Source organism: Paractinoplanes ovalisporus (assembly GCF_016834655.1).
Classification (GTDB): Bacteria; Actinomycetota; Actinomycetes; order Mycobacteriales; family Micromonosporaceae; genus Actinoplanes; species Actinoplanes ovalisporus.
Genome location: NZ_JAENHP010000038.1, coordinates 1 through 55,081, shown reverse-complemented (window position 1 = coordinate 55,081; position 55,081 = coordinate 1). Strand labels below are relative to the sequence as shown.

58 protein-coding genes and 1 pseudogene (1 of these 59 cut by a window edge) are annotated in these 55,081 nt (G+C 69.9%); 29 read left to right on the top strand and 30 right to left on the bottom strand.

From position 1 onward, the window contains the following. Nucleotides 1-32, top strand: the end of a protein-coding gene (locus tag JIG36_RS49875) for a hypothetical protein (protein ID WP_203383977.1). It extends 304 nt beyond the left edge of the window; 32 of the gene's 336 nt are visible here — the last part of the coding sequence; its start codon lies off the left edge, out of view; the stop codon is at nucleotides 30-32. Between the two features lie 8 nt (nucleotides 33-40). Next, nucleotides 41-499: a hypothetical protein gene (locus tag JIG36_RS49870; protein WP_203383976.1), complete on the top strand. Its 459-nt coding sequence runs from the start codon at nucleotides 41-43 to the stop codon at nucleotides 497-499. Nucleotides 500-587: 88 nt separating this feature from the next. Here the strand turns inward: JIG36_RS49870 and JIG36_RS49865 are convergent, their stop codons facing one another. Next, complete coding sequence (locus JIG36_RS49865) at nucleotides 588-1,079, bottom strand: sigma-70 family RNA polymerase sigma factor (protein ID WP_203383975.1); 492 nt, start codon at nucleotides 1,077-1,079, stop codon at nucleotides 588-590. Nucleotides 1,080-1,475: 396 nt separating this feature from the next. On the opposite strand from JIG36_RS49865, the gene JIG36_RS49860 reads away from it, so the two are divergent. Next, nucleotides 1,476-4,253: an AfsR/SARP family transcriptional regulator gene (locus JIG36_RS49860; RefSeq protein ID WP_203383974.1), complete on the top strand. Its 2,778-nt coding sequence runs from the start codon at nucleotides 1,476-1,478 to the stop codon at nucleotides 4,251-4,253. Here JIG36_RS49860 and JIG36_RS49855 read toward each other — a convergent pair. Beyond that, complete coding sequence (locus JIG36_RS49855) at nucleotides 4,250-5,308, bottom strand: D-alanine--D-alanine ligase family protein (RefSeq protein WP_203383973.1); 1,059 nt, start codon at nucleotides 5,306-5,308, stop codon at nucleotides 4,250-4,252. The genes JIG36_RS49860 and JIG36_RS49855 overlap by 4 nt on opposite strands. 185 nt (nucleotides 5,309-5,493) lie before the next feature. Here JIG36_RS49855 and JIG36_RS49850 point away from each other — a divergent pair, with 185 nt between their 5' ends. Then, on the top strand, nucleotides 5,494-6,342 hold the full coding sequence (locus tag JIG36_RS49850) for a helix-turn-helix domain-containing protein (RefSeq protein ID WP_268919963.1): 849 nt from the start codon (nucleotides 5,494-5,496) through the stop codon (nucleotides 6,340-6,342). Nucleotides 6,343-6,365: 23 nt separating this feature from the next. Here the strand turns inward: JIG36_RS49850 and JIG36_RS49845 are convergent, their stop codons facing one another. Continuing rightward, nucleotides 6,366-6,572: a DUF397 domain-containing protein gene (locus tag JIG36_RS49845; protein ID WP_203383971.1), complete on the bottom strand. Its 207-nt coding sequence runs from the start codon at nucleotides 6,570-6,572 to the stop codon at nucleotides 6,366-6,368. 277 nt (nucleotides 6,573-6,849) lie between these two features. On the opposite strand from JIG36_RS49845, the gene JIG36_RS49840 reads away from it, so the two are divergent. Further along, the gene (locus tag JIG36_RS49840) at nucleotides 6,850-7,758 is read left to right on the top strand and encodes a GGDEF domain-containing protein (RefSeq protein WP_203383970.1); all 909 of its coding nucleotides are present in this window, start codon (nucleotides 6,850-6,852) and stop codon (nucleotides 7,756-7,758) included. A gap of 4 nt (nucleotides 7,759-7,762) precedes the next feature. On the opposite strand, the gene JIG36_RS49835 is transcribed toward JIG36_RS49840, so the two are convergent. Next, nucleotides 7,763-8,689, bottom strand: a complete 927-nt coding sequence (locus JIG36_RS49835; RefSeq protein ID WP_203383969.1) for an NADP-dependent oxidoreductase — start codon at nucleotides 8,687-8,689, stop codon at nucleotides 7,763-7,765. A 114-nt stretch (nucleotides 8,690-8,803) separates the two neighbouring features. On the opposite strand from JIG36_RS49835, the gene JIG36_RS49830 reads away from it, so the two are divergent. From JIG36_RS49830 to JIG36_RS52975, 4 genes and pseudogenes are all read left to right on the top strand, one after another. Then, entirely contained in the window at nucleotides 8,804-9,157 is a 354-nt protein-coding gene (locus JIG36_RS49830; RefSeq protein WP_203383968.1) for a response regulator, read from the top strand. 416 nt (nucleotides 9,158-9,573) lie between these two features. Continuing rightward, on the top strand, nucleotides 9,574-10,473 hold the full coding sequence (locus tag JIG36_RS49825) for a hypothetical protein (protein ID WP_203383967.1): 900 nt from the start codon (nucleotides 9,574-9,576) through the stop codon (nucleotides 10,471-10,473). Nucleotides 10,474-10,708: 235 nt separating this feature from the next. Then, nucleotides 10,709-11,209 (top strand): annotated as a pseudogene (locus JIG36_RS54740) (GAF domain-containing protein); the annotation flags it as partial. Between the two features lie 28 nt (nucleotides 11,210-11,237). Further along, a complete protein-coding gene (locus JIG36_RS52975; protein WP_236050076.1) occupies nucleotides 11,238-11,696 on the top strand; it encodes a sensor histidine kinase in 459 nt (152 codons plus the stop codon). Between the two features lie 13 nt (nucleotides 11,697-11,709). Here JIG36_RS52975 and JIG36_RS49815 read toward each other — a convergent pair whose 3' ends face one another. Together JIG36_RS49815 and JIG36_RS49810 are read right to left on the bottom strand one after the other, a co-directional pair. Continuing rightward, nucleotides 11,710-12,396, bottom strand: a complete 687-nt coding sequence (locus JIG36_RS49815; protein ID WP_236050074.1) for a response regulator transcription factor — start codon at nucleotides 12,394-12,396, stop codon at nucleotides 11,710-11,712. After that, nucleotides 12,383-12,754: a response regulator gene (locus JIG36_RS49810; protein ID WP_203383965.1), complete on the bottom strand. Its 372-nt coding sequence runs from the start codon at nucleotides 12,752-12,754 to the stop codon at nucleotides 12,383-12,385. Before JIG36_RS49810 ends, JIG36_RS49815 begins: the two co-directional genes overlap by 14 nt. A 156-nt stretch (nucleotides 12,755-12,910) precedes the next feature. On the opposite strand from JIG36_RS49810, the gene JIG36_RS49805 reads away from it, so the two are divergent. Genes JIG36_RS49805 through JIG36_RS49795 form a run of 3 tightly spaced genes read left to right on the top strand, consistent with a single transcriptional unit; the run spans nucleotide 12,911 to nucleotide 14,979 of the window. Beyond that, nucleotides 12,911-13,744, top strand: coding sequence for an alpha/beta fold hydrolase (locus JIG36_RS49805; protein WP_203383964.1), 834 nt, complete (start codon nucleotides 12,911-12,913; stop codon nucleotides 13,742-13,744). Between the two features lie 12 nt (nucleotides 13,745-13,756). Continuing rightward, nucleotides 13,757-14,578, top strand: coding sequence for an alpha/beta fold hydrolase (locus JIG36_RS49800; protein ID WP_203383963.1), 822 nt, complete (start codon nucleotides 13,757-13,759; stop codon nucleotides 14,576-14,578). Between the two features lie 44 nt (nucleotides 14,579-14,622). Then, nucleotides 14,623-14,979: a cupin domain-containing protein gene (locus tag JIG36_RS49795; RefSeq protein WP_203383962.1), complete on the top strand. Its 357-nt coding sequence runs from the start codon at nucleotides 14,623-14,625 to the stop codon at nucleotides 14,977-14,979. Between the two features lie 12 nt (nucleotides 14,980-14,991). Here the strand turns inward: JIG36_RS49795 and JIG36_RS49790 are convergent, their stop codons facing one another. After that, nucleotides 14,992-15,363: a hypothetical protein gene (locus tag JIG36_RS49790; RefSeq protein ID WP_203383961.1), complete on the bottom strand. Its 372-nt coding sequence runs from the start codon at nucleotides 15,361-15,363 to the stop codon at nucleotides 14,992-14,994. Nucleotides 15,364-15,398: 35 nt separating this feature from the next. On the opposite strand from JIG36_RS49790, the gene JIG36_RS49785 reads away from it, so the two are divergent. Then, nucleotides 15,399-15,836, top strand: a complete 438-nt coding sequence (locus JIG36_RS49785; protein ID WP_203383960.1) for a MarR family winged helix-turn-helix transcriptional regulator — start codon at nucleotides 15,399-15,401, stop codon at nucleotides 15,834-15,836. A 40-nt stretch (nucleotides 15,837-15,876) separates the two neighbouring features. Here JIG36_RS49785 and JIG36_RS49780 read toward each other — a convergent pair whose 3' ends face one another. Beyond that, complete coding sequence (locus tag JIG36_RS49780) at nucleotides 15,877-19,206, bottom strand: NACHT and WD40 repeat domain-containing protein (protein WP_203383959.1); 3,330 nt, start codon at nucleotides 19,204-19,206, stop codon at nucleotides 15,877-15,879. A gap of 102 nt (nucleotides 19,207-19,308) precedes the next feature. Continuing rightward, nucleotides 19,309-20,253: a CE1 family esterase gene (locus JIG36_RS49775; protein WP_307873241.1), complete on the bottom strand. Its 945-nt coding sequence runs from the start codon at nucleotides 20,251-20,253 to the stop codon at nucleotides 19,309-19,311. A 229-nt stretch (nucleotides 20,254-20,482) separates the two neighbouring features. Between JIG36_RS49775 and JIG36_RS49770 the strand changes: the two genes are divergently transcribed. Further along, entirely contained in the window at nucleotides 20,483-21,655 is a 1,173-nt protein-coding gene (locus JIG36_RS49770) for a hypothetical protein (protein WP_203383958.1), read from the top strand. 26 nt (nucleotides 21,656-21,681) lie between these two features. Here the strand turns inward: JIG36_RS49770 and JIG36_RS49765 are convergent, their stop codons facing one another. From JIG36_RS49765 to JIG36_RS49755, 3 genes are all read right to left on the bottom strand, one after another. Beyond that, nucleotides 21,682-22,593, bottom strand: coding sequence for a Sco1979 family transcriptional regulator (locus JIG36_RS49765; protein ID WP_203383957.1), 912 nt, complete (start codon nucleotides 22,591-22,593; stop codon nucleotides 21,682-21,684). Between the two features lie 9 nt (nucleotides 22,594-22,602). Continuing rightward, the gene (locus JIG36_RS49760) at nucleotides 22,603-23,415 is read right to left on the bottom strand and encodes an SAM-dependent methyltransferase (RefSeq protein WP_203383956.1); all 813 of its coding nucleotides are present in this window, start codon (nucleotides 23,413-23,415) and stop codon (nucleotides 22,603-22,605) included. Between the two features lie 144 nt (nucleotides 23,416-23,559). Continuing rightward, nucleotides 23,560-24,624 (bottom strand): PQQ-dependent sugar dehydrogenase, encoded by a 1,065-nt coding sequence (locus JIG36_RS49755; protein WP_236050073.1) that lies wholly within the window; start codon nucleotides 24,622-24,624, stop codon nucleotides 23,560-23,562. A 227-nt stretch (nucleotides 24,625-24,851) separates the two neighbouring features. On the opposite strand from JIG36_RS49755, the gene JIG36_RS49750 reads away from it, so the two are divergent. Then, a complete protein-coding gene (locus JIG36_RS49750) occupies nucleotides 24,852-26,132 on the top strand; it encodes an outer membrane protein assembly factor BamB family protein (RefSeq protein WP_203383954.1) in 1,281 nt (426 codons plus the stop codon). 8 nt (nucleotides 26,133-26,140) lie between these two features. Here the strand turns inward: JIG36_RS49750 and JIG36_RS49745 are convergent, their stop codons facing one another. Further along, the gene (locus JIG36_RS49745; protein ID WP_203383953.1) at nucleotides 26,141-27,073 is read right to left on the bottom strand and encodes an NADP-dependent oxidoreductase; all 933 of its coding nucleotides are present in this window, start codon (nucleotides 27,071-27,073) and stop codon (nucleotides 26,141-26,143) included. 66 nt (nucleotides 27,074-27,139) lie between these two features. Next, a complete protein-coding gene (locus tag JIG36_RS49740; RefSeq protein WP_203383952.1) occupies nucleotides 27,140-27,994 on the bottom strand; it encodes a helix-turn-helix transcriptional regulator in 855 nt (284 codons plus the stop codon). A gap of 48 nt (nucleotides 27,995-28,042) precedes the next feature. Here JIG36_RS49740 and JIG36_RS49735 point away from each other — a divergent pair, with 48 nt between their 5' ends. Continuing rightward, the gene (locus tag JIG36_RS49735) at nucleotides 28,043-29,074 is read left to right on the top strand and encodes a Y-family DNA polymerase (RefSeq protein WP_203383951.1); all 1,032 of its coding nucleotides are present in this window, start codon (nucleotides 28,043-28,045) and stop codon (nucleotides 29,072-29,074) included. Between the two features lie 28 nt (nucleotides 29,075-29,102). Here JIG36_RS49735 and JIG36_RS53770 read toward each other — a convergent pair whose 3' ends face one another. Both JIG36_RS53770 and JIG36_RS49730 read right to left on the bottom strand, forming a co-directional pair. Continuing rightward, nucleotides 29,103-29,234, bottom strand: coding sequence for a hypothetical protein (locus JIG36_RS53770; RefSeq protein WP_268919962.1), 132 nt, complete (start codon nucleotides 29,232-29,234; stop codon nucleotides 29,103-29,105). A 224-nt stretch (nucleotides 29,235-29,458) separates the two neighbouring features. Then, entirely contained in the window at nucleotides 29,459-30,409 is a 951-nt protein-coding gene (locus JIG36_RS49730; RefSeq protein ID WP_203383950.1) for an NADP-dependent oxidoreductase, read from the bottom strand. A gap of 100 nt (nucleotides 30,410-30,509) precedes the next feature. Between JIG36_RS49730 and JIG36_RS49725 the strand changes: the two genes are divergently transcribed. Continuing rightward, nucleotides 30,510-31,085 (top strand): TetR/AcrR family transcriptional regulator, encoded by a 576-nt coding sequence (locus JIG36_RS49725; RefSeq protein WP_203383949.1) that lies wholly within the window; start codon nucleotides 30,510-30,512, stop codon nucleotides 31,083-31,085. A gap of 277 nt (nucleotides 31,086-31,362) precedes the next feature. Here the strand turns inward: JIG36_RS49725 and JIG36_RS49720 are convergent, their stop codons facing one another. Together JIG36_RS49720 and JIG36_RS49715 are read right to left on the bottom strand one after the other, a co-directional pair. Further along, a complete protein-coding gene (locus tag JIG36_RS49720) occupies nucleotides 31,363-32,067 on the bottom strand; it encodes a sporulation protein (RefSeq protein WP_203383948.1) in 705 nt (234 codons plus the stop codon). Nucleotides 32,068-32,240: 173 nt separating this feature from the next. Beyond that, complete coding sequence (locus JIG36_RS49715) at nucleotides 32,241-32,507, bottom strand: GlsB/YeaQ/YmgE family stress response membrane protein (RefSeq protein WP_203383947.1); 267 nt, start codon at nucleotides 32,505-32,507, stop codon at nucleotides 32,241-32,243. 98 nt (nucleotides 32,508-32,605) lie between these two features. Here JIG36_RS49715 and JIG36_RS49710 point away from each other — a divergent pair, with 98 nt between their 5' ends. Next, a complete protein-coding gene (locus JIG36_RS49710) occupies nucleotides 32,606-33,895 on the top strand; it encodes a hemolysin family protein (RefSeq protein ID WP_203383946.1) in 1,290 nt (429 codons plus the stop codon). Here the strand turns inward: JIG36_RS49710 and JIG36_RS49705 are convergent. From JIG36_RS49705 to JIG36_RS49680, 6 genes are all read right to left on the bottom strand, one after another. Beyond that, nucleotides 33,840-35,243, bottom strand: coding sequence for a sensor histidine kinase (locus JIG36_RS49705; protein WP_203383945.1), 1,404 nt, complete (start codon nucleotides 35,241-35,243; stop codon nucleotides 33,840-33,842). The genes JIG36_RS49710 and JIG36_RS49705 overlap by 56 nt on opposite strands. A gap of 9 nt (nucleotides 35,244-35,252) precedes the next feature. After that, nucleotides 35,253-35,936 (bottom strand): response regulator transcription factor, encoded by a 684-nt coding sequence (locus JIG36_RS49700; protein ID WP_203383944.1) that lies wholly within the window; start codon nucleotides 35,934-35,936, stop codon nucleotides 35,253-35,255. A gap of 156 nt (nucleotides 35,937-36,092) precedes the next feature. Continuing rightward, complete coding sequence (locus JIG36_RS49695) at nucleotides 36,093-36,359, bottom strand: hypothetical protein (protein ID WP_236050071.1); 267 nt, start codon at nucleotides 36,357-36,359, stop codon at nucleotides 36,093-36,095. Nucleotides 36,360-36,495: 136 nt separating this feature from the next. Continuing rightward, a complete protein-coding gene (locus JIG36_RS49690) occupies nucleotides 36,496-37,971 on the bottom strand; it encodes an aminotransferase class I/II-fold pyridoxal phosphate-dependent enzyme (RefSeq protein ID WP_203383943.1) in 1,476 nt (491 codons plus the stop codon). Between the two features lie 140 nt (nucleotides 37,972-38,111). Then, entirely contained in the window at nucleotides 38,112-38,906 is a 795-nt protein-coding gene (locus tag JIG36_RS49685; RefSeq protein ID WP_203383942.1) for a SigB/SigF/SigG family RNA polymerase sigma factor, read from the bottom strand. 206 nt (nucleotides 38,907-39,112) lie between these two features. After that, a complete protein-coding gene (locus tag JIG36_RS49680) occupies nucleotides 39,113-42,184 on the bottom strand; it encodes an alpha-mannosidase (RefSeq protein WP_203383941.1) in 3,072 nt (1,023 codons plus the stop codon). Between the two features lie 61 nt (nucleotides 42,185-42,245). On the opposite strand from JIG36_RS49680, the gene JIG36_RS49675 reads away from it, so the two are divergent. Beyond that, entirely contained in the window at nucleotides 42,246-42,872 is a 627-nt protein-coding gene (locus JIG36_RS49675; RefSeq protein ID WP_203383940.1) for a TetR/AcrR family transcriptional regulator, read from the top strand. 87 nt (nucleotides 42,873-42,959) lie between these two features. Then, nucleotides 42,960-44,192: an MFS transporter gene (locus tag JIG36_RS49670; RefSeq protein ID WP_203383939.1), complete on the top strand. Its 1,233-nt coding sequence runs from the start codon at nucleotides 42,960-42,962 to the stop codon at nucleotides 44,190-44,192. 260 nt (nucleotides 44,193-44,452) lie between these two features. Here the strand turns inward: JIG36_RS49670 and JIG36_RS49665 are convergent, their stop codons facing one another. Then, a complete protein-coding gene (locus tag JIG36_RS49665) occupies nucleotides 44,453-44,890 on the bottom strand; it encodes a MarR family winged helix-turn-helix transcriptional regulator (protein WP_203383938.1) in 438 nt (145 codons plus the stop codon). Between the two features lie 221 nt (nucleotides 44,891-45,111). Between JIG36_RS49665 and JIG36_RS49660 the strand changes: the two genes are divergently transcribed. The 8 genes from JIG36_RS49660 (at nucleotide 45,112) to JIG36_RS49625 (ending at nucleotide 51,752) form a co-directional block, all read left to right on the top strand. Next, nucleotides 45,112-46,215, top strand: a complete 1,104-nt coding sequence (locus tag JIG36_RS49660) for an alpha/beta hydrolase family protein (protein ID WP_203383937.1) — start codon at nucleotides 45,112-45,114, stop codon at nucleotides 46,213-46,215. A gap of 40 nt (nucleotides 46,216-46,255) precedes the next feature. Continuing rightward, a complete protein-coding gene (locus JIG36_RS49655; protein WP_203383936.1) occupies nucleotides 46,256-47,266 on the top strand; it encodes an SDR family oxidoreductase in 1,011 nt (336 codons plus the stop codon). 81 nt (nucleotides 47,267-47,347) lie between these two features. After that, nucleotides 47,348-48,046 carry a response regulator transcription factor gene (locus JIG36_RS49650; protein WP_203383935.1) on the top strand — a complete coding sequence of 233 codons (699 nt, stop codon included), beginning with the start codon at nucleotides 47,348-47,350 and terminating at the stop codon, nucleotides 48,044-48,046. A gap of 51 nt (nucleotides 48,047-48,097) precedes the next feature. Continuing rightward, nucleotides 48,098-49,315: a cytochrome P450 gene (locus JIG36_RS49645; RefSeq protein ID WP_203383934.1), complete on the top strand. Its 1,218-nt coding sequence runs from the start codon at nucleotides 48,098-48,100 to the stop codon at nucleotides 49,313-49,315. 5 nt (nucleotides 49,316-49,320) lie between these two features. After that, nucleotides 49,321-49,524: a ferredoxin gene (locus tag JIG36_RS49640; RefSeq protein ID WP_307873240.1), complete on the top strand. Its 204-nt coding sequence runs from the start codon at nucleotides 49,321-49,323 to the stop codon at nucleotides 49,522-49,524. Next, nucleotides 49,521-50,690 carry an NAD(P)/FAD-dependent oxidoreductase gene (locus JIG36_RS49635; protein WP_203383933.1) on the top strand — a complete coding sequence of 390 codons (1,170 nt, stop codon included), beginning with the start codon at nucleotides 49,521-49,523 and terminating at the stop codon, nucleotides 50,688-50,690. Before JIG36_RS49640 ends, JIG36_RS49635 begins: the two co-directional genes overlap by 4 nt. Continuing rightward, nucleotides 50,674-50,868, top strand: coding sequence for a hypothetical protein (locus tag JIG36_RS49630; RefSeq protein WP_203383932.1), 195 nt, complete (start codon nucleotides 50,674-50,676; stop codon nucleotides 50,866-50,868). The genes JIG36_RS49635 and JIG36_RS49630 overlap by 17 nt, the downstream gene beginning before the upstream one ends. 20 nt (nucleotides 50,869-50,888) lie before the next feature. After that, nucleotides 50,889-51,752, top strand: a complete 864-nt coding sequence (locus JIG36_RS49625; RefSeq protein WP_203383931.1) for a TIGR03620 family F420-dependent LLM class oxidoreductase — start codon at nucleotides 50,889-50,891, stop codon at nucleotides 51,750-51,752. A 109-nt stretch (nucleotides 51,753-51,861) separates the two neighbouring features. Here JIG36_RS49625 and JIG36_RS49620 read toward each other — a convergent pair whose 3' ends face one another. The 4 genes from JIG36_RS49620 to JIG36_RS49605 form a co-directional block, all read right to left on the bottom strand. After that, nucleotides 51,862-52,578, bottom strand: coding sequence for a DJ-1/PfpI family protein (locus JIG36_RS49620; RefSeq protein WP_203383930.1), 717 nt, complete (start codon nucleotides 52,576-52,578; stop codon nucleotides 51,862-51,864). Nucleotides 52,579-52,706: 128 nt separating this feature from the next. Continuing rightward, nucleotides 52,707-53,426, bottom strand: coding sequence for a 2OG-Fe(II) oxygenase (locus JIG36_RS49615; RefSeq protein WP_203383929.1), 720 nt, complete (start codon nucleotides 53,424-53,426; stop codon nucleotides 52,707-52,709). Between the two features lie 21 nt (nucleotides 53,427-53,447). Continuing rightward, nucleotides 53,448-53,975 carry a methylated-DNA--[protein]-cysteine S-methyltransferase gene (locus JIG36_RS49610; protein ID WP_236050069.1) on the bottom strand — a complete coding sequence of 176 codons (528 nt, stop codon included), beginning with the start codon at nucleotides 53,973-53,975 and terminating at the stop codon, nucleotides 53,448-53,450. A 156-nt stretch (nucleotides 53,976-54,131) separates the two neighbouring features. Beyond that, nucleotides 54,132-54,611, bottom strand: coding sequence for a hypothetical protein (locus tag JIG36_RS49605; protein ID WP_236050067.1), 480 nt, complete (start codon nucleotides 54,609-54,611; stop codon nucleotides 54,132-54,134). A gap of 30 nt (nucleotides 54,612-54,641) precedes the next feature. Here JIG36_RS49605 and JIG36_RS49600 point away from each other — a divergent pair, with 30 nt between their 5' ends. Continuing rightward, a complete protein-coding gene (locus tag JIG36_RS49600) occupies nucleotides 54,642-54,836 on the top strand; it encodes a hypothetical protein (protein ID WP_236050065.1) in 195 nt (64 codons plus the stop codon). 118 nt (nucleotides 54,837-54,954) lie between these two features. Here the strand turns inward: JIG36_RS49600 and JIG36_RS54735 are convergent. Beyond that, nucleotides 54,955-55,081, bottom strand: a 127-nt coding sequence (locus JIG36_RS54735; RefSeq protein ID WP_203383928.1) for a flagellar basal body-associated FliL family protein, incomplete at its 5' end; no start/stop codon positions are given.

Below are 55,081 nucleotides of genomic sequence, written 5' to 3'. Positions count from 1 at the left end.
TGGACCAGAGCGCACTGACCATCGACATCTAGGAGCAGCGATGCCCGTCGACATGAGCGACGTCCGCGCCGCCCTCGAACGCGACGAACCGGACTACACGCAGGCCCAGCAGCTGGGCCCCGGCGCCATCCCCCACTTGGCAGCCCTCGTTCGCGGCGATGACGCCATGCTTGCCGCCAAAGCGGTCTACCTCACCAGTCTCATCGACGCGGGACAGGACGCCATCAAGGTGGTAGCCGACGCTGCGAGTCACCCGGACCCCGCCGTACGGGTCGCGGCGGCCGCAGCCACCCGGCACCTGCCTGCGCACGCGGCCAGTGACATCGTCATCGCTCTTGCCGCCGACTCCGATGGCGGGGTCGCTCGGGTGGCACTGAAATCTGTGCCGGCGAAGCCCTCGGACGAACTGCGCGGACAACTGGCTTATCTGCAAGGAAACAGCGAATTCCCGGAGCTACGAGAGCTCGCGACCCACATCCTGGCCGACACCGGCCCCTGATGACGATCAGTCACGGTCGACCCTCTCGGCGCACCCCTCCTACGCCTTGCCTGAGTCCGGCGGGCGGCCTCGACGGGCCGCTTCCGGGTCAGTGTGTGACCGCGAGGCGGAGCGTCCGCAGGGCGTAGTGAATGCGCGAGCGGACCGTCCCGGGCGGGATCCGCAAATCGTCGGCGACCTCCTCGACCGTGCGGTGTCTCAGGTAGACCTCGGTCAGCACGGTGCGGTGGATCGGGTTGAGTCCGTGGAAGGCCTGGCGCAGGGCGAACCCGGCGACCGCCGAGCCCGCCGTGTCGTCGGCGTTGGGCAGGCGGTCTGCCAGATGTTCCGGCACCTCCGAAGGGCGGCTCTTGCGCCGGCGGGCCTCGTCGATGACCAGCCGCCGGGCGACGGTGAACAGCCAGCGGCGGCCGCTCTCGTCGTCGGCCGCTACCACGTCGAGGTTGCGCCAGGCCCGCAGCAGCGTCTCCTGGACCACGTCCTCGGCAGTTTGGCGCTGCCCGGCTGTGAGCGTGATCACAAAGCGGGTCAGGTGCGGGCCGTGATCGGCGATCAGTTGCTCGAACCGCTCGTCGGCCATGTCGTTTCTCCCGTTGGTCCGGGGGCAGTCCCCTGATGCGACGGGAGAAAGGTAATTCGGAGCCACTGATCTTTTTCTGACCACGAACTTACCTTGCCGTTGAGCAATCAATCGGCTTCGCTTGGTGATCACGGGTCGGTCATTTGACCCATTTATTGGCGCCTACCCGACAGTAGCCGGGTGGCAATCACCGGAATTTTATTCACATTCCACAAAGGAATGAGGCCGCCGCTCCCGCTGGCGCGGCGGCCTCCTTCGAGGACAGAGCCCCCTTCGGTCCTCATCGTGATCAACGGACGGACGAGCCGGGCCTTCACCGGTGGCACTGACAGATTCAGGTCACCGGCATGCTCGCCGATCGAGAATGTGGTGGGTTCCGGATACATTTCTCGCACGATGATCCAGTTCAATGTTCTCGGCCCGTTGCGCGTTTCGCGTGACGGCGCTGAACTGCGCGTCGGCCCGGCCCAGCGCGGCTTGTTGCTTTCGTTGCTGCTGGCGTACGCCGGTGAGAAGGTGCCGCTCACCGAGATCCTGGACGTGTTGTGGGGCGACGATCCGCCGCCCACCGCCACCAACGTCGTGCACCGCCACGTCGGGGCGTTGCGGCGCATCCTGGAGCCCGGCCTGCCGGCCCGCGAGCCCGGTCGCTGGCTGCTGAGCGAGGGTGGCGGCTACCGCCTGGACGTCGATCCGGACACGCTCGACCTGGCGCGTTTCCGGCAGCTGACCGAGCAGGCCCGCGCAGCGGCGGGCGCCGGCCTCACCGAAGAGGCCGTCACCGCGTACGGGAAAGCCTTGGGTCTGTGGCGGGCGGCGGCGGTGACCGGGCTGCCGCTCGAGGCGCAGGCGCATCCGGTGTTCGCCGGGCTCGACCGCGAGCGGTTCGCGGTGGTCGAGGAGGCCGCGACCCTCGCCCTGGAAACCGATCAGGCCGGTCAGATCCTGCCCGAGCTGCAGCGGGCGGCCGAGCTCCAGCCGCTCGACGAGCTCCTGCTGACCCTGCTGGTCCGCAGCCTCGCGGCCACCGGCCGGCAGGCCCAGGCCCTGCGCGCCTATCAGGAAATCCGCGCGAGGCTGGCCGACGAGCTGGGCGTCGACCCCGGCCCGCAGCTCGCCGAGGTGGGGGAAAGACTGCTGAGCGGCGAGCTGCTGGCGGCCCCGACCGGCACCGCCGCCCCGGCCTTCGTCCCGGCCCAGCTGCCCAACGATCTGGCCACCTTCACCGGCCGCGAGAAGGAGCTGGCCGACCTGCTCGGCCAGCCGTCGGGGACGCTGGTGATCGGGGCCGTCGGCGGGATGGCCGGCATCGGCAAGACCACCCTGGCCGTCCACCTGGCCCACCGGGTGGCCGACCGCTATCCCGACGGCCAGCTCTACCTCAACCTGCGTGGCTTCGGGCCGGACGGGTCGGCCGTGACCCCGGCCGAGGCCGTCCGGGAATTCCTCGAGGCGCTCGGCGTACCGGCCGAGGCCATTCCGGTCGGCCTGGACGCGCGCACCGCCCTCTACCGCAGCGTGCTGGCCGACCGGCGGCTCATCGTCCTGCTCGACAATGCCCGCGACCTGCAGCAGGTGCGGCCGCTGCTGCCGGGTTCGGGCGGCAGCCTCGTGCTGGTGACCAGCCGCAACCGGATGGCCGGCCTGGTCGCCGGCCATGGCGCCCGGCTGATCGGCCTGGGTCTGGTCAGCGAGGACGAGGCGGCCGACCTGCTCGGGCAGCGACTCGGGCACGACCGGGTGGCCGCCGAGCCAGCCGCGGTGTCCGAGATCGTCGAACGGTGCGGCCGCCTCCCACTGGCCCTGGCCGTCGTCGCCGCCCGGGCCGCCGCCAACCCGTCGTTCCCGCTGGCCGCGGTGGCCGCCGAGCTGCGAGCGGGCGCGCCCGGCCTGGACGCGTTCACCGTCCCCGACGCCGAGGCCGACCCGCGCGCGGTGTTCTCGTGGTCCTACCGCGCGCTCAGCTCGGACGCGGCCCGGCTGTTCCGGCTACTGGCGCTGCACCCCGGACCTTCGGTCGGGGTGGCGGCCATGGCCAGCCTGGCCGGAATCCCGGTGCGGCAGGCCGGCACCCTGGCCGGCGAACTCGCTTACAGCAGCCTGCTCACCGAAGGGCTCCCCGGGCGCTACACGCTGCACGACCTGCTGCGGTCCTACGCCACCGAACTCATGGCAGACCACGACCCGGCGTCCGAGCAGGCCGCGGCCCGGACCCGCCTGTTCGACCACTACCTGTTCACCGGCCGCGCGGCCACCGACCGGTACACCCGCACGCAGATCCCGGTCGAGCCGGACGGGCCGGCACCGGGCGTGACCCCGGAGGTGGTGGCCGACCGTGAGGCGGCGCCGGCCTGGTTCGCCGGCGAGCGCCTGCCGCTGCGCGAGCTCATCCGCACGGCCGCCGCGACCGGCCACGACCGGCACACCTGGCAACTGGTCTGGGCGCAGGAGATCTTTCTGCTGCGCCGGGGCGACTGGGAGGAGGCGGCGTCGTACGCCCGGTCGGCCGTCGCCGCCGCCGACCGCCTCGGCGACCCGATCGCCCGGGCCCACGCCCACTTCAGCCTGGGCCGGGCCGAGACCCTGCTGCGCCACGACGACGAGGCCCGCGCCGACCTCGAGCTTTCCCTGGCGATGTTCGTCCAGGAGGGACACTGCGCGGGCCAGGCGACTGTCCTCAACTACATCGGCTACCTGGCCGAACGGCTCGAGCACTACGAGGAGGCGCTGGACTACAGCCGGCAGGCGCTGTCGGTCTACGAGCGGATCGACGATTCTTTCGGCCAGGCGATGGCGCTCAACTCGATCGGCAACCTGCTGGGCACGATCGGGGACGCGCAGGGGGCGCTGCCGTACTGCCGGCGGGCGGTGAAGCTCTTCCGTGAGCTCGACGACCGGCACGGTGAGGGCGCCGCCTGGGACAGCATCGGCGTCGCCCATCTGCAGTTGACGCAGTTCGCCGAGGCCGCCGAGTGTTTCGCCCGGGCCCTGGAGCTGTTCCGGGCCGACGCCTCCCGCAACTTCGAGGCGGTGGCGCTCGACCACCTCGGCGACGCTCAGCGCAGCCTGGGTGACCTCGGGGCCGCCCGGGCGTCGTGGCATGCGGCCGCGACCATCCTCGATGACCATGACCGGCCGGCCGCGGCGACGGTCCGCGCCAAGAGCCGCGTCTAGGGCGCGACCGGTGACGGTCGAGGTGCCCGGCGGCGAGCCGTCCGGATCAGGAGATCGAGCATTTCCCCGTACGGAAGTCCGGCCGCCTCCCACATCCGCGGGAACTGCGACATGGCCGTGAGCCGGGGCGCGTCCTTGACCTCGTTCAGCGTGAGCTCTCCGTCCGCGCCGAGGAAGAAGTCGACCCGGAGCAGCCCGGCCCCGCCGAGCGCGCGGAACACCTGGACCGCCCGCGCCTGGACCCGGGCTGTGGTGGCGGCGTCGAGGTCGGCCGGCACGACGTGCTCGGTCAGCGCCCGGCGGTAGCCACCGCCCCCGGCCACCTTCACCTCGAGCGGCGGCGCGGCCAGGAGCCGCCCGTCCGGCATCTCGAGCACGCCTACGTTCACCTCACGACCCGGCACGGCCGCCTCGACCAGCACCCGGCGGTCGAACCGCCGGGCCGCCGCCACCGCCTCGGGCAGGGCCCCGGCATCGAGCACCCGGGATACGCCGAAACCGGAGCCGCCCCGGGCCGGCTTGACGAACAGGGGCAGGCCGAGCCGTCGCTGGTCGGTCGTGGACAGTCGCTCGCCGTCCTCCAGGGTCACGCCGTCGGCGACGGCCACGACCCCGGACAGCACGGTCTTGGTGAGACCCCGGTCCATGGCGACGGTGGCCGCGAGAGTTCCGCTGCCGACGTAGGGCACACCGACGTACTCCAGGACGCTCTGCACGATGCTGTGCCGGGTGGCCGGTCCGTGCACCACCGGCAGCACGACATCAGACGCCCGCAGCACTTTCATCGCCTCGAAGAAGTGAGCCGACGACAGCTCCGGCTCGGGGGTCATGAAGTGCAGCGAGATCTCGTCGACCAGGTGGGCCGGGATGTCGTGCCCCACCGACCAGCGCCCGTGCGGCGTGATCCGGATCGGCGTCACGGTGTAGCGGGACCGGTCGAGCCCCCGGACCACGGTCGCGGCCGAACTCACCGACACCGCGTGCTCGGCGTTCTGCCCGCCGAATAGCACCACGACCCGGGTCAGCCAGGGCAGATCGTTGCGAATGACGTCCACGACCGGCACAACGTAACCGCCCGCCGCTCCTTCACTTGAAGTTCTGAGTATTTCCTCAGGGCCGGCTCCGGTGACGCTCGAAGCGAAGCCCGCACTGGGCGCGGTCCGCTAGACGGAGCCGCGACCGGGAGTTGCCTGTTGACTACGCGCCATCACAGGTACGGTAGTGCACGTCACAGTCCCCCATGAGTTGGCCAAAGCGGAGGTTAGGCGTGCCGGTCACAGGCCAACGCGTCGTACGGCGGGCATTGGGGCGGCGATTGACGCGGCTGCGCACGGCTTCCGGCATGAGCCGGCGTGATGTGGTGGAGGCGCGGCTGGGCATCTCGGAGCCGACGCTGCACCGCATCGAGACGGGCAAGGTGCCGGTCACCGGGGCCAACGTACGCGCGCTCTGCTGGCTCTACAACGCGGACCAGAGCATCACCGACGCGCTGGCCGACCTCGCGCTGGGCACGTCACAGCAGGAATGGTGGGACGCCAGCCCGGTGATCCCCGAGTGGTTCAAGCTGTACGTCGGGCTGGAGGCGTCCGCGTCGCGAATGTTCGGGTACGACGGCGAGATCGTCCCCGGCGAACTTCAGACCCCGGAGTACGCGCGAGCCATCTTCGGCGCCGAGCAGCCGGCCGACTCGGAAATGGCCGAGCGTCATATCAATCTGCGTATGCAGCGCCAGAAGACGTTGTTCGCCCGCACCCCGGCGGTCCGCCTCGTGACGGTGCTCGGCGAGGGGGCACTGATCCGGCCGGTCGGCGGCGAGCAGGTGATGAAAGGCCAGATCGAGCACCTACGGCGGCTGTCCACCCAGGACGCGGTCGACATCCGGGTGCTGCCGTTCACGGTCGGGGCGCACGCGGCGATGGCCGGCGCCTTCCGGATCCTGGAGTTCGACGACCCGGACGATCCGGACGTGGTCTACCTCGAATCGCACGTCGGTGCGCTCTACCTCGAGGAGCAGGTCGAGGTCGACGAATACCGGCGGGTCTTCGATCTCATCACAAGAGATTCCGTGCCGGTCGCCGAGTTCGCATGACGGGGCACGGAATCCGGGCGTAATCAGTCGGCCAGGAGCCGGTCGAACTCGCCGCGCTTGGCGCCGAAGAGAAACGAGTCCCACTCCTCGGTCGTGAAAACGACGGTCCCGGCCTCGCGTGCGTTGCTGTTACGGACCTCGATGAGGCCGTCCTGACGCCGCGCCTCGACACAACTGCCGCCATTGCCGGTCGACCTGCTGGACATCATCCAGCCGGCTTCGCTGCTCATCAGTGCCCTCCCCGCTGGCAGAACTACTTTGCGTAATTGAAGTGCCACAGATTCGGTTGCGACATGTCACTCCTCGTCCGTTTCCAACGGAAATTGAGCACCGCTGGAAGACGCACGTTTCTTTCACCACGAAAGTGACAGCACTCAGAGTAGATGAAACCCGTCTCTGATGCATCATGTCATCGTGAGACCTGTCCTCGTGAAATCTTGCACGAGCCTGGGGCGGCTGACATGATTCTTTTGCGGCTGGCCGGCCGCAGTTCTGAGAGGACGGCCGATGCGGATCCTCGCTCCTGCAGCCGCCCCAACGGGCGACGTACCGTCAGGTAACGCTCCGCTGCGGACCGAGTCCGACGTCGCCCGCCTCCAGGCCCGCATCGATCAGCTCGCGGCGCACGTCCAGAAACTCGAGCAGGAGCGCGCCTCACTGCGCTGGATGGCCGGCCACGACGAGCTCACCGGGCTCGCCAACCGCCGCCTCTTCCACGCGCTCGCCCCGGAGCAACTGCGCGCCGGCGATTGCTCGCCGGCCGTCGTGATCCTCGACCTCAACGGCTTCAAGCCGATCAACGACACGTACGGGCACGATGCCGGCGACGAGGTCCTGCGGGTGATCGCCCGGCGCATGGCCGCCTGCCTCGGTGACCAACTGGTGGCCCGGCTCGGCGGTGACGAGTTCGCCGCCCTGCCGTGCGCCCCGCACGCCGAGGTCCCGCCGACGTGGTGGCACGAGCTGGCCGGCTCGCTGAGCGCGGCGATCGCACCCCCGATGGGCGTGCAGGGACACACCCTGTCGGTCACCGCCTCGATCGGCGTCGTGCCGGCCGAGCGTTCCGCCGACCTTCCCGAGCTGCTGCGCCGCGCCGACCAGGCGATGTTCAGCGCCAAGCGACACACGGCCGGCACCGGCAAGGCCGGGATCACCTGGGTCGTCAGCACCGAAAGCGGCGACCACACCGAGACGTACGGGGCGGCCGCCACTCCCCTGTCCGCGGGCGACCCGGTGTGGGTGCACCGCAGCGGCGCTCGTCGTGCGGGCGTGGTGGAGAGCGCCTGCGAATGGGCGGCCCTGGTTCGCTACCGGTCCCCGAACGGCGCCGGCACGCTGGTCGACACGATCCCCACCAACTCGCTCACGGTCCGCGACGAAGCCGATCCGTACCTGGACCTCTCCGCCTACCGCTGACGGGTCAGTCCACCGTCAGCACGAGCTTGCCGAGCAGGCCACCGGCCAGCACCCGGCGGTGGGCGTCGGCCGCTTCGGTCAACGGCATCGTGACCGCCACGCGGGTGCTCAGCCGCCCCGCCGCCACCTGCCCCACCAGGTCGGCCAACAGCTCGCGGTCGAGATGGATGAGTTGCAGCTCCTGACGCACACCACGGTCGGGGACCAGGGGCGGCGTGGGCCGGGTCGCGACCACGACTCCCCTGTCCTCGACGGCAGCGGACGCCGCCTCACCGACGGGAACCGCGTCGAACACCGCTGACACCGGCCCCACCGTGGACAGATCGGCCGTACGGGAAATGACCTCGTGAGCGCCGAGACCGCGCACCCATTGCTCATCGCCGTCACTGGCCTGCGCCGTGACACGGAAGCCGCTCTGCACAGCGAGCTGGGTGGCGAAACCGCCGACACCGCCGCTGGCTCCAGTGACCAGAATGCTGCTGCCCTTCGGGAGCATGGCCAGCGACACCAGCGACAGACCCTGGTGGGCGGTCTGGGCGTTGAGCGGCACCGTGGCCGCGGACACGAAGTCGAGCTCGTCGGGCAACCGCACCAGCCAATCTGCGTCGGCCGCCACGAACTGGGCATAGCCGCCCGGTGCACCCCGGGTCACGTACCACGGAATCATCCCGACGACCCGATCGCCCACGCCGAACTCCGCCGGGCCGGGGCCGACCGATGCGACCTCGCCGGCGATGTCCCACCCGGGCAGAAACGGCGTCGGCACCGGCCCGCGCGGGATTTCCCCGGTGGTGGAGGCGACGTCAGCCGGATGCACACAGACGGCCCGGACGCGGACCACCACCTGCCCGGGCCCCGCCTCAGGCTCGGGCAGCTCGGTCACCTGCAACACTTCAGGCCCGCCAAGCGCGGCCGCGACGACTCCCAGCACGCGTCCACTCTAGACCCACGGAGCCCGTTCTCGGATCCGGCCGCCTTTCGCCGCCCGCCACCGGACAGGGCGGGTGCGACAGGGCCGGAGCCCGGGTTAAAACACCGCCGCGGGATGACGACAGACGGTCCGGACGAGCGGTTGCGAAGCGATGTCACGACCCGGTTGTGTGCCACCGGTTCGGCGGTCGCGTCGGTGTCGTCCGGCCGCTCGGCCATGGCGCTGATCAGCGAGCAGCACTTCGATCTGGTGGTCGTGGACCTCGACATCCCTGACCTGCTCGAACTGGCCGATTGCCGGCTCGACGCCGCGGATCGGCCGCCGGTGCTGTGCATGACCGATGCGACGCCCTCGAGCAGGTGCTTCCCGAGGCGGGTCGGCGGGTGGAGGACTACCTCACCAAGCCTTACCGCATCGCCACGTTGCTGGCTCGCACTCAGGTTCTGCGCACCGGGAAGATCGCGCTGAGTCAGGACTGCCATCCAACTGCGCCCTCCGTCACGGCCGGCTAGGACCAGATGGCCTGCGCGACGAGCCCTGGACAATGGACGAGAGCGGGCGGCTACCCGAATCGGCCGCCCAGAGAGACCCGCTCATGCGTGCCCTTGGCATCGCTCAACCGGGCGACCGTGCGTGGGCAACGCTCCGCGAGAGCGAGTCTGTGACATTGTCGGTCGGGCGCCATATGACGTCATCCGTATCCGCCCCGATCGTCTCGGAACCCGGTGAAACCATTGTCTGGTGGCAATTCCCAGCGAGGAGCGACCGTCCGGAAAGGCTGGATCTTCGTCTGCGCCGCCATCGGTAGCGCCGTCCTCGCCCTCGCTTACCTTCTTGAGTGGCGATGGCATTGGCAGGGTGTATCGCCCACTGTTCTCGTCAATGTGGGCACCGGCATCGGACTAGCAGGTTTCTTGTTCTGGCTGGGGCTACGGTTCTCGGCTGAAACCAAGCGCTCGATCGAGCAGGCTGTCCATCGAACAACTGACGAGGTCAGTAAACAGGCCGGTGAACGGGAGCGGGAGCTCAGAACCCGTCTGGATGATCTGCAAGTAACACTCGAGCAACGCTTGCAGGAGCACGCTGCCGGCCAGGATGAACGGGTCGCCTTGCTGGCTCAGGAGCCTACTTTCGAGAACTTGACGGGCCTTCTCACCGAGGCGAACAAGCTCGAAGCGTTCGACAACGGCCGGATCACCGTACATGCGAGCGGTGACCCGGACGGGTTGGCTTTGAGGTTTTCCTGGCATTTCAATCCGGATGAGCGCGAAAGACCGCAGGGGCCTCACCTCGACATCGAGGTTCGCACGCAGGACGAAGTCAAGTCTCCGACCCGCCGCAGGGTCATCACACTCGAGTGGCTCCCGTCGGAGTCAGCGGTAGATGTAGCCGAGAAGGTGGTCGCACGTCTACGAGAGGCCGGTCTCTGGCAAGGCCGGGAGTCCCTCGACTGGCAGCTGGCGCTCAAGAACCTTCAGCAGAGCATCAACGTTGGCATGGCCGCTCGTCGGCGGGACGGTGGCGCATGGCCCCTCACTGGCTCGCTGGTCGAGCTCGTCGGGGATGATTGGGCCATCACGACGAACGGCCTGGTGTGCCGGTCGAGGAACTTCAGCGTCGCCGGCGGTCGGCTCGACCGGAAGCTGCCTTTTCCGCAAAGCGGTCCCGATTGGGCCGACCCCGACGAGTGGTACCGCGTTGTCTCACGGGCCAGAACAGTGTTTCCGAGGACGTACGAGGTCCCGCAGCCCGGTCAAGGGACGTGGCGGCCATGGGTTGGATGAGCGGCTGCCAGCCGATGCCTGATCGTCGGCCGGCAACGAATTCGGTTCTTCAGCCACAGCCGACCTGTCCGGGTCTGAAGGAGGCCGATCCCCGGCCCTGACCGCGTGGTCCGTCGCACTGCGGGCACGAGTTTCCCGGGGCGGAGCACCTTCTCCGGCGTGTCCGGCAGCGTCGGGACGCCCCAGCCATGCGATACAGTCGGCCTGATTGGATGCCGCGACCAGGGGTGAGCCGATGGAGCCATCCACGTCCAACAATCACGACGATCTTCGGCGTTCGGCCGCCGAGCAGGCGGCGCTGCGGCGGGTGGCGACGTTGGTGGCGAGTGGCGCCCCGGCCGCCGAGGTCTTCGAGGCTCTCGTGACCGAGGTCGGTCTGCTGATGCCGGCGACCGACGCCGCCCTGGTGCGCCTGCACGGTGACGAGACGGTGACCATGATCGGTCGCTGGAACGAGTTCGACGGATACCGGAGCATCGGCGTCAAACATCCGTTCGGCACCGGCACGCTGGCCCGGCTGATCTGGGATTCCAAGCGCCCGAGCCGGGTCACGAGTTATTCGGAAACGTCCGGCTCGCTGGCTGACATGATCCGCAGCTGGGGCTGGCGATCGTCGGTGGGCGCCCCCGTTGTCGTCAACGCCGAGGTGTGGGGCCTCACCGCCGTGGGTTCGACGAACGGCGAAGTACATCCACCCGGTACGGAAGAGCAGTTGGCGGCGTTCACGGAATTGCTGGCGATCGCGATTGCCAACGCTCAGAGCCGTGCGGAGCTCGAGCAGCTCGCGGCTGAGCAGGAGAGCCACCGCCGAGCTTCGGGAGATCGTCAGTGGGATCCTCCCGGCGTCGCTGACCCGCAGCGGGTTGCCCGGCGGGGTGGAGTCGCTTCTGGTCGACCTGCCGCTGCCGGTCGAGACGGACGTCGAGGTGCCCCGGCTGGCCGTGGAGGTCGAGACCACCGCCTATTTTGTCATCGCCGAGGCGCTCACCAACGTCGTCAAGCACGCCAAGGCCGGCCGGGCGTGGGTTCGCGTCGGCCTCACCGACGGCATCCTGCGCGTCGAGGTGGGAGACGACGGCGTGGGCGGCGCCCGGACCGGGTCGGGTTCGGGCCTGACGGGCCTGTTCGACCGCGTCGAGGCCCGCGGTGGTCAGCTGCTGGTTCGCAGCGCACCGGGGCAGGGCACGACGATAGAGGCGATCCTGCCGGTCCCCTCACGCTGACCTTTCCACCGGTTCATCGCCGTCGGGTGTCCGCGCGCAGATAGGTCAGCACCGCCTGCACTCGGCGGTGCTCGCTGTCCGTGGGGGTGATGCGCAGCTTGCGGAAGATCGCCGTCACGTGCTTCTCGACGGAGGCGTGGCTGATGAGCAGGCTCTCGGCGACGCCCGAGTTGGACAGCCCTTCGGCCATCGCCGCCAGCACGGCCAGTTCACGGGGAGTCAGCTGCTGAAGCGGGCCCGCCCTGGTGTGGCGGCCGAGCATCCGGACGACCACCTCGGGATCCAGGGCGCTGCCACCGGCCGCGACGCGACGGATGGCGTCGACGAACGTCGTGACGTCGCCGACCCGTTCCTTGAGCAGGTAGCCGACCCCTTCGGGCCGATCCCCGATCAGATCCATCACGTACGCCGGTTCGCAGAACTGCGACAGGATCAGCACCCCGATCCGCGGTGAGCGGCGGCGCAACTCCATCGCCGTCCGCAAGCCGTCGTCGGCCCGGCGCGGCGGCATCTGGACGTCGGTGATGACGACGTCGGGGCGATAGGCCAGAGCGCGTTGCAGAAGGTCGTCGGCGTCGCCGGAGCGCGCGACGACATCGAGCCCGGCGTCGGTCAGGATCCGGGCCACGCCCTCGCGCAGCAGGACGTCGTCCTCCCCGATCGCCACCCGCAACGGGCGGCCGGTGTCATCGGTCGTCATCGGTGTGGTCCTCGAGGAGTCGTCGCAGGGCCGGGCTCACCAGCTCGTCCTTCGGGAAGAACCCGATCGCTCCGGCACGCGTGGCCGCGGCGACGTTCGCCGGGTCGGCGTCGGAGGAGAAGATCACGACCCGCGTCGTCCAGGGCTTCTCCCGCAGTTGCCGGGTCAGGGAGAAACCGTCGCCGTCCGGCAGGCCGACATCGACCAGCGCGATGCCGGGGCGCCACGCGTCGGCGTAGACGAGGGCTTCGGCGACCGAGCCGGCCTCCCCGATCACCGCGTGACCCCAGTCGCGCAGGATCCGTACGAGAAGCCCCCGTACGGAAGCGTCGTCGTCGACGACGAGGATCGAGCCCATCCACCCATCGTGTCAGCGCGACTTCGCGGTGGCGGTAGGGCTGACCGGAAATCGGTGACGACCGCGGGACGGCCCGCCTTTTCTTCCGGTGAACCCCACCGCTGTTCGGGTCAACCGGTCTGGTCGGCGGCCGGGATGTTTGCGAGCTTCGGACACATGGCCACCATCACTGTCGGCACGGAGAACTCGACCTCGATCGACCTCTACTACGAGGACCACGGCAGCGGGCCGGCCGTCGTCCTGATCAGCGGCTGGCCGTTCGACAGCCGCTCCTGGGAAGCCCAGATCCACCCGCTGCTGGCCGCGGGCCACCGGGTGATCGCCTACGACCGGCGCGGCTTCGGCCGGTCCAGCCGACCGGCCGACGGCTACGACTTCGACACCCTGGCCGCCGACCTCGACACGCTCCTGAACGAGCTCGACCTGCACGAGGTCACCCTGGTCGGATTGTCGCTGGGAACCGGGGAGGTCGCCCGCTACATCGGCGTCCACGGCACGCAGCGGCTGCGGGCGTGCGTGTTCATCGAAAGCCTCGCGCCCTCGTTCACCCGGTCCGCCGACAACCCCAAGGGTGTCGACCGAGCCGGCGTCGAGGCTGTCCAGCAGGCCTTCCGCCACGACCGGCCGGCCTGGCTCACCGCCACCATGAACGACTTCCTCAACCTGGATCAGCTGCTCGGCACGCGGGTCAGCGAGGACGCCGTACGCAATCTGTGGAACGCCGGCGCCGACGCGTCACCGATCGCGACCTGGGCCTGTCCGCGCACCTGGCTCGAGGAGTTCCACAACGACGTCAAACGCATCGACATCCCGACGCTGATCCTGCACGGCACCGCCGACCGCATCCTGTCCGTCGAAGGCCAGGGACGCCGGCTGCACGCGGCGCTGCCGGACGCCCGCTACGTCGAGATCGACGGTGGACCGCACCTCATGTGTCTCACCCACGCCGAGCAGGTCAACCGGGAGCTGCTCGCTTTCCTCAGCCGATAGAAAGGCCAGCACATGCCAACAGTCACGACATCGGACGGGACCGAGATCTTCTTCAAGGACTGGGGCAGCGGGCAACCCGTCGTCTTCAGCCACGGCTGGCCCCTCACCGCGGACGCCTGGGACGGCTCCGCGAACTTCGTGGCCAGTCACGGGTTCCGGGCCGTCGCCCACGACCGTCGCGGTGGTGGACGCTCGAGCCAGCCGTGGGAGGGAAACGACCTCGACCACTACGCCGACGACCTGGCCGCCGCCATCGAGCATCTCGACCTGCACGACATCGTCCTGGTCGGGCACTCCACCGGCGGGGGTGAGGTCACCCGGTACGTCGGACGTCACGGCACCTCCCGGGTCGCCAAGATGGTGCTGCTCGGAGCCATCCCGCCGCTGATGCTCAAGACCCCCGCCAACCCGGAAGGGCTGCCGATCGAGCCGTTCAACGAGATCCGTGAGGCCGTGCTCGCCGACCGGTCGCAGTACTACAGGGATCTGGCCTTCCCGTTCTACGGCGCCAACCGGCCGGGGTCGACCGTGAGCCAAGGTGCCCATGACGCGTTCTGGCTGATGTCCATGACGGTCGGCATCAAGAGCGCGTACGACTGCGTCAAGGCGTTCTCCGAGACGGACCTCACCGAAGACCTCAAGAAGATCGACGTGCCGACGCTGATCCTGCACGGTGACGACGACCAGATCGTGCCGATCCAGGCGGCGGCGTTGAAGTCCTCGAAGATCGTCGCCAACTCGACGCTCAAGGTCTACCCCGGCGCCCCGCACGGCCTGACCGGCGCCCATGAGCAGGAGTTCAACAAGGACCTGCTCGCCTTCATCACCAGCTGATACCCGTACGGATCTCGCAGCTCCCCGGAAATGGATGGAGGATCATGACCACGCGCCATCAGCCGGAGGACGAACTCGCCGGCAAGCTCAAGCGGACCGAACTGCAACGGCAGCCGTCCTCAATTCTCGGCCGGGAGATCGTTCAGGTGCGCACCGAGATTCCCGCCGGCGTCGAGTCCGGGTGGCACATCCATCCCGGCGAGGAGGTCGGCTACATCCTGGCCGGGACGGTTCACATGATGATTCAGGATCAGACGACGCTTACGCTGCGGGCCGGGGACGGTTTCCTCATCCCGCCCCGAACACCACACAACGCCACCGACCTCGGCCCTGGAACCGGGCTGATGCTGTCCACCTACATCGTCGAGACGGGCCAGCCACTGGCGACCTTCGTGCACTGACCGCCTGGGTGATCAGACCGCTACCGCCGGGCGGCGGGTGCGGGTGTGGATCAGCCAGGCGGAGCCGAGGGCGATGACCGTGGCAATGGCGGGCCCCGCGATCATCGTCGGCCGGCCGGTGGCGAGGCCGACCACGAGATCGCCGAACTGGGCCACGCCCGCGATCAGCAGGATCGGGACCGAGCGACGCAGATCGGCCAGGACCACCCAGCAGAGCGCGACGGCGATCGGGATGGCCCTCACCGCGTACAGCGTGGCGAAGTCCCGGTCCGGCTCCGGCCCGACGCCCGGCAGCAGCGACGGATCGATCAGCGCGAGCACCCCGAAACCCGCCGAGATGACCGCCGAGATCACGTTCAACACTTTCAACACTGAATCGTTCACGCCTTGAATCATTCACCCAAGCTAGCATCGCAGGCATGGTGAACGGAACCCCCGTCGACAGCCTGAACTTCCGGCTCGGCGTCCTGGGCTCGATCCAGGAGGGCCGGTGGGCCGCCCGGCTCGCGCGCTACGACCTGAAGCCCAAACACGTGGCCCTGCTCAGCGCGCTCCGGCTCGGCCACGAGGGCGCACAGCAGGACCTGGCCGTGACGCTGCGGGTCGCCCCCAGCCTGGTGGTGCTGCTCGCCGACCACCTGGTCGCGCTGGAGGCGGTGGAACGCGTCCGGGACCACACCGACCGCCGCCGCCAGCGGTTGCAGATGACCCCCGAGGGCGACCGCCTGCTCGACCTCTGCACCGCCGACGCACAGGAACTGGACAACGAACTGGCCGCTTCCCTGACCGCCGCCGACCGGGCTGCCCTGACGCGGGTGCTGGCCAAACTCGCCGCCGCCGAAGGTCTGCCGTCATGACTGACCCGGTTGAGAGGACACGCCCTTCGTCGTCGGGCGTTCAAGCCTGTTCCGCGATCATGTCGGTCAGAGACCACAGCTTGATTTTGTCCCCGCAGCCCGTCGCGAGCCGGGAACCAGCCTGATCGAAGGCAACAGCTGTCACTACGCAGCCGCTACGCGGCATCGTGGCCACCCGGCGACCGCTCATGGTGTCGAACAACTCGAGGCTGCCGGGGTAGGTCTGGACAGCGATCAGGTTGCCGTCGGGCGAGATCGCGCGGTCGTTCGAGCCGCCGGGCAGGTGTAGTACTCGTCGATACTCGCCCCCGGTCAGCCGCCAGACGTTGACGCCATTGTCGGTGTAGTTCTGCGCCATCAGCGTCGAGCCGTCGGCGCTGAGCGCGATGGCGCTGCCGTAGCTCAGCCCCGGCAGGACCCGCACGGAACCGGTTCTCAGGTCCCAGACACGAACCGCGTCGCCGGACGTCGCCACGACATGGCCGTCGGCGCTGCCGGCGATGCGGTCGTAGGAGGAGACGATCCGCGGCAGGGGGACCGGCCGACCGGCGTCCCGGACCGGCCAGGACTGCACCCCCTGCTGATCAGAAATGATGAAGCGATTGCCGAGTAGTCCGATGCCGCTCACCAGGCTGTCAGTCCGACGAGCCGACCGGCGGCCTTGCGCGTCGTAGATCGTGAATTCCGCAATCTGCGCTACCGCGAAGTTGCCCGCTTCATCAACGGCTACATCGGTGATCGCCTCGGGCGAGTTCCCACTCCGCACGGTGCCGCGCCGGTCCTTGGCTTCCCAATGGATGACGCTCCACGGAGCGTGGTCGTCCTGCGGATCGAAGAAGGCGGCCGTGACCGTTCCGCTGGAACCAACGGCAAGACGGGTCTCGCCCCGGCCGAGCCGGCCGGCGTCGTAGACGGCGATCGGCACCAGCCGTGCCCGGCTCTCGACCGCGAACACAGCCGCCGGAAGCAGGGCGGCCATCACCAGCGAGCCGGCGATGATAACGAGGCGTCGACGACGGCGCGCCCGGCCGGGCGATGAAGGCCGACGGAACGACCGGGTCCGGCCCGGCCATTGGTCGGCCAAGTGGTTGAGGATGAGATCGTGTCGCACCTGATAGGCCGGTCCGGCCTGGCGCAGCACGCCGAGGTCCCGCGCGTTCCTCAGGAACCGGGACAGCCGCCAGGGGATACGACCGCGCAGTGCGAGCCAGAGCCGGGCCACCAGGTAGGAGACCCAGGACGACCCGGAACCGAGGAACACGATGACGAACACCACGACCGCGCAGCACGAGGTGATCGCCCACGCGCTCGTGTAATCGACGGAACCCCAGACAACCAGGAGTGGCAGGGCGACGAACTGGACCGACCCGGCCACGACTACGGCGCTCACGACCAGCGCCGCGCGATCGGCGACGAGGACGCTGTCCGGCGAGGGTGCTCGGCGCGTCTCGCCCGGCGCGTTCAGCCACTTGCCCAAGGCCAGGGGAATGCCGAAGCCGGCCGCGGTCACCACGCCGGGCCAGGCGGTCGGCGGCTGATGCGCGGCGAAGGAGTAGACGACCGTCGCGATCAGCCCGAACACCGACCCGACGCTCATGCCGAACACGAGGCTCGGCACCACGGTTCGCGCCTGCAGCGACGCTCGGCGCGGAGTTCCACCGAGTCCGAAGGTCAGGCCGTTCGTGAGGGCGACGCCGCCGAGAAGGACGAGAACGATCCAACCGAGCTGGCGCATGGAGTCGGGGATGCCGAGCCACCGATCAGCCAGGTCTTGGATCCGGAAGCTCAGCGCGTAAGCGGCCGGGCGCGAGGTGCAGTATCTGGCGAGCAGAACGATTGCCAGCACCGCGCCGACAAGGCTCACCAGGGCGAAGATGGTGGCCAGGTCATTGGCCACCGCCCGGATCAGGCCCGGCGGCCGGCCGGGGCGCAGGATGCGGCCGGCGTGGAATCCCGAGAAGGCGCCCAGGACACAACCGACGGCGACCGCGCCGACTGACGCGTAGCTCACCCGGTGGTCGAGCGACCAGAAGGACGAGTAGTCGCTCTGCCAGCCGACGACGACGAGAGCCACGGCGACCAGCAGGCCCGCCGCTGCGGCGATCAGGATGACGCCCGTGGTGATCACCGCCGGCGGAACCGCCCGCGAGAGCTCCCACCATCGCAGATTCGGATCTCCGACGACCTCCCGCAGGTGGTGGGAGAGAAACGACAGATGGCGCGTGGCCCGCGCGGCGCCACGCTCTCCGGGGTAGACGCTGGGCAGGAACCGGTCCAGCAACCGCCGTTGGATCTCCGCCGGTGAGCCCAGTCCGGTCAGCTCCTCGGGCCGGGAGCCCGGCGAACGAAAGACCTGGCGGGCGAGGGAGACCGTGAGCGGCGTATCGAGCGAGGCCGCCACGGCGCCGTCGGGATGATCCCGTAACTCGGTGAGCACCGATGCCCAGCGCTGCGACCGGGCGGGTTCTCGCTGGGTGAGGAAGTACGCGGCGTCCTCCACCGTGATCGGCTCGATCTCGACGATATCGGCATGCGCCAGGAGGCCGGACTCGCCCACCGCGGCCTCGAACTCGGTGGCACGACACGTGACCAGCGACCGCATGCCACGATCGGTGGCGCGGTCGAGCCGGCGCAGCGCCTCGGGCAGCGACTCGGCGGGCATCTCGTCCAGCCCGTCCAGCACCGCGATCACGCCGCCGTCACGGATGAGCGAACGCAATGTCCGGCGGTAACGATCGGCACCGAAGACGGGGTAGTCCTCGACGATCCGGCCTTCGACCCAGTCCTCGACGTCGATGTCCGGATCCCACCCGGCGACGGACAGCAGGACGGGAACGGGTTCCCCGGCGTCCGGCGAGGCGGTCGCCGCCAATACGTACAGCATCGCCAAGGTGGTCTTCCCAGCGCCCGGACGGCCGAGAACGACGAGCTGCCGGGCACAGCTCGCCGTGAAAGCCTCGGCCAGGGCGACGGCGGCGGGACGGATGTCACCATCGTCCTGCAGGAGTTCACCCGAGAGCGCCCAGCGCTTGCGGGACGAACGGGATGCGGTCGCCACGGGCCGGCGGGTCGGGCGCCAGCGCAGCCGTAGCGGCCGCGGTGACTGCAGGTCACGAACCTGCGCCTCGTCGGCCCACTGCAGGCGCACCGCCGTACGCAGTATCTCCGCGATCTCGGCGCCACCCGCGACCGACTCCCGCCGAGTGGCCACCCAGCCGACCACCGTGCCGGCCATGCCCACATAGGCCAGCACGAAGCTGAGCGAACTGGACCATTGATCGGCGTTGGCGCGTCCCTCGGTGATCAGAAAGGCAATCACCGCGGCGAGACCGGCCAACGCCACCGCGGCGGCGAACGTCGCACTCTTCACCCATGCATTATGTCCGTTATGACGGCTTCTCTGGATCAGGCAATGCGGAGTGAGCTGGCGGGCCGCACCATCCACGGCCGTCGGTGCGTCGCCCGGTCGGAGTCAGTGACGGGACGGCAGCCGGTGGCGCAGGAAGAACTTCCAGATGATCGGGGTCGCGTCGATCACGCTGGGGGTGTCCGAGTCCGGGTTCGGGGTGGTGCTCGGCCAGTCGTGGCCCAGGCCCTCGATCCGGTAGTGCTCCACCGCTGCGGCGCAGCGCTGCCAGAGGTAGCGGGTCACCGTGGCAACCGGCGTCGTGGTCCTCGGGGCGGCGGCGCAACGATTGCGAGCGGCCCAGCCGGCCAGCCACGCCGGGATCGCTGGTAGCCCCTTCGCCGCGTCACCCCCGTACGGAATCGTGGTGTCGGCCGTGCCGTGGAAATTGATCAGCGGAACCGGTCGGCTCGGCTCGCAGGCGCCGCCCTGGGGATAGAAAGCGCCACTGACCTGGGCCGACGCGGCGATCCGGCCGGACAGCCGGCAGGCCAGCACACCGGCGAAGCCGCCGCCGTTCGACTTGCCGGAGACGTAGATGCGGGCCGGGTCGACGCACAGCTGCCGCTGGAGCTGGGTGAGCAGGTCGCTGGTGAACAGCACGTCGTCGACGCCGGACGAGTAGGGCGCGCCCTGGAACGAGGGCTCGCCGTCGGTGCCGATCGTGCCCTGGGGGTAGGCGACGAGGGCGTTCAACCGGTCCATCTGAGTGAGTTCCTGCTGGTACTCACTGGTGCGGGTACGTCCGTGGAAGGACAGCACCACCGGCGTGGCCTGGCGAGCGCGGTAGGTGTCCGGGACGTGCAGAAGATACGTACGGGAAATCCCGCCGCTGACGACCGTCCGGGTGACCGACTCGCCTGCGGGGACCGGGGGCATCTTTCCGCAGCCGGTGGTCCTTACCGGCCTGTCGACGACGCCCGGGCTTTCGGTGGCCCAGGCGGGCGGCGCTGCCGAGACAATCAGCGCGATCAGGGCGGCGGCCGGGAGCACAACCTTTCGTCCGTACACGGAACTCTCCTTTCATCACCCGGCGGCCGGGGCGCCGCCAGGAGATGTCCTCACCGTGGACGATCGGCTATCGAGTTTCGTCGTTATGTTCATTCTGTTTCGAAATGCTCCGGCCGGACGAGTTCCGGAACCGTCGACAGAACGACCAGAACTATCGGTCTCACCCCCTGAGCTCGAACGATGAGCTGGACATCGATCCCCGCCTCCCCCATCCCCAGGAGGGTTCCCCATGTCCACTGCGTCCCGAGCACTCAGACCGGCCCTACTCCTGCTTCTCGCCGTCCTGATGACGGTCCTGGTCGCGCCGCCCCAGCGCGTCCGGGCCGCCACCTCGTCGCCGATCGCCGGGCTCACACTGATCAACAACGTCTCCCGCAAGCCGATCCTCGGCGTCAGCCCGGTCCTCGACGGTACGGTCGTCGACCTCACCCGGCTCGCCAACCGCAACCTCAGCCTGCGCGCCGACCTAGTCGACGGGGCCACGGCCGGAAGCGTCCGGTTCACCTTGACCGGGGCGAAAGGCACCAGCTGGACCCGGATCGAGAGTGTCGCGCCCTACTTCCTCTGCAACGACTACGTCGACTGCCCACTGCTGGCCACGGCCGACAGCTACACGCTGACGGCCCAGGCGTTCTCGGCGGCCAATGCCGGGGGCAGCGCGCTCGGCACGGCCTCGACGATCCGGTTCAGTGTCTCGGCCACCGCCGTCGCCCAGCCGGCGGTCGACGTCCTGTTCGTCGGCAACAGCCTGATCGGCACCCCGACGGTCTCCACCGGCCAGGACACCCCGCAGGTGCTGCAGAGCATGGCCTCGGCCACCGGCCGCACGGTCAACGTCACCAAGGTCATCCACTTCGGCAACACGCTCCAGCAGACCTGGAACGCCGGCGAGGTGGCGGCCGCGGTCAACGGCTCGAAACGGTACGACTACGTGGTGCTGCAGGAATACAGCTCGCTGGTGCCGACCAACCTCGCATCGGCGTCCGGCACACTGCTCAACACGTACGCCCCGGCGCTGTCCCCGGTGCTCAAGCCGGGCGGCAAGGTGGTGCTGTTCAAGGACTGGGCGACCGTGGACCCGGCGCCGTTCGCCAACCGGGCCGCCTATGTGACGGCGCTGAACACCAACTACGCCAAGTTGTCGGCGCGGCTTGCCCTGCCCAACCTCGTGGCGCCGATCAGTGACACCTTCGAGCCGCTGATCGCCGCGAACGGAACCTCGTACCTGATCGTCGCCGACGGCAAACACCCGCACGGCCGCGCGATCTACATGAACGCCGCGACCCTGTACGGGATCCTCTTCCGCACCTCACCGCGTACGGTCCCGAACCTCTACGTGGACAGCGACAGCACCACCGCGCCCGGCCTGCGCAACGCCTCGGCGGCCGCGATCGGCTACTGATCCCCGCCGCCGGTTCGTCGACCGGCTCAGGCCCCGGACGCACCTCGCCCGCGGCCTGAGCCCGAGCCGACGGGAAGGTCGTCGAGGATCGCGCGAAGGGTCTCGGGGGTGCGCTCGGGCGGGTCGGCCTCGATGAACAGCTTGCCGAGCGCGACCGCGTACTTGTCGACGTCGTCCCGCTTGTCGAGGTAGACCGCGCTGGTGAGATGTTCGATGTAGACCACGTCGGGCAGTTCCTCGTGGCCGAACCGCAGGACGCTGAAGGCGCCCCCGGCCGCGGCGTGACCGCCCGCGCTGAACGGCATCACCTGCAGCCGGACCGAAGGCGCGGCGCAACTCTCGATCAGCGCTTCGATCTGTGCGCGCAGCACCTCGTAGCCGCCGATCGGGCGACGCAACACGGCCTCGTCCAGCACCGCCCACAGGCGGGGCCCGTCGGGGCGTCCGAGCAACCGTTTACGGTCCATCCGCAGACGCGCACGACGGTCGATCTCGCCGGGCTGGGCGTTGGAGAAGCCCAGCTCGATCACCGCCCGCGCGTACGCGTCCGTCTGCAGCAGCCCCGGCACAAACTGGACCTCGTAGGTCCGGATGAGCTCGGCCGCCTGTTCGAGGTCGAGATAGTTCAGGAACCAGTTGTCCAGAACGTCGGTGTAGCTGTGCCACCACCTCGGTGCGTTCGTCTCGTGGGTGAGCGCGAGCAGCCGCCGTCTCTCGTCGCCGTCCGGCACGCCGTAGAGCGAGAGCAGGTCGGAGACATCGCGCTCCTTGAGACCGACCCGGCCCAGCTCCATCCGGCTGATCTTGGATTCGGAGGCGCGGATGGGGAATCCCGCCTGTTCCCGGGACAGTCCCTTGGCAAGCCGGAGCGCGCGGAGCCGGGCACCGAGCTGGATCCGGCGGACAGTCACGCCCCCGGCTTCGTCTCCCACCGGCATGGAGCCGGGTCAGGCCTTGCGGCCCACGGCCGCGAACTGAGCGATGTCAGGCGCGGCCAGAGCCTCGTCGTCCGGCTTCCACCGGGTCACCGAGACCACGCCGGGCTCGATGATTTCCATGCCCTCGAAGAGCCCGGCGATCCGTTCGGGACTGCGCAGGTGGTACTTCGGCTCCGCCGCGACGTTCCAGATCCGCGTCGCCTCGACCACTGATTCCTCGGTGTCGCCTCCGTCGTACATCGCGAGGTAGCTGCCCGAGGGGAAGGCGGACATCAGCCGGCCGATGATCGACCGGGCCGCGTCGTCGCTCTCGACGTGACCGAGGATGCCCATGAGCATGAGAGCGACCGGCTGCTTGAAGTCGAGCGTCTTGCCGGCCTCTTCCAGGATCAGCTCGGGCTCGCGCAGGTCGGCGCTGACGTAGGCCGTGGCCCCGCGCGGGTCGCTGGTCAGCAGGGCCCGCGCGTGCACGAGCACCAACGGGTCGTTGTCGACGTAGACGATGCGCGATTCGGGCGCGGCCCGCTGCGCGACCTCGTGCGTGTTGTCGGCCGTCGGCAGACCGGTGCCGACGTCGAGGAACTGACGAATCCCGATCTCGGTCGCCAGGAAATGCACTGCCCGCGCGAGGTACTTGCGGGACAGCCGGGCGTACGGCCCGAGGTGGGGCATGGCTCCGGTGATCTGGTCGCCGACCGCCCGGTCAGCCGCGAAGTTGTCCTTGCCGCCGAGCAGATAGTTCCAGATCCGGGCCGTCTGCGGCGTGTCCGCGTCGAGCTTCGCTGCTTCCGTGTCGCCGTCGCCGGCCAGGTTCTCCGTCACGCCCACATCCTCCTGCCGGCAGCGGATCATCGTCTACCGTGGATCCGCTGCGATCCCGGACGAAGCCTACCCTCAGCCGGTGCTGCACCCCGGGGTGGCACATGAAGGCGCTCGGGCGGGACCGCCGGACACCGCAGCGGGTGATCAGAGAGGCGCGAAGCGCAGGATGCGGTCGTCGCCGGCGGCCGGAGTGCCGCGGCCGTCGCGGTTGCTGGTGGTCACCCACAGGGCACCGTCCGGCGCGCGTTCCACAGTGCGCAGCCGTCCGTACTGTCCCGGCAGCAGCGCGACCGGTGTGCCCGCACCCCCGGCCCCGTCGAGCGGCACCGACCACAGCCGCTGACCGCGCAGCGCGGCGACGTACAACGTCTGGCCGTCGATGGCGGCGCCGCTGGGTGACGCCTCCGCGGTACTCCACACGACGATCGGATTGCGGTAGCGGGTGTCGCTGGACCGGCCCTCGACGACCGGCCAGCCATAGTTGCCGCCGGCGACGATCTGGTTCACCTCGTCCCAGGTGTTCTGGCCGAACTCGGCGGCGTACAGGCGGCCCTGCGCGTCCCAGGCCAGGCCTTGCGGGTTGCGGTGGCCGAGGCTGTAGACCAGCGAACCTGGGAACGGGTTGCCGGTGGCGGGCACACCGCCGTCGGGACGCATGCGCAGGATCTTGCCGTTGCGGCTCTGCTGGTTCTGCGCGTTCGCGGTCACCCCGGCGTCACCCACCCCCGCGTACAGCATGCCGTCGGGCCCGAAGGCGATCCGCCCGCCGTCGTGGATGCTCGCCTTGGCCAGACCGCTGAGAATCACCTGCTGCGTCTGCGGGGCGTCCAGCCGGAACCGGGCGATCCGGTTGTCCGCGGCCGCGGTGAAGTACACGTACACGAGGTTGTCCTGGGCGAACGTCGGCGACACGGCCAGACCGAGCAACCCCGCCTCGCCGGTGGCCGCCACGCCGGCGATGGTGGTGACGGTGGCCGGCGCGCTGCCCGGCGCCACCCGGAGGACCCGGGCGCTGTTGCGCTCCGCGACCAGCGCGCTGCCGTCCGGCAGGAAGCCCAGGCCCCACGGGACGGTCAGCCCGGTCGCGACCACTTGCGGGTTGTCCAGGTCGGGCTCGAAGGCGGCGGCGGTGGACGGGCCGGCCACGAGCTGTGTCGCAACCAGAGCCAACGCGGCGACGGCGCTGCCGGCGACGATCAGGCGATGCATGACTACCTCCGTTCGTCGATGCCTTCGGATCGGGTCGTCCGGACCCGTCCCCGGCATCTCGTATCGAGGAGCGCTCCCATCGGTGCCACATCCTGGTCAAAAGATAGATAAATGTCAATTTCAGTCGGCGTCGTCCGGGTTGATCGATTTTGTTGCCCGGGTCCGCCGCCGCGCTATCTTGCATTCCAGATGCGCAACGCGTACGCGGTGACGGTGATCGGCTGACGATGACTCTGATTGAGCTCGGTGACACGGAGGCGGCCGCTGAGCCGGCGGCCGCGCCGGTCGACCTGCGACGCCTGGGCCGGCTGGCGCTGGCCGTCCTGACCTCGGTTGGTCTGGCCTCGATGACCGCGTCGACGCCGCCCGCGCCGTCGCTGGTGCGGCCGCTCTGGACGACGGCGCTGCAACCGAGCGACACCGTCGCCACGGACAGCCGGACCGTCTACCTCAATCGCAGCAGTCCCTCCGGTCCGGCGCGGGTTTTCGCGTACGACCTGGGCACCGGCCGCCTGCGATGGAGCACACCGACCGGCGACGCGTACGGCATCCGGACCGTTCCCGGCGTCGTGCTGGTGACCACCGGCCCGTCGGCCCCCTCGTCACCGGGACCCCGGACGATCGCGCTCGACGCGGAGACCGGCACGCGACTCTGGCAGGCCACCGGCGCCACCTCGCCATCGGCTGCGGGCGATCGGGTGCTGCTCGCCGAGAACGACCAGTCCGGTGCGATCACCGGCCTGCGGCTGGTCGGGTCGCGCAACGGCCACCCGGTGTGGCGCCGGTCGATCACCCCGGCCGAGGAGTGGACGACGGTCACCGAGGGCGGCCGCCCCACCGCGGTCGTCACGGTGACCGGCACCGGCGATGCCACCGTCTACGGCTACGACGACGGCGCCGTACGCCGCCGCAGCCGCATCCCGTGGAACGGGGTGTACTCGGCGACGCTCTTTGCGGCCGGCGCCCAGTTGGTGGTGGTCCGCACGGCGTCCGCCCAGACCGTTGCCACCGTCTACCGGGCCGCCGACCTGCGCGTGCTGTGGCGATCCGACGAGCTGATCGGCTACGTCACCAGTTGCGGCCCACTGATCTGCACGGCCGGCGTACGCGGCGTGACCGGCCGCGATCCCGCCACCGGCCGCCCGATCTGGCGGCGCGACGACATGCGATTCGTGTGGGACCTGGGCCACGACCGCCTGCTGCTCTCCGCCGCCGCCAACCTGGATTCGCCCACGACGGTCCTGGCCGACGCCGCCACCGGCCGGACGATCGGCCGTCGAGTCGCCGGACAGAAGGCTTTCGTGGCTGGTCCGGCCGGTTCGCTGACGCTGCTGCGCGCCACCGGAAAGCCCGACGACCGCACCGCGGTGAACCGCCTCGACCTGGCCGACGGCCGGCAGACCCCGCTCGGCACGGTGGACCGGCTCGCCGAGCAGGACTGCCAGGGCGCCTCCGGTTATCTGCTCTGCCCGCGCGGAAACACCCTGACCGTCACCGCCGTCGGCTGACCCGTGGTTCAGGCCGGCCGGATGATGACCTTGCCCGCGATGCGGCCGGCGGCGGCTTCGGCGTGCAGAGCGGGCAACTCGGTCAGCGGGATGCGGCGGGTGACTTCGACCCGCAGCTCCCCCTTGTCGACCAGGGTCACGAGTTCGGCGAGGCGTTCGCGGTTGGGCAGCACGAACACGGTCGCCGCGGTGACACCGCGGGTCTCGTCGCCGGGGGTGGCCATGAAGGCGGTTGTGCTGACCACCTTGCCGCCGTCGCGGACCAGGGCCACCAGCGCGGTGAACCGGGCCGGGTCGATCGGGGCGAGATTGAGCAGCACGTCGACCGGCTGATCGATCGCGGTCAGCACCTCCGTGGCGGTGTAGTCGATGATCTCGTCGGCGCCCGCCGCCTGGACGGCCTCCCGGCTGCGCGCGGTGGCGGTGGCCACGACGTGCGCGCCGGCGCGTTTGGCCAGGGCGATGGCGTACTTGCCGACCACTCCCCCGGCGCCGTTGACGAACACCCGCTGACCTTCCCGTACGGCACCGTCATCGAAAAGGGCCTGCCAGGCGGTCAAGGCCACCGACGGCAGCGCCGCCGCATCGGCCAACGGAATGCTCCGGGGCGCCGCGACCAGGCGGTCGGCCGGGACGACGGCGTACTCCGCCGCACCTCCGTCCCGCTCCATGGGCAGGAAACCGATCACCGCGTCGCCCACCTGCAGGTCGCTGACGCCCGCGCCGAGCGCGTCGACGGTGCCGGAGACGTCGTAGCCGGGCACATGCGGCAGCACGATCGGGATGGGCAGGAACCCCGCCCGCATGCCGTTGTCGGCGGCGTTGAACGCCGAGGCCGCCACCCGGATCCGCACCTCGCCGTCGCCGGGCGTGGGTTCGTCGACATCCTCGTAGCGCAGGACCTCGGGACCGCCGACCTCGTGGAAACGTACTGCTTTCATGGGTGAACCTGTTCTCGTGACGGTTCCGTCGGATGACGTCGACCAACCTCGCAGGTTCGGGCGAAACTAGCCTGGGCCAGTTCGGCCCACCTTGACGACCGCCGGGCCACCGGCCGAGCTCACCACCTCTGCCAGGCGGGCCGCATCGGCCGAACCGGGCGCCGCGGTCAGCATCAGGGCGGCCAGGTCGTCGCCCGGGATGGCCAGCAGGTTGCCGGTCAGCACCACCGGATCGCCCTCCGGATGCAGGAACGTCGCACTGCTCTCGTACGCCCCCACCGGCCGCGGGACGCGCCACGACGTGTCGAACAACCGGCTTCGGCTGCGGAGCTCGTCCACCAGCTCACCGAGCGCGGCATCGGTGGGATAGCGCAACAGCGCGTTCTTCAGCTGGGCGACGAGGATCGTCTCGTGGTCGGTCGCATCCGTCTGGGACTGCCGGAAACTGTCGAACGGGTCGCAGAACGTACGCCAGGCGACATTCCAGTCCCAGCGACCTCCGGTGAGATCCCAATGCTCGAGCGCGAGAAAGGCGCGGTTGACCGCGATCACGTTCATCGCGGCGTCGGAGACGAACATCGGGGTGTCCGGAAATCGCTCGAGCATCCGCCGCGCGCCGGGGCCGAGATCGGTCGGCACCGGCCCGCCGACGGCGGCATAACCCGCCAGCGCACACAGTCGCTCGTAGTCCGCCCGGCTCGCCCGCAGCGCGCGGGCAATGGCCCTCACCACGGCGGCCGACGGATGGCTGCGCCCCTGCTCCAGCCGCCGAACGTAGTCGGCGGACATCCCCGCGAGTTCACCGAGTTCCTCCCGCCGCAGGCCCCGCACCCGCCGGCCGCCCACCGGCAGGCCGACGGACTCGGGTGCCGTGCTCTCCCGCAGGAGGCGCACCGCCGCACCGAACTCGTGATGATCCACGGTACGAGTGTGCCCCAACCCTCTATCGAACATGTGTACGATTCCCGGATGATCCTTCATGCCGACGCCGATGCCTTCTTCGCGTCGGTGGTTCTGCGCCGCCGGCCCGAGCTGGCCGACCACCCCGTCGCGGTGGTCGCCCACATCATCGTGGCCAGCGCCAACTATCCGGCCCGGGCCCGGGGCGTCCGCTCCGGCACCCTGGCCCAGGACGCCCAGCGGCAGTGCCCCGAGCTGGTGCTGATCGATGTGCCCCGGGCCGAGGTCGAGGAGGCCGGCGACGCCCTGTTCGACCTGTTCCACGAATCGGCCCGGGCGGTCGAGCCCGGCTCGATGGAGGAGGCGTTCCTCGACGTCGGCGCGGATTCGTCGGCGCAGGCCGTCGCGGCCGGTCACGAGCTGCGCCGCCGCGCCGCGCAGGAGCTCGGCCTCGCGGTCAGTGTGGGCGTCGGGCGCACCAAGCTGATGGCCAAGCTCGCCTCCCGGGCCGCCAAGCCCGACGGGCTGCACGTGATCGGCGCCGAGCAGGAGGCCGAGCTGCGCCGCTGTCTGCCGATCGCCGACGTGTGGGGCGTCGGCACCCGCACGGCCGACCGGCTCCGCGAGCTGAGCATCTCCCGGCTCGGCGAGATCGACGCCATCCCCTACGAGACCCTGCGCCGGCACTGCGGCACCACCATGGCCCGGCGGCTGCGGGCGATCCGCGACGCGACCGACGACGCGACGGTCCGGCCGGTCGAGCACCGCTCCACGCTGTCGTCCGAGGGCGCGATCAAGGGTTACGCGCGCCTCGACTGGACACCGCGGCAACTCGCCGAGATCTGCGTCGAACGGGTCTGCCGGCGGGCGCTGCGAGCCGGGCTTGTCGCCACCGGCGTCACGCTGACCCTGCGGCCGGAACACGGCGCCCCCGACCGGGTGCGCAAACGCCCCCGAGCGGAAGCAACGGCCGACCCGGCGATCTGGCTGCGGGTCACGCACGACCTGATCGACCAGGCCCCGGTGCCCGCGCTGGCCGGCCTGCGCGTCACGCTGACCGGCCTCATCCCTCACGACCGGGTGCAGCAGACTCTCTTCTGATCCATGGGCACCACTGCGATGGGCGCGTTCACGCGACGAACTGGCTCCACGACCACACCACGGCGTAGGCGATACCGCCGAACACCATGAGGGTGAGCAGTCCGAAGACGGCCGGCCAGGCCCAGGCGACGGGTTCCCGGTCGTTGGATGCGACGGTCACGATCACTCCCAGGGACGTTGGTTTCTGACGCCCTCGATTCTCTGACTCGGCGCTCCCCGCCACATCGGCACACAGTCAGATCTCGGCCGGTCCGACTACGACCAACGGTGGAGGCTCTCCGCCGACCAGGCCAGGATCATCGCCGAGTGGAGTCTCGAGACGATCGACCGCATGGATGCCGACGCCGCAGCTCCGCCAACAGCAGCACAGCCTGGCGGTACAGGCTAGGGAATCAGCACGACCTTGCCGTGCGGGGAGCCCGAGAGGCTGAGCTCGGCGGCGGCCCGCCAGTCGTCGAGCGGGAAGGTGGCCGCGATGGGCAGCCTGAAGGCACCGGCGGCGGCCCGGGCCGCGTAGTCGGGCAGGAAGCCGGACGACGGGAAGCCGCCGCCGGCCATGAGTTCGTCGATGTTCACCCGGGCGCCCTTCGTCCGCGCCTCGTCGTGGTTGCTGATGGTGACGACGCGCTTCGGGTCGCCCGCGATCTCGATGAGGTCGGCGATGGCACCGGCGTTGGGGCGCGAGACGTCGAGGACGTGATCCAGCGGCGTGCCGGCCAGCGTCCGTAGGCGATCGACCATTCCCACGCCGTACGACGTCACGGCCGCGCCGAAGCTCTCGAGGTCGGGGGCGAACGTCGGTCCGGCGGTGGCGATCACCCGGGCTCCCCGACTCAGCGCGATCTGCACGGCCGCGAAGCCGACCATGCCGCCGGCGCCGTGGATCAGCACGCTCTGCCCAGGCCGTACGTCCATCAGGTCGAGGGTCCAGACCGCGGTCTGCAGCACCATCGGCAGCGTGGCCGCGTGCACGGCGTCGAGCCCGGCCGGGACGGCGAACCACAGGTTCAGGATCGCGAAGTCGGCCGCCCCGGCGCTCGGCTGCGCGGCGAAGTCCGACACCCCGAAGACCAGGTCCCCGACCTCGACGTCGTGCACGCCGGCGCCGATCGCGTCGACCGTGCCGGCCACGTCGCAGCCGATGCCGCGGGGAAGCGCGCCCGGCATGAAGCCGCGGCAGAGCTCCCAGTCGGCGGGGTTCAGTCCGGTGGCGGTGACGCGGACGCGGATTCGGCCCTCGCCCGGGTCAGCGACCTCGGTCCGTTCCTGGATCAGGACGTCCAGCGGCTCGCCCGTCGTGTGGAAGCGGACCGCGCGTGACTCGACCATGCTCATAGGATCATCCTTTAGGTCAGTGACTGACGCTTCTTAGCGTCAGTGGCTGACGCTAACACGTTGTGTCAGTGACTGCCACTACGTGCGGTAGGCTGCCTCCATGCCGAGAAGCGGGAAGGAAGCACGAGAACGCCTGGAGAACGCGGCGCTCACGCTCTTCGCCGCGCGCGGATTCGACGCCGTCACCACGGCCGAGATCGCGGCGCTGGCCGGCGTGACCGAGCGCACCTTCTTCCGGCACTTCCCCGACAAGCGCGAGGTGCTTTTCGACGGCGAGCGGCGGCTGACCGAGTGGGTCACCGAGGCGCTCACGTCAGTGCCGGCCGGCACCGCGCCGTGGCCCACCATGCGCCGGGTGGTCGACCTTCTCGTCCCGCCGCTCGAGGCGAACCGTGCGGATGGTGATCGCCTGGCCGCCATCGCCGCCGCGACACCGGCCGTCCAGGAGCGCGCGGCCGCGAAGGAGGCCCACCTCATCGGCCTGATCGCCGATCAGCTGACCGCCCGCGGCGCCGCCCCGGAAGAGGCTTCCCTCGTCGCGCGCACCGGCTGGGGTGTGCTCGCGCACGCCATCGGATCATGGCGTCGGGCCCCCGGCACACGGCTGCAGCCGCATGTCGACCGCGCCTTCGACCTGCTCGGGGGCCTCGTGCTCGGGCCTCAGCCCAGTTCCTGACACGGCCCGTGCGGCGACGCGGCCGAGGACCAGGCGATTTCCCCGCAGAGCGGCTCAGCGGAACCAAACCGTTCTTGCAAGCAGGACCTCTCCCAAGAATTTTCCAGGAGATCACCATCGCGGTCCCGATGGTCCGGTGTCGTCGTGCCGTTGCAGGCAACCACCTACTGAATCCGAACCATACGGCGGAGACAGCGGTCGTGCGGTCGCAGATCGCCGTCACGTGCGCGGAACAGGACCAGGCCCGCCTGCGCCGCCGTCTCGACCAGGGCCGCGGCTACTCCTCGGCGTCTCCGGCGTCGTCGTCCTCGAACACCTCGTCCATGATCTCGCCGGCCAGATAGCCGGCCGCCAAGCCGCCGACGACACCTGCGGCCACGCCGGCCATCCCGGGCCCGCGCCCGCCGTGGCCACCGTGAGCCGGGTAGCCGGGACTGCCGTGGGCTGGATAGCCGGGGTGGCCGCCGTAGCCCGGCTGCCCGTAGCCGGGACCGCCGTAGCCCGGCTGGGGGTAACCGCCCGGGCCGTAGCCGGGCATCGTCTGCCGCTGCTCGATCGCCTGGCGGACCCAGCCGTCGACCTGCTGGGTCCAGTCGACGGTGTCGGCGTCGGTGTGGGCCACGGTGTAGTGGCCGTGCGAGTCGTGACCGCCACCGAACATGCCGCCGCGCTTGTCCGTCTCCCACGGCAGCACCAGCTGGAACGGCAGCGCGCGCCGCTCCCCCGCGCCCAGCCGCGCCGGCCCGCTGACCACCATGCGGTGGAACTCGCCGGTGGCCGTACGTTCGCCCCGGCCGCTCTCGATCTCCATGCCGGTGACCAGGCTCAGGGTGATGTGCTCGATGGCGGCCTCACTGCTGCCGCCGACCAGCTCGACGCGCCCGGCCACGGCCCCGCCGGGAATGCCGTTCGGGTTCTGCAGCACCGTGTCGACGGAAAGACCGCCGACTCCCAGCGCGCCCAGCATTTTCTTGAAGACCACGTCACCACTCCTGATGGCTCGATCCCGACAATCAGGAGGAATGTAACCAGCACCACTGGAAGATTTCTGTGAGCAAATAAAGGAGCTCCTTACCTTGTCCTGGAATTGTCCTTACCTGAGCAACGAAAAAGCCGCCGCCCGTCACATCGACGAGCGGCGGCGGAAAGAGATTGTCAGCGGCGACGTCCGTAGACGCCGGCCACCAGGCTGACCCCGACCGCGGCCAGCACCACCTGGATGACCAGCTCGATCCAGTCGATGCCGCGGGTGTCGTCCACGCCGATGGCGGCGGCCAGGAACGTGCCCACGATGGCCGCCAGGATGCCGATCAGGATCGTCAGCCAGATCGGAATGTTCTGTTTTCCGGGCACGACGAGACGGCCCAGCGCGCCGATGATGAGGCCGATGATGATGGCGGTAATGATGCCGGTTACTTCCATGCCGACGCTATTCCCGACATCGGACCGCGGCTAAACCTGACGTAGTATTCCGGCTTATCCATGAGGCGATTTTTTCGGCGAGGAGTTGAGATACCGCAGTGGGCGGTTATGGATGGCAGATCGTTCTGGTCGTTGTGCTGGTTCTGCTGAACGCGGTCTTCGCGGGCAGTGAGATGGCGTTGGTGTCGCTGCGGGAGAGCCAGCTGCAGCGGCTGGAGCGGGAGAGCCGGAGCGGACGTACGCTGGCCCGGCTGGCCCGCGACCCCAACCGGTTCCTGGCGACGATCCAGATCGGTATCACGCTGGCCGGATTCCTGGCGTCGGCGTCGGCCGCGGTGTCGCTGGCCCGGCCGCTGGTCGGCCCGCTCGGCTTCCTCGGCGGGGCGGCCGAGCCGGTCGCGATCGTCCTGGTCACCATCGTGCTGACCTTCTTCACCCTGGTGGTCGGCGAGCTCGCCCCCAAGCGCATCGCCATGCAGCGCGCCGAGGGCTGGGCGCTGCTGGTGGCCCGGCCGCTGGACATGCTCTCGGCGTTCTCCCGCCCGGCGGTCTGGCTGCTGGGGCGCACCACCGACATCCTGGTCCGGCTGACCGGCAACAACCCCGACGCCGGCCGCGAGGAGGTCAGCGCGGAGGAGATCCGCGACATGGTGCAGTCGCAGCAGGAGTTCTCGCCCGAGCAGCGCACGATCATCTCGGGCGCGTTCGAGATCGCCGACCGCATCCTGCGCGAGATCCTGGTGCCGCGCCGCGAGGTGCTCGCACTGCCGGCCGACCTGCCCGTGTCCGAGGCTCTGGCCCGGCTGGTCGCCGGTGGCCACTCCCGGGCGCCGGTGGTCGGCCCGGCCGGTCTCGACGACGTGCTCGGCGTGGTGCACCTGCGCGACCTGGTCACCGCGAGCGGGACGGTGGGCGGGCACAAGTTCGCGGCGCTGTTCCTGCCCGAGACGGTCAAGGTGTCCGACGCGATGCTGCAGATGCGCACCCAGCGCCAGCAGCTGGCCCTGGTGGTCGACGAGCGCGGCTCCATCGACGGCATCGTCACCATGGAGGACCTGGTCGAGGAGGTTGTGGGCGAGATCTACGACGAGACCGATCGGGATGTGCAGTCGGTGGTGCACGAGGACGACGGCGCGATGCTGCTGCCCGGCACGTTCCCGATCCACGACCTGCCCGACCTCGGCATCGACGCGGAGGATCCGCAGGACGGTGACTACACCACGGTGGCCGGCCTGGTGCTGGCCCGGCTCGGGCACATCCCGACCGCGCCGGGCGAGAGCGTCGCCTTCGACGCTTACCGCGCCGAGATCACCCAGGTCACCGGCCGGGCGATCACTCAGATCCGTCTGCGGAAAGTACGCGAGGCCGAGCCGGTGACGGAGGGGTAGCCGCGGGCAGGGTCACCACGGCGTCGATGCCGGTGGGCTCGGCCGGGTCGAGCCGGACGTGGCCACCGCCGGCCTGGACGAGCTTGGCCACCAACGCGAGACCGAGGCCGGTGCCGCCGCGGGGCGCCCCGGGGGCACGCCAGAACGGTTCGAGGGCCTTCTCCCGATGGTCGCCGGGCAGCCCGGGCCCGGCGTCGATGACGTGCACCGCCACCAGGCCGTCCGCGGTGGGCCGGGCGGTCAGGCGGATGGTGCTGCGGTCGGGGGCGGCGTTGAGCGCGTTCGAGATGAGGTTGTCGAGGACCTGCTCGATCGCGCCGGGCATCGCCGTCGCCCACAGCGGGCCGACCGCCTCGGCGGCGACGGTGATGCCGCGTTCGGCGGCCAGGGGACGCCAGATCTCGGCGCGCCGCATTGCTTCCGTGGCGGCGTCGACCCGTACGGGAACCTCGTCTGTCCTTTCGATCATGGTCAGGTCGAGCAGAGCGTTGACCAGTTTGTCGAGCCGCTCGGTCTCGCTCACGGCCGCCTGCAGTCCGGCCGCACCGGCCGCCGACACCTCGGTCTCCAGATTTTCCAGCCGCAGGCGCAGCGCGGCCAGCGGCCCCTTGAGCTGATGCGAAGCGTGGTCGGCGAAGGCACCGCGGGCCGCGAGCGCACCGTGCAGACGCTCGGCGGTGCGGTTGAACGTCTCGGCCAGGCGCCGCAGCTCCGGGGGTCCTCCGGTCAGGCGTACGGGCACCGGCCCGGCGTCGTCGGCCAGCTGCTGAGTGGCCTGCTCGAGGGTCTTGACCGGCCGGACGATCCAGCGGGCCAGCGCGAGAGCGACGGCGCCGCTCGCGGCCAGCACAAGCAGGCAGATCGCGGTGAGCATGGCCCAGACCCGGCGGATCTGCTCGGTGACCGGGGCCATCGGCACGCTCAGGCGTACGGCGCCCGAGGTCGGCTTGCCGGCGTGGAACGACACGGACACCGACATCATCCGGACGCCGTCGATGTCGGTGACGCGGTGCCCGATACGGCCGCCCTCGCCGAGCGCCGGAATCACGTCGGCGGTGTCGGTGACCTGGGGCATCGTGCTGTAGAGCAGGCGGCCGGTGACGTCGAAGAGCTCGACCTGGCCACCCCAGCGGCGCGCGGCCGCGGTGGCGATGTCCTCGACCTGGTCGCCGTCGTCCTCACCGAGCTCGGCGTCGACATACGCGGCCACGATCTCGGCCTCGCGCTCCAGCTGCCGGAACGCCTGCTGCTGCTCGCTGCGCTGATACAGATAGCCCAGCGGGACCGCGAGCCCGGTCAGCACGGCCAGCACGAGCGACAGATAGGTCAGCACGAGTCGGCGGGTCATGGGCGTGGCTCAGCCGGCCACGACGAGCCGGAACCCCACGCCGCGGCGGGTCTCGATCCAATCGGGGTGGCCGAGCTTGCGGCGCAGCGACGCGATGTGGAAGTCGAGGGTCTTGCTGCGGCTGTCGGTGGTCGCCCACAGCTGTTCCAGCAGTTTCTGGCGCAGCACCATCGTGCCGGGCTTGGCGGCCAGCATCTCCAGCAGGTCGTATTCCTTGGGCGCGAGCGTCACCGGCGCCCCGCCGACGCGGACGTCGCGGCTGGCCCGGTCGATGGACAGGGGCCCGATCACCTGCACCTCGGGCTCGGGCACCGGGGCCGGTGGCGGGGGCTCGGCCCGGGCGGCCCGGGACCGGCGGTCGACCGCACGGATGCGCGCGACCAGCTCGCGCAGGCTGAACGGCTTGGCCAGGTAGTCGTCGGCACCGCCCTCGAGCCCGCGGACCAGGTCGGCCTCGGCGCGGCGCGAGGTGAGCATGATGATCGGGACGCTCTGGGTGCGGTTGAGCTCCCAGCAGACGTCGACGCCGTCGATGTCGGGCAGCCCCAGGTCGAGCAGCACCAGGTCGGCCGGGGGCGCGGCCAGCGCGGCGGCCCCGGTCACGACGTGCTCGGCGACGATGCCGAACCGGGCCAGCCCCTCCACCAGCGGCACCGCAATCGCGTCGTCGTCCTCGACCAGAAGCACCCGCATGTCACCAGGCTCCCACGACTACATAACGTGAGCGGGCGAGGTCAGGGCATAGGTGCCCCGGCGGGACGGTCGAGCTACGCCGCCGAAGCGTTCGCCTCCCTGGCGGCCCAGCTGATCTGACGCGTCCAACCCGACCGGCGGCACGGTAGGGCCCGCTCAGGGCTCGGTGGTGAGGTAAGTGCCCGGCGTCTGGCCGGTGTCGTACAGTTCGGCGAACCTGACGCGCCGCTGCGCGTAGTGCTCAACGTGAGCGGGCCGGGGCTCATACGTGGTGCCGGTAGCGCGAGACGCCCGTGGGGCGTCCGGTGCGAGCACGTCGAGAGCGAGCAGGGCAGTCCCCCGCTGGGTGGCGCGGCGCCGGGTGACATGGGTGACCGGCCGGCCGAGCACGTCGGCCAGGATCTGCCCACCGGCGCTGCGCACCCATCATGTACTCACTTTCCGCCGAACGTGATTCGTGCCCGGCAACCGAAAATTCCCTGTTCAGATCGGGCAAACTCCAAGGTCGTCGGCGCCCGTGGCGGCACGGATCTGTAGCGATTCCGATGAACGTCCGGCGTCACCGGTCCACGACGCGGATGGTGTCGAAACTCTTGTCGGCGGGGTCGGGCAGAACCATGCCGGCGGCGAGCCCCGTACGCAGGTAGTCGATCAGGTCGGCCGAGATGCGCTCGCCGGGGATCAGCGCGGGAATGCCCGGCGGATACGGGGTGATCTGCTCGGCACACACCTGGCCGACAGCATCGTGGGTCGACACGGTCCGGGTCGGGCCGAAGAACGCGTCGCGTGGTGTCAGGACCGGTTCCACCTCGAAGCTCGACGGATCGGGCAGATCAACGGTCTTCGCCGCGGGAAGGGCCGGGGCGGCGGCGACCAGGCGCCGGGCCGCCTCGACGAGCCGGTCGGCAGTGCCCGCGTCATCGGCCATGGACAAGGTGGCCAGGACGCGGCGGTGGTCGGACAGTCCGACGTCGATGCGGCAATTCTCGCGCAGCCAGTCCGCCGCCTGATAGCCGCTGATGCCGAGGTCGGTGAGATCGACCAGGACCTGCAAAGGATCGAGGTCATGGCTGGCCTCCTCGTGGAGCAACTCGTCGTGCAGCACGTGCAGGCCGGGCAGGCTGTCCAGACGTTCACGTATGTCGCCGGCGAGCGTCAGGGCGTGCGACAGCAGTTCGGTGCCGTGTTCGGCCATCTGACGCCGCCAACCGTCGATGCCGGCGTACACGATGCTGTTGGGGCTGGTCGTCATCAGCAGGTCGGCGCAGGCGGACAGGTGCTGCTGGTCGATCAGGTCACCCTGGGAGTAGAGCACCGATCCCTGCTCGAAGCCGGCGCCCATCTTGTGCACGCTGACCACGGCGATGTCGGCGCCGGCGTCCAACGCCCACGTCGGCAGGTCGTCATGGAACGGCAGATGGGCGCCCCACGCCTCGTCGACGATCAGCGGTTTGCCACGCCGGTGGCAGATCTCGGCCAGGGTGGCGATGTCAGCGCATGTGCCGTACGGGGTGGGGCTGACGATCAGGGCGCCCGCGGCATCCGGATGCCTGTTCCACGCTTCCTCGAGCTGGCGCGGCGACGGCGGGTGGGCCAGATGCAGCTCGGCGTCGTAGCGGACGTCCACCCAGCGCGGCTCGACACCGCTGAAGATCAGCCCGGCGACGATCGACTTGTGCGCGTCCCGACCGATCAGCAACTGCCCCTGGCCTCCGGCGACCGCGAGCATGGCCGCTTTCACCGACAGCGAGCTACCGGCGGTGGAGAAGAACGCCTGCTGCGCTCCCACCGCGTCGGCCATCAGCCTCTCGGCCTCGGCCAGATACCCGTGCGAGGACGACCGGTCGTCCAGGCCGCCGGAGGCGAGCAGATCCGACCGGTACGCAGCCGGCCCGAGAACGTCACGGGCGCGCGGGTCGGCGCCACGGCCCTGCCGATGACCCGGCGGAGTGAAGCCGTACCGATCCTGGCGGTGATAGTCGGCCACCGCCTCCAACAACGGAGCTCGGCGGTGATCCAGGGCGCGACGTCGCATACGCTCGTCTCTACCGCAGGACAGTTGTTGATAAACAGCGTTCCGCCGAACGGTGCTGCTGCGGCCCTTCGCGGCAATCTGACCACCGGACCGGCCGGTCGCCGTGATTCACCGATCCGCTTGCCAGAGGAACGGCGTCGTCAGGCGTCCAGCTGTTCCCGCATCCGCACCAGCGCCTTGGCCAGCAGCCGCGAGACGTGCATCTGGGAGACACCGATCTGCTCGGCGATCTGCGACTGGGTCAGGTTCCCGAAGAATCGCAGCGTAACGATCTGCTGCTCCCGCTCGTCGAGGACGGCCATCGCCGGGCCGAGTGCGACCCGCGCCTCGGCCACCTCGAACTCGCGGTCCTCGCCCCCGAGGGTCTCCCCCAGTTCGGTCGTGCCGTCCGCGCTGACCGGCGTCGACAGACTGGTCGCGTTATAGGCGCGAGCCCCCTCCAGCCCTTCGAGCACCTCCTCCTCGCTCACGTCGAGGTACTCGGCGATGTCGGCCACGGTCGGTGCGCGTCCCAGCGAATGCGTGAGCGTGCTGTTGGCACCGGTGATCGCCAGCCGCAGCTCCTGCAGGCGGCGCGGCACCCGGATCGACCACGTCCGGTCGCGGAAGTGCCGTTTGAGCTCACCCACAATTGTCGGGATGGCGAATCCGGCGAAGTCGACCCCGCGGCCGGCGTCGAACCGGTCCACCGCCTTGATCAGTCCGACCGACGCGACCTGGAACAGATCGTCGGACGGCTCACCCCGACCGGCGTACCGGTTGGCGAGGTGCCGGGCCAGCGGCATCCACGCCTCGATCGTGCGTTCCCGCAGCACCGGCCGCGACGGATGCCCGTCCGGCAGAGCCGCCAGAGCGGCGATCAGCTCACTCGCCCGGTCCGTCGACGCCTCGCCGGCTTCAACTACGTTCGCGGTGGACACGACGGCAACCGTCATGAAGATGTACTCCTTGATCGTCCGGCGGGATTGACTCAGCCCCGTACCCCGGCCTCTGCGGCCCAAACAACTGCCCGTCTTTCGTGTCGATGCCAGATGAGGACGATCATGCCCAGTCCAGCCAACGCGCGATGGCCGCCGACGTCGTCCGGCTGATGAACCGGCTCGGCCACGACCGGTTCGCCGCAAGTAGCTGATCTGACGGCCTACCCGAGCGGGCTGATCCGAAGCGTGGCGATCTCGAACGGACGCAGCTCCAACTCGATGGACTCGTGCGGGTGCCAGATCGGCCGGCCGAGGTCACGTTCGAGGAGGTCGGTCGATCGGGCCGCGGTGTACTCGAAGTTCGGCTGGACGGCCGTGCGGGTGCGGGCCCCGGTCGCCTCGTACAGGCGGATGATGACGTCGCCGGAGCGGTCCTCGGCCAGCTTGACCGCTTCCACGAGGACCGACGGCGCCGAGACGGTCACGATCGGCTCAACGCCGTGGCCGGCGTTCTCGAGCGTGCGGGCCGGCAGGTTGATCCGGTAGCCGGCCGAAGCCGCGTCGATGACACCGCGGGCGGAGCCGAGGGCGGTGCGCAGAACGTGCAGGCCCTGGTCAGCCTCCGGGTCCGGGTACTTCGGGCCGCGCAGCAGCGACTCGCGGACCAGGGTGGTCGTGCCGCCGTCGGCCCGCACGGTCCGGGTGACGTCATGTCCGTACGTGGAGCCGTTGGCGACCACGGCTCCGAAGTCGTTCTCGGCCACGTGCACCCACCTGTGCGCGACCGTCTCGAAGCGCGCATGGTCCCAGGAGGTGTTGACGTACGTCGGTCGCAGCACGTGCCCGAACTGGATCTCGGAGGCGGCCTGATCGGCTCGGAGGTCGAGCGGGAACGCCAGCTTGAGCAGCTTCTCCTGCTCGTGCCAGTCGACGGTCGTCTCGATCTGCAGCTCGGTGTCACCCTCGGTCAGCCAGTACCGCTGGTCGATCGTCGATTTGCCGTAGGTGTGCGTGACCACCAGCGAACGGTCGACGATGTCGACGGCGTCCGGGGTGCTCAGCTCGGTGATCGAGCGCTGGTAGGAGCGGTCGATGTCCCAGGCCTCGAACATGGCGGGAATGTCGCGGAAGATCTGCAGCACCGCGGCCGCCTCGCCCGGCGCGATCAGCTCCCGGCCGGACCACTCGTCGACGAAGGAGACCAGCCGGCCGGACGCGTCGAAGCGCGCGGCGACCCGCCCGTTGGCCAGCGTGTAGCCGGACTCGGATCGGACCGGTGCGACGGCCGGGTCTGCGACATGCGGGCCGGCGCCGAGCGCGGTGACCGAGCCGGCGGTCACCGGGGCCGCGTTGAAGGCGATCGTCTTCGTGCCCTGACCGGCCAATGCCCGCTGGGCGACACCGATGATCTCCTCCAGCCGGGCCGCGACGCGGTGATAGTGCTCCTCGGCCTCGTCGTGCACCCAGGCGATGGCCGATCCCGGGAGGATGTCGTGGAACTGCTGCAGCAGCACCGTCTGCCAGATCGACTCGAGCTCTTCGTACGGGTAAGGGGCCATTCCCCGTACGGCCGCGGTCGCGCTCCACAGCTCGGCCTCGCGCAGCAGGTGCTCGCTGCGCCGGTTGCCCTGCTTGGTACGGGCCTGACTGGTGTACGTCCCGCGGTGGCCTTCGAGGTACATCTCGCCGTACCAGACGGCCGGGTCGGACAGGGTGCGCTTGGCTTCGTCGAAGAACTGGGCCGGGGAACCGAGGGTGACGCGCGGGGCGCCTTCGAGGTCATGGTTGCGGTGGGCCGCCGCCAGCATCTCCGGGGTGGGGCCGCCTCCGCCGTCGGACCAGCCGAACAGGGTCATCGACACGTTCGAGGCGCCGCGTTCGGCGTACTGCCGCTGAGCCTTGGCCAGGTCACCGGCGTTCAGGTCGGAGCCGTAGGTGTCGTTGGGCGGGAAGTGCGTGAAGATCCGGCTGCCGTCCAGGCCCTCCCAGAGGAAGCTGTGGTGCGGCATCCGGTTGGTGTCGTTCCACGACAGCTTCTGGGTCAGGAAGCTGTCGGTGCCCGCGCCCAGGGCGATCTGCGGCAGCGCCGGGGTGAAGCCGAACGAGTCAGGCAGCCAGGTTTCGCGGGACAGGACCCCGAACTCGCGCTGGAAGAAGTTCTGCCCGAGCAGGAACTGCCGGACCAGGGCCTCGCCGCCGGGCATGTTGGTGTCGCTCTCGACCCACATGCCGCCGACCGGGATGAGCCGTCCCTCCTGGACCCGGGCGCGGATCCGGTCGAACAGTTCGGGGTAGAACTGCTTGACCCAGGCGAACTGCTGCGCGCTGGAGGCGGCGAACACGAAGCCGGGATCGTCGTCCATCAAGGTCAGAACGTTGGAGAAGGTACGGGCGGCCTTGCGAACCGTCTCCCGGGTCGGCCACAGCCAGGCCGAGTCGAGGTGGGCGTGCCCGACCGCGACGATCGAGTGGGCGCTGGAGTGGGCGGGCGCGGCCAGGACCTCGCGCAGCTCGGCGGCGGCGGCCGCGACCGTGTTCTCGACGTCGTCGGGATCGAGGACGTCGCACATCCGCTCGAGCGCGTGCCGGATCGCTGCCCGGCGCGGGGAGGCGACGTCGAGCTGCTGGATCAGGCCCATGAGGGCCGCGGCGTCCTGCAGCAGCGCGTCCACGGCGAGGTCCCGCTCGGCCAGGGTGATCTGCCGCAGCGTGTAGATGGGGTCGGTGCCCGCGGTCGCCTTGTCGCCGAGGTGGGTCACGTCGTTGCGCCGGGGCGAGGCGAAACCGGACGGCAGCGGCGCTCCCCCGGCCGCCGAGGCCAGGGTTGTCGCGAAGAAGTGCTCGAGCATGTTCGGGTTCGACGCGGCCTCGATGTAGAAGTCGATCGTCGCGTTGCCGGCCGGGTCGAGGTCGACCACGTGGTTGAACGGTTCGATGCCCTTGACGATCGAGCCGTCCGGCCGGTAGACGAGCGCCTCGGCCTGAAAGGCGGGAAGCAGCCCGCTGAATCCGAGGTCCACCAGCATCTGGACGGCCGTGCCCCCGCCACCCCAGTCCGGCGGCACTTCGCCGGTGACATGGAACCAGGTCGTACCCCAGGGCTTGCTCCACCGCTGCCCGGCCGCGAACGGCTCGTACGACCGCGTGACCGCGTCCGCGAAGGGCACCGGCTCACCGGGCGCTTCCCACGCCGTCACGGTCAGGGGCGCGAACCGCCGGTAGAGCCGCGGGCCCAGCCGGGTGCTCAGAACATTGCTGATGCGCAGCTGCGCCTGGCCGTCGTTGTCATGCATGCCGGAACCGTACACCCAAAAAGTTCCACGTGGAACTTTTTCCTTTCACTAGGGTGAGGGCATGACTGACCAGGCCCCCGCGAAGATCTCCTCGGTGTCGGGCACGGGCTCGCGAGGCCGCTACCCGAAAGGCATCCTGCGCCGGCAACAAATTCTCGACCGCGCCGTCGAGGTCTACGCCGATCTCGGCTTCGAGGGCACCTCGCTGCGCGCCATCGGGGAGGCCATCGGGGTCAGCCACGCCGCGCTGCGGCGCTATTTCGACACTCGCGAGGAGCTCTTCCTCGAAGTTCTGCGCGAGAAGGACCGCCAAGCCCTGGCCGAGGCCCAGGAGTCCGGGCTCGACCGGGAACCGGGATTCGCGCCGATGGCCGCCGTCTACGCCCAGCAGGCCCCCGGGCTCATGGCTCTCCGGCACAGCATGGTCGCCCGCGCACTCGAGCCCGGCAACGAGCACTCCCGCGAGTTCTTCGTCGAGCGCTACCGCTCGTTGCGCCGACAGGCCTCGAGCCTGCTGGAATACCTCCGGGACCAGGGCCGGGTCCGCACCGACATTCCGCTCGACACCGCGGCCTCCCTGCTCATCGCCGCACTGGACGGCCTGTCCACGCAGTGGCTGCTCGACCCCGGCGCCGACATGCACGAGGGCATGGCCCTGCTCGAGGAGCTCTTCGCGCCGGCCCGGTAAAGAAAAAGTTCCACGCGGAACAATTCGGTGTTACGGTTCGCTCCACGCGGCCGTGACGCCGCATTCCCTCAGCTCAGAGGACCCGACGTGGAAAGAACCATCAGCACCGCCGTGCCCGCCAGATCCCGGTACGCCGTCGCGGCCATCCCCCTGGCCCTGCTCGGCTGGTCGATCGCCCTCGTGCCCCCGCTGGCCGTCACCATCGCGCTGCGCCTGCGCGAACTCGACGTCGACGGCGCGGCGGCCAACCTCGGCATCGCGCTCGGCGTGGGCGCCTTCTTCTCGTTCATCACCAACCCGCTGGCCGGGCGGTTGTCCGACCGCACCACGAGCCGGTTCGGCATGCGCAAACCCTGGATCTTCAGCGGGGCCGCCATCGGCTACGCCGGCATCGCCGTCATCGCCTTCGCACCCAGCGTGCCGGTCGTCCTGCTCGGCTGGAGCGTGGCCCAGGTCGGGCTCAACTTCTCCCTCGCCGCTCTCATCGCCCTGCTGCCCGACCAGGTCGACCCGCAGCGGCGGGGGCGCGTCGCCTCGTTCATCAGCCTCGCGCAGAACGTGGGTGGCGTGGGCGCCACCTTCCTGGTCCAGCTCTTCCCGATCGGCCCACTGCAGAGCCTGGTCCCCAGCCTGTTCGGCATCGTGCTCATGCTCGTCGTGGTCACGCCGATCAAAGACAGGATCCGCACCGAGCGGCCCGCCGACAAGTTCGACGCGAAGGCCCTGTTCGGGTCGTTCGTCTTCAACCCGCGCCGCTATCCCGACCTGGGCTGGGCCTGGCTGACCCGGTTCTTCCTGAACACCACCCAGTTCACCGCCACCAGCTACCTCGCCTACTTCCTCATCGCCGAGTTCGGCGTCAGCGACGAGGAGGCGCCGACCATGGTCTTCCAGGCCGTACTCGTCAACGCCGTGGGCCTCCTGCTGGTCACTCCGGTGCTGGGCTGGCTCTCCGACAAGCTCGGCCGGCGCAAGCCCTTCGTGGTCCTCTCCTCGCTGATCGCGACCGTCGGCCTGACCGTCATCGCCCTCTCCTCCACGATCCCGGTCATGCTGCTCGGCCAGTTCATCCTCGGCGCGGGTGTCGGCGCCTTCTTCGCCGTCGAGCTCGCCCTCATCGCCGACGTGCTGCCGAACGAGCAGGACGCGGGCAAGGACCTCGGCGTCGCCAACCTCGCCCAGTCGCTGCCCCAGTCGCTCATCCCCATCGCGGCGCCCGGAGTCATCGCGGCGTTCGGCTACCCCGGCCTGTTCATCGGCGGCGCCCTCTTCGGCATTCTCGGCGCCCTCGGCGTGACCCGGGTACGCCAGGTGCGCTAGGGCGCGGATGCAGCCCGCCAAGCCTGTCGCGAAAGCAGCGCGATACCCGTACCGACGCACCCCACCTGGCCGAAATGTCCGTAGCCAGCGACCCGTGCCGCAGCCGGAACCTGCCCTCCCACCAGGCGTGGATGATCCGCAACCTGGCTACCGCGCTCAACGACCGGCGCGAGCAACTCGAACAGAACGTAAGGCCATGGTGTGCGACGTGGCCCACGAGCTGCGCACCCCGCTGACGCTGCCGTTCTGATCGCGGCGGCTCAGCCGCGTCGCAGGAGCTCGAGCAACGTCTTCAGTTCGGCGGCGTCGAGGTCGTTGAAGACGTTCGACTCATGAAGGCGATGCTGCAGGGTGCCCCAGAGCACGTTTCCCCGCTCGGTCAGCTGCAGCACGCGTTTACGCCCGTCCGTGGGGTGCGGCACCCGCACGACGAGGTCGGCATGTTCGAGCTTGTCCGCCGCCAGGCTCACGGTCGACGGGTCGCGGCCGAGCCGGGACGCGAGGTCGCGCAGGGTCAGCGGCGTTTCGGAAGTGCCCAGCACCCGCAGCGCCTCGGCCACGGACTCGGGCGCGCCGAACTCCTGGATCGTCGAGGAGACAACACGTCGGGCGCGATCACCGAGCTGGATGAGCAGCTGGACGATCTCGGCCTTCCGGTCGGCGACCGGGCCCTGCCTCTTCGTCTGCCGCTGCGCCATGGGCTCACGATACCGCGCGAACTCACTGAGTAGGCCACCGAGTTCCTGGCGCACACATTCCCGGCCGCTTCGCCTGTTGCGCCGGCGCGCACCTGTGCTAGCTTACAAACTCAGTGAGTTAATCATTGATTTTGTGGAGCAAGTAGCAGATCGAGCGCCGCTGACGGCCCGGGGATCCGTACGGGAATCGCCTCGACCTCTCAGCACCAGAAGGAGTTTCCATGCACGCGAGCACGAACAATCCACCCGTCAACCGCACCCGGCTGCGAGCGGGGATCGCCTTCGCGGTCGCCCTGGCGCTGGTCCCGGCGGGCTGGATCGCCACCCGGGACAAAGCCGACGCGGCTTCGGCGCCGGAGCGACCCGTGACTTCACGACCCGTTCTCGAGGGCGGCATCCCGGTCAGCGCGGCCACGCCGATCACCACGTACCAACCGCTGACGGTGCCCGTGAAGGGGCGGCCGGTCGACCTGCAACTCAAGATCTCGGCCCCCACGGCCGGCAAGGCGCTGCCGGTCATCCTGCTGTCACACGGACACGGGTCCTCGAACTACCTCGCCTCCATGTACGGGTACGCGCCGCTGGCCGACTTCTACGCCGCCCACGGCTTCGCCGTCATCCAGCCCACCCACCTCGACGCGAAATTCCTGGGCCTGCGCGACGAGAAAGACCCGGAAGGCTCGCTGCACTGGCGGGAGCGGGTCGACGACATGACCTACATCCTCGACCACCTCAACCGGATCGAGAACTCCGTACCGGAACTGCGGGGCCGGCTCGACCGCAACCGCATCGCCGTCGTCGGGCACTCCATGGGCGGCACCACCGCCACCATGCTGCTCGGCCAAGGCGTGACCGACCCGGTCGACGGCCCGCTCAACCTCACGGATCGGCGGATCAAGGCCGGTGTGGCCATGGCCCCGGCCGGTAACGGCAACGACCTGATCCCGCCCGCGAAGGCAGCGTCGCCCGCCATGCGGACGATCACCTTCGACACGATGAAGAAGCCGGCCCTGATCATCGCCGGCGACCAGGACGTCAACCCGGCCTTCTCGACCCGCACGGACTGGCGCTTCGACGCCTACACCCAGAGTCCCGGCCCGAAGAGCCTGCTGACCATGTACGGCGCACAGCACTCGCTCGGCGGCGTCGCCGGCTACGACGCGAAGGAGACCACCGACGAGAACCCGCAACGGGTCGCCGTGGTCCGGGCCATGTCGTGGGCTTACCTCTGGAGTCAGCTCTACCCGGGCGACCAGTCGTGGCCCCGCGCGGTAAGCGCCCTGAACAAGACGGCGGACGCACTCGGCAGGGTCGAATCCAAGTAGGCGGAACGACCTTCAGCACTACTCATCGGAGCGATAAATCATGGCAAAAGTTCTCGTCACCGGAGCCACCGGATACCTCGCCGGCCACTGCATCGCCGAACTCCTGAACCACGGATACGACGTGCGCGGCACCGTACGCAATCTCCAGACCGCCGACGTGGCTCACCTGCACCCGATCGCCGAGCGGACCGGCGGATCCCTCGAATTCGTCGAGGCCGACTTGGACCGCGACGCCGGCTGGACCACCGCCGTGGGCGGCTGCGACTACATCTGGCACGTGGCCTCCCCCTTCCCCAGCACCGCCCCGAAGGACCCGGACGAGGTGATCCGTCCCGCGGTCGACGGCACTCTCCGGGTGCTTCGCGCCGCCGCGACCAGCGGGACCGTCAAGCGGGTGGTCATGACCTCCTCCGGTCTCGCCGTCCACAGCGGGCGCCAGGAGAACCGCGCCTTCACCGAGGACGACTGGGGAACCCTCGACGACCCCTTCCTCTACGCCCGGAGCAAGACCCTCGCCGAGAAGGCGGCCTGGGAATTCGCCGAGCAGTCCGGAATCGAGCTGGTCGCCATCAACCCCGGTTCCATCATCGGCCCCCTCCAGCGGGCCGAGGCCGGCAACTCGGTGTCCATCATCAGTCGATTGATGCGAGCCGCGATGCCCGCCGTACCGAAAATCGGATGGAACGTGGTCGACGTGCGCGACCTGGCTCATCTGCATCTGCTCGCCATGGAGACACCGGCCGCGGCGGGAAATCGCTACATCGCCGGGGACGAGTTCATGTGGGGGCGCGACATGGCCTTCGCCCTCAAAGACCGCTACCAGACAAGCGGCTACCGCATCCCGACCCGCGCCATGCCGTACGCGCTGATGTGGGCGATCTCCCGGGTCGAACCCGGCATCCGCATCGGCCTGACGCTCTGGGGACACCACGACCAGGTCACCAGCGCCAAGGCCCGGAACGAACTCGGATGGACGAGCCGGCCCGCCGCCGAGTCAGTTCTCGACACCGCCGAGAGCATGATCGAGCTCGGCGTGGTCCCCCGCCGCTGACCGGCACACACCGCGTTACGTCATGACGTGGTTCGATTCCGTGTCGCAGTGGGCCCCAGCGGTCCGGGATAAAATGGCGGCGTGTCCTTCGCAGGGATGACCCAGCTCGCATACGAGCCGGCTGTTCTGGTGGTGGCGCCCGATCCCGGCCTGCGCGGTGAGCTGTCGGCCGAGCTGAGCGGAGGCGGCTACCAGGTCACCGCCCGGCCGACCGGCACAGCGGCGTTGCGGGTGCTCGGCGAACGCGTCGTCGATCTGATCGTGGTCGACCGGGACACCCCCGATCTCGTCCGCCTCGGCCGGCGCCAGGCCGTCTTCCCGGCCCGGCCACCCGTGCTCTGCGTGACCGCCTGCGAGTTCCTGGGTGAGCTGGTGCCGGTGCTCGGCACCCGGGTGGAGGACTACGTCACCAAGCCCTGGCACGGCGCGGAACTGCTGGCCCGGGCGCAGGTCCTGCTGCGCCACCGGGGGGCCACGGCTCCGGCGAGCACCCTGCGCCACGGAGACCTGCTGCTCGACGACGTCGTCCGGCAGGCGTGGCGCGGTGAACGCGCCCTCGACGTGACGCCGACCGAGTACAGACTGCTGCGCTACCTGCTGCTCAACGCCGGCCGGGTGTTGTCCAAGGAGCAGCTCGCCGACCACGTCTGGGGCGAGGACCGTGAGGACGGCACGACCGAGCGGCTGGTCTCCCGGCTACGGCGCAAGGTCGACCGGACCGATCCCCGGCTGATCCACACGCACCGGGGCTTCGGCTACCGGCTGGGAATGGGTCGATAGGCCCGGAGGCTGTCCGCGTTTTGTCTGGAAAGCCTGCTTGCATGGCTCTCCATGACAGACACCGACGTCGCACCCGAGTACCCGGCGGTCCGGGAGTCCCGGTGCCCGTTCGCGCCCGCCGCCGTCATCCGGGAGATGACCCGCGCGGACACGATCGGCAAGGTCCGCATCTGGGACGGCAGCACGCCGTGGCTCATCAGCCGCCACGCCGACCAGCGAGCCCTGCTCAACGACCCGCGGATCAGCATCAACGAGAAGCGCGAAGGCTATCCCCACATGACCCGGGGCCGGGCCACCGGTGCCCCGCACCACCCGGACCTCATCACCAACACCGACCCGCCGGAGCACACCCGGCTGCGCCGCACGGTCAACGGCCCGTTCATGGTCAAGCGGGTGGAGGCACTGCGGCCCCGTATCCAGGAGACCTTCGACGGCCTGGTCGACGACATGCTGGCCGGCCCGAACCCGGCCAACCTGGTGGAGGCGATCGGCTTGCCCGTACCGACGCTGGTCATCACGCAGATGCTCGGCGCCCCGTACGAGGATCACGAGTTCTTCCAGACCAACAGCAACAAGGCAATCAGCCACGAGTCGACCGCGGAGGAAACCGCCGCCGCCAGCCGGGCCCTGGGCGAATATCTCGCCGCCCTGCTGCGGAAGAAGATCGCCGAGCCCGCCGACGACGTCATGTCGGAGATGGGCGGCCGGGTCGAAGCGGGCGAGATGACCTTCCAGGAAGCGGTCATCATGAGTTCGGCCATCCTCATCGCCGGGCACGAGACCAGCGCCAGCATGATCTCGTTGGGCACCCTCGCGCTGCTGCGCGACCCGGAGCAGCTGGCGCTGCTGCGTGACAACAGCGACGACCCCCGGTTCGTGGCCAACGCGGTCGAGGAGTTGCTGCGCTACCTCACCATCGTCCACTCCGGAATCCGGCGCATCGCCAACGAGGACATCGACGTCCGCGGTACGACGATCAAAGCCGGTGACGGCATCATCTTCGAGCTGGCCGGGGCCAACTACGACGAGGCCGAGTTCCCCGACGCCGAGAAGCTGGACCTGACCCGGCCCGCCCGCTCGCACCACGCGTTCGGCTACGGCGTGCACCAATGCCTCGGACAGTCCCTGGCCCGGGTCGAGCTGCAGGTCGCCTACAGCACGCTCTACCGGCGGATCCCCACCCTGGCTCTGGCCGTGCCGTCCGAGCGGATCGAGTTCGCGATGGAGGGCGTCGCGTACGGCCTCCGGAACCTGCCCGTGACCTGGTGAGAGAGATGACCATGCGAGTGGAGTTCGACGAACCGAAGTGCGTCGCGGCCGGGCAGTGCGCCATGGTCGCCCCCGGCGTCTTCGACCAGCGCGACGAAGACGGTGTGGCCGTCGTCCTGGTCGCGGAACCCGGGCCGGAACTGGCCGACGAGGCGCAGGAGGCGGCGGCAGTGTGCCCGGCCGCCGCGATCCGCCTGGTGGAGCAGTGAACACCATCGTCGTCGTCGGCGCCTCGGCGGCCGGTCTCGCGGCCGCTGAGACTCTGCGCCGCGAAGGCTACGACGGCACTCTCACCGTCATCGGCGAGGAGGCCGACCCGCCGTACGATAGACCGCCGCTGTCGAAGCAGATCCTCGCCGGTGACTGGGAAGCCGACCGGGTCGCGCTACGCACCACCGAACAGCTCACCGCGCTGCGGCTGGACCTGCGGCTCGGCGTCCGCGCCACCGGCCTGGACACCGCCGGACGGGTCGTGCACCTCGACGACGGCACCGAGATCGGTTACGACGAACTGATCGTGGCGACCGGCGTCCGCCCGAGGCGGCTCCCCGGGGCGGGCGCGCACGTGCTGCGCAACCTGTCCGACGCGATCGCTCTGCGGAAACGGCTGCTGCCGGGCGTACGGCTGGCGGTGGTGGGGGCCGGATTTCTGGGGGCGGAATGTGCGGCGGTCGCACGTGGTCTCGGCTGCGACGTCGTCCTGCTGGAACCGGCGCCGGTCCCGCTCGCGCACGCCGTCGGGGAGCAGGTCGGGCGGGTGTTGTCGAGCGCTCATGTCGAGCACGGCGTCGACCTGCGCACCGGGGTCACGGTCTCGGCGATCACCGGCGACGGCGTCCGGCTGGCCGGCGGTGAACTGGTCACCGCGGACGAGGTGCTGGTCGCGATCGGCACGCAGCCGAACACCGAATGGCTCGACGGCAGCGACCTGGCGCTCGCCGACGGGCTGCTGTGCGACGAGTTCACCAGCGCCGCGCCGGGCGTCTACGGCGCCGGGGACGTCGCCCGCTGGCACAACCCGCTGTTCGGTACGGCCATGCGCATCGAGCACCGCACCAACGCCGCCGAACAGGGCATGGCCACCGCCCGTAACCTGCTCAACCCCTCGGGGCGCAAACCCTTCGCGCCGGTGCCCTACTTCTGGTCGGACCAGTACGACATGAAACTCCACGCGTACGGCTACCTGCGCGGGCACGACGAGGTACGCGTGGTCGCCGGGGACCTGCCGGAGCGGCGCTTCATCGCGGCGTACCGCACCGGCGACCGCCTCGTCGGCGCCCTGGCCGTCGGCATGCCCCCCAAAGCCGTCCGCCCGTGGCGCCAAGCCATCGCCACCGGGACCTCCTGGAAGGACATTCATGACATCGCAGCCTGACGTCGTCGTGGTCACCGGCGCCGGCGGCATGGGCACGGCAGTGGCCCGGCGTCTCGGCGGCGGCCGCACCGTCCTGCTGGCCGACGCCTCCCCCGACGCCCTCGATCGCGCCGTCGCGCATGCGGTCCGGCGCCGCCTCATTCGTCGGACCGCCCGGTACAACGCCGCTTCGCCCTGACCGGTCGTACTGTTCTCGTCATGGCTCAACGACTCGTCAGTGTGTGGCAACCGTTCTTCCTCGGCACCGAAAGCCCCCGAGCGGCGATCGACGCCGCGACCGAGTTGGAGGACCTCGGTTATGCCCGGATCTGGTTCTCGGCCGGCTTCGACGAGAAGCTGCCGTCACGCTTCCGGGAACTGCTCGACGGCACCGAGCGCATCGGCATCGCCTCGGGCATCGCGACCGTCTGGCACACGTCGCCGGCCGAGGTCGCGGCGTTCACCGAGGCCGCGGAGCAGGATCACCCGGGCCGGTTCCTGCTCGGTCTCGGCGCCAGCCACGCCGTCCTGGTCGAGGGCGACGGCACCGACTACCGCAAGCCCTATTCCAAGACGGTCGAATACCTCGATGCCCTCGACGCCGCCGGGCTCGCCCCGCAGCGGCGGGTGCTGGCTGCTCTGGGCCCGCGCATGCTCGAGCTTGCCCGCGACCGTTCGGCCGGGGCCCATCCCTATTTCACGCCGGCCGAGCACACCGCCGAGGCTCGGGCCCTGCTCGGACCCGACCGGCTGCTCGCGCCCGAGGTGGCCGTGGTGCTCGAGCCGGACGCCGAGGCGGCCCGGGCCGTCGCCCGCGAGTACACGGCGGGCTACCTCACCCTGCCGAACTACACCAACAACCTGCGGCGCTTCGGCTGGACTGATGACGACCTGACCGGCGCGGGCAGCGACCGCCTGGTCGATGCGCTCATTCCGTGGGGCACGGCCGACCAGGTCGCCGACGGCATCGAAAAGCATTTCGCGGCCGGCGCCGACGAGGTGGCGATCCAGGTCCTCAACGGCGGCGACCGGACCAGCTTCCCCACCGAGGCGTTCGCCGCACTGGCGGCCCAGCTGATCTGAGGCAACTGGCCACCGACGGCAGCGATCAGGTGAGCCTTCCCGCTTCGACTCCACCGAAGCGGGAAGGCTCAACGGGTTCGCAGCCTGCCCGACCCGGCGACATGCGACGTCAGGGGGTCCACACCGTACCGCGGGCCTGGTATTCGAGGATGTTCTCGACGCGTACCGCCACTGCCGCGCTGATCTCCCGGCGGACCAGGTGCAGCGCGAGGTCCAGTCCGGAGGTCACGCCCGCGGCGGTGACGAGGTCGCGATCGTCGACCACACGGGCGTCGACCACGGTTCCGCCACGCCTGGCCAGTTCCGCCTTCGCGTTCTGGTGAGTCGTCGCCGGGCGGCCGGTGACCAGCCCGGCCGCCGCAACCACGATCACACCCGTACAGAACGAGGCCACCAACCGGTGGCCGTCCGCCGCGTCGGCCAGTTTGCGAGGCAGCACACCCGACTTGATCTCCGCCCAGACTCCGGGCCCGTCCGGCCGGCCGAAGCCACCGCCCGGCACCACGATCACGTCCGCGTCCGACGGGGACCACCCGGTGGGGATCACCACCTGAGTCCCCCAGGCCGCCGTAATCGTGCGCGGCTCGGCCGGAGTCACGTAACCGACCTTGACCGCTCCCCCGCTCTGCCGGTCGGCCAGCGAGAACACGTCGAACGGCCCCGCGAAGTCCTGCTCCTCGACACCGTCGAACATGACGATCTGCACCCGCATCGGATTGTCCGGCGACCACCTCCGGCCCTTCGTGGCGGACGCGGGTTCCGCGGCCAGCCCGGCGGCGGCCACACCGGCCACGGCGGCGGCCCCGAACAAGGTCCTGCGTTCCATAGCGTTCCTTTCGCATGGAGAGCTGTCGATCTGTAGTCGCCTCCCATGTGGCGGAAGTTCCCCACGCCGGCCGTATCACTTCGACTGGCTGACCCGCAGCGTGACGGTCTCGAAGGGCCGCAGCCGGCTCATGCTGCATCGTGGAAGACGAGGCCGAGCGTGCGGCGCAGCCCGGAACGGACGACGCTGACGCCGTGCCGCATCGGCCCGTTCGACCAGCCGCGCCTGGTCTCGACCGGCCGGTCCCGGGTGGTGAAGACCAGGCCGTGGCCTTGCGGTACAACGACGGCCGAGCCCCGGGTCTGCGCGCGCGGCCGCTGCTCGGTCATCAGGAACTCGCCGCCGGTGAAGTCCACGCCGGGTGCGTCGAGGCCGATCACCACCTGCAGCGGAAAAAGCATGTCGCCGAACACGTCGCGGTGGAGCGCGTTCCAGTCACCTGGCCCGTACCGCAGCAGAATCTGCGCGGACCGCGACTGCCCGGCCTCGTGACACCGGCGCAGCCAGTCCTGCAGGCTGTCGGGCCACGGGGCCGGCTGGCCGAGTTTGGCGGCCCAGTCCCGGGCGATGGGCAGCAGGCGGGGATAGAACTCGTCCCGCAGTTCCCGGATCGGGCCGGGCAGCTCGTGGGTGAAGTACCGGTACTGGCCCGAGCCGAAGCGGTGGCGGGCCATGTCCACCGTCGTACGGAACCGGTCCGGCTCTTCGTAGAGGGCCGCGATCTCGAGGCACTCGGCCGGCGAGAGGAGTGGCCCGGTGAGGGCGTTGCCGTGCTCGTTGAGCTGACCGGCCAGGGCTGCCCAGTCGGTCTGTGCGACCCGTTTCGCGTACGGGAGATTGTCAGTCATGTGAGTTCCCTGGATCGTTGGTTAGAGCAGGGCGGGCGGCAGCGCTCCCTCGTGGGTGAGCAGCTGTACCTTGCGCTCGACGCCTCCGGCGTAGCCACGCATCGAGCCGTCCGCGCCGATGACGCGATGGCAGGGGCGCACCAGCAGCAGCGGGTTGGCACCGACCGCCGCACCCAGAGCCTGAATACGGTCGCGCGCCAGTCCGAGCCGGGCCGCGAGAGCCCCGTACGTGGTGGTGGTGCCGTAGGGGATGTCGTCCACCGCGCGCCAGACCCGCTGTTGAAAGTCGGTCCCGCGAACGGTGAACGCGACGTCGAACCGGTCGAGTTCGCCGGCGAAGTACGCCTCCAGCTGGCGGGCGATCTCCGCGAACGGAGCCGGGTCCCGCCGCAGACCGGGCCGGATCGCCGGAGTGTTGCGGCCACCCGGCATGGACAGCGAGCTCAGCGTGCATCCGTCGCCGGTGTCCTCGCCCACCAGGACCAGCTCGCCGAGGGGGCTGTCGAACGTGGTGCCGACGGTCGTCGTCATCATCGTGCAGGCGGTCATCGTTGCCTCCTTCGTCGCCTTCGTTCCGTCATCAACGGTGCTCGTCGGCGTCCGCGAATGCTGGCGGTTTTCGGACAACGCACTGAGCCCCGGCTTAGCGAGCCGCCCCGGTGCTGACCCCCGGGGTGAAGCGAGAGATCTGGTACCGCATCTCGGTCACCCCCGGACGAGGCGTACGCCCGTCGCGAGCAGCCAGACGAGCCAGGCGGCGAACCCCAGGAGCCCGACGAAGATCAGCGCCGAGCCGTCGGCGATCGCGAAGTTGCCGAGCCCCGCTGCGAGCAGCAGGCTCCCGCCGACCAGGCCCAGCAGACGCTGCCAACCCCGAGTCAGCCCACTCGCGTGCGCGGCGAGGGCCGCGCCGATGAAGGTGGTCCCGAGCGTCGGCAGCGTCAGCGCGAATGCCGCCGCGTGAACCTGCCAGACGAGTTCGAACGCGGGTGTCGGCTCCGCGAGCCCGTCGGCGGAGAGCGTGAGCCCGATCTGCAGGACGTTGACGAGCACGAGGACGGCCGCCAACGCCGCGCCGGCGGCCGAGGTGAGACGCGACCAGTCGGCGCCCGCCGGGCCGCGTCGCTCCACCAAGCCGTGCAGGCCCGTCACGAACACGAGCAGCAGCGGCAGGCTCAGGGCCACGAAACCGGACGCGATCGCGACCGAGCCGCGATGTTCGACACCGCCGACGAGTTCTCGGACGTGGCCCAGGACGTCTTCCTCCCGCAGCTTCCTCCGGACGAATTCCCCTACCTCAACGAGTCCGCCGCGGCGCTGGTGGCCGCCGGCTACGACCCTGCGGAGGAGTTCACATTCGGTCTCGACCTGATTCTGACCGCCCTCGAGCCCCTGAGAGCTTCCGCATAGCAACGCTCACGGCGGGCCTCAGCCGCGATCGGTCTCTGGCGGCGCCACCGGCGCGGTCGCCGGCTGGACCAAGATGAGTGTTGGGGCCTCGCACACCGTGCGGGCCCCGGCACCTCGATTACTGGGTGACGAACGAGGTGTAGTACATCCCCATCACCATCTTCTTGCCGTCCTCGGTGTACGCCTTCACGATCTTCGCGGTGAGGTCGGTCTTGATCTCCTCGCGGCCCTTCTCGGTGGAGAGC

Bases quoted from the DNA above. Each gene is read 5' to 3' on its own strand.
- JIG36_RS49870 (WP_203383976.1), top strand. From the start codon at position 41: ATGCCCGTCGACATGAGCGACGTCCGCGCCGCCCTCGAACGCGACGAA.
- JIG36_RS49865 (WP_203383975.1), bottom strand. From the start codon at position 1,079: ATGGCCGACGAGCGGTTCGAGCAACTGATCGCCGATCACGGCCCGCAC.
- JIG36_RS49860 (WP_203383974.1), top strand. From the start codon at position 1,476: ATGATCCAGTTCAATGTTCTCGGCCCGTTGCGCGTTTCGCGTGACGGC.
- JIG36_RS49850 (WP_268919963.1), top strand. From the start codon at position 5,494: ATGAGTTGGCCAAAGCGGAGGTTAGGCGTGCCGGTCACAGGCCAACGC.
- JIG36_RS49845 (WP_203383971.1), bottom strand. From the start codon at position 6,572: ATGAGCAGCGAAGCCGGCTGGATGATGTCCAGCAGGTCGACCGGCAAT.
- JIG36_RS49840 (WP_203383970.1), top strand. From the start codon at position 6,850: ATGCGGATCCTCGCTCCTGCAGCCGCCCCAACGGGCGACGTACCGTCA.
- JIG36_RS49830 (WP_203383968.1), top strand. From the start codon at position 8,804: ATGACGACAGACGGTCCGGACGAGCGGTTGCGAAGCGATGTCACGACC.
- JIG36_RS49815 (WP_236050074.1), bottom strand. From the start codon at position 12,396: ATGACGACCGATGACACCGGCCGCCCGTTGCGGGTGGCGATCGGGGAG.
- JIG36_RS49810 (WP_203383965.1), bottom strand. From the start codon at position 12,754: ATGGGCTCGATCCTCGTCGTCGACGACGACGCTTCCGTACGGGGGCTT.
- JIG36_RS49805 (WP_203383964.1), top strand. From the start codon at position 12,911: ATGGCCACCATCACTGTCGGCACGGAGAACTCGACCTCGATCGACCTC.
- JIG36_RS49800 (WP_203383963.1), top strand. From the start codon at position 13,757: ATGCCAACAGTCACGACATCGGACGGGACCGAGATCTTCTTCAAGGAC.
- JIG36_RS49795 (WP_203383962.1), top strand. From the start codon at position 14,623: ATGACCACGCGCCATCAGCCGGAGGACGAACTCGCCGGCAAGCTCAAG.
- JIG36_RS49785 (WP_203383960.1), top strand. From the start codon at position 15,399: ATGGTGAACGGAACCCCCGTCGACAGCCTGAACTTCCGGCTCGGCGTC.
- JIG36_RS49770 (WP_203383958.1), top strand. From the start codon at position 20,483: ATGTCCACTGCGTCCCGAGCACTCAGACCGGCCCTACTCCTGCTTCTC.
- JIG36_RS49765 (WP_203383957.1), bottom strand. From the start codon at position 22,593: ATGCCGGTGGGAGACGAAGCCGGGGGCGTGACTGTCCGCCGGATCCAG.
- JIG36_RS49755 (WP_236050073.1), bottom strand. From the start codon at position 24,624: ATGCATCGCCTGATCGTCGCCGGCAGCGCCGTCGCCGCGTTGGCTCTG.
- JIG36_RS49750 (WP_203383954.1), top strand. From the start codon at position 24,852: ATGACTCTGATTGAGCTCGGTGACACGGAGGCGGCCGCTGAGCCGGCG.
- JIG36_RS49745 (WP_203383953.1), bottom strand. From the start codon at position 27,073: ATGAAAGCAGTACGTTTCCACGAGGTCGGCGGTCCCGAGGTCCTGCGC.
- JIG36_RS49735 (WP_203383951.1), top strand. From the start codon at position 28,043: ATGATCCTTCATGCCGACGCCGATGCCTTCTTCGCGTCGGTGGTTCTG.
- JIG36_RS49730 (WP_203383950.1), bottom strand. From the start codon at position 30,409: ATGAGCATGGTCGAGTCACGCGCGGTCCGCTTCCACACGACGGGCGAG.
- JIG36_RS49725 (WP_203383949.1), top strand. From the start codon at position 30,510: ATGCCGAGAAGCGGGAAGGAAGCACGAGAACGCCTGGAGAACGCGGCG.
- JIG36_RS49715 (WP_203383947.1), bottom strand. From the start codon at position 32,507: ATGGAAGTAACCGGCATCATTACCGCCATCATCATCGGCCTCATCATC.
- JIG36_RS49705 (WP_203383945.1), bottom strand. From the start codon at position 35,243: ATGACCCGCCGACTCGTGCTGACCTATCTGTCGCTCGTGCTGGCCGTG.
- JIG36_RS49700 (WP_203383944.1), bottom strand. From the start codon at position 35,936: ATGCGGGTGCTTCTGGTCGAGGACGACGACGCGATTGCGGTGCCGCTG.
- JIG36_RS49690 (WP_203383943.1), bottom strand. From the start codon at position 37,971: ATGCGACGTCGCGCCCTGGATCACCGCCGAGCTCCGTTGTTGGAGGCG.
- JIG36_RS49685 (WP_203383942.1), bottom strand. From the start codon at position 38,906: ATGACGGTTGCCGTCGTGTCCACCGCGAACGTAGTTGAAGCCGGCGAG.
- JIG36_RS49680 (WP_203383941.1), bottom strand. From the start codon at position 42,184: ATGCATGACAACGACGGCCAGGCGCAGCTGCGCATCAGCAATGTTCTG.
- JIG36_RS49675 (WP_203383940.1), top strand. From the start codon at position 42,246: ATGACTGACCAGGCCCCCGCGAAGATCTCCTCGGTGTCGGGCACGGGC.
- JIG36_RS49665 (WP_203383938.1), bottom strand. From the start codon at position 44,890: ATGGCGCAGCGGCAGACGAAGAGGCAGGGCCCGGTCGCCGACCGGAAG.
- JIG36_RS49660 (WP_203383937.1), top strand. From the start codon at position 45,112: ATGCACGCGAGCACGAACAATCCACCCGTCAACCGCACCCGGCTGCGA.
- JIG36_RS49655 (WP_203383936.1), top strand. From the start codon at position 46,256: ATGGCAAAAGTTCTCGTCACCGGAGCCACCGGATACCTCGCCGGCCAC.
- JIG36_RS49645 (WP_203383934.1), top strand. From the start codon at position 48,098: ATGACAGACACCGACGTCGCACCCGAGTACCCGGCGGTCCGGGAGTCC.
- JIG36_RS49640 (WP_307873240.1), top strand. From the start codon at position 49,321: ATGACCATGCGAGTGGAGTTCGACGAACCGAAGTGCGTCGCGGCCGGG.
- JIG36_RS49630 (WP_203383932.1), top strand. From the start codon at position 50,674: ATGACATCGCAGCCTGACGTCGTCGTGGTCACCGGCGCCGGCGGCATG.
- JIG36_RS49625 (WP_203383931.1), top strand. From the start codon at position 50,889: ATGGCTCAACGACTCGTCAGTGTGTGGCAACCGTTCTTCCTCGGCACC.
- JIG36_RS49620 (WP_203383930.1), bottom strand. From the start codon at position 52,578: ATGGAACGCAGGACCTTGTTCGGGGCCGCCGCCGTGGCCGGTGTGGCC.
- JIG36_RS49615 (WP_203383929.1), bottom strand. From the start codon at position 53,426: ATGACTGACAATCTCCCGTACGCGAAACGGGTCGCACAGACCGACTGG.
- JIG36_RS49610 (WP_236050069.1), bottom strand. From the start codon at position 53,975: ATGACCGCCTGCACGATGATGACGACGACCGTCGGCACCACGTTCGAC.
- JIG36_RS49600 (WP_236050065.1), top strand. From the start codon at position 54,642: ATGTTCGACACCGCCGACGAGTTCTCGGACGTGGCCCAGGACGTCTTC.